This window comes from Mesorhizobium sp. M1409, from assembly GCF_040317535.1.
Taxonomy (GTDB): Bacteria; Pseudomonadota; Alphaproteobacteria; order Rhizobiales; family Rhizobiaceae; genus Mesorhizobium.
Window position 1 is genome coordinate 107,625 of sequence record NZ_JAMYKV010000003.1, and the last position, 55,623, is coordinate 163,247.

61 protein-coding genes and 1 pseudogene (2 of these 62 running past the window's edge) are annotated in these 55,623 nt (G+C 62.0%); 19 read left to right on the plus strand and 43 right to left on the minus strand.

Annotated elements, in window-relative coordinates; all coding sequences use genetic code 11:
* Positions 1–451 carry the beginning of a M48 family metalloprotease gene (locus tag NKG99_RS03575; RefSeq protein ID WP_352864224.1) on the minus strand. It extends 944 nt beyond the left edge of the window, so the window shows 451 of its 1,395 coding nt (coding positions 1–451); it begins with the start codon at positions 449–451; the stop codon falls past the left edge of the window.
* A gap of 146 nt (positions 452–597) precedes the next feature.
* On the opposite strand from NKG99_RS03575, the gene NKG99_RS03580 reads away from it, so the two are divergent.
* From NKG99_RS03580 to NKG99_RS03590, 3 genes are all read left to right on the plus strand, one after another.
* Positions 598–1,746, plus strand: coding sequence for a pyridoxal phosphate-dependent aminotransferase (locus NKG99_RS03580; RefSeq protein WP_352864226.1), 1,149 nt, complete (start codon positions 598–600; stop codon positions 1,744–1,746).
* A gap of 4 nt (positions 1,747–1,750) precedes the next feature.
* Entirely contained in the window at positions 1,751–2,698 is a 948-nt protein-coding gene (locus NKG99_RS03585; protein WP_352864228.1) for a glutaminase, read from the plus strand.
* Positions 2,699–2,964: 266 nt separating this feature from the next.
* A complete protein-coding gene (locus tag NKG99_RS03590) occupies positions 2,965–3,243 on the plus strand; it encodes a hypothetical protein (protein ID WP_352864230.1) in 279 nt (92 codons plus the stop codon).
* A gap of 322 nt (positions 3,244–3,565) precedes the next feature.
* On the opposite strand, the gene NKG99_RS03595 is transcribed toward NKG99_RS03590, so the two are convergent.
* Positions 3,566–6,499 (minus strand): Rne/Rng family ribonuclease, encoded by a 2,934-nt coding sequence (locus NKG99_RS03595; RefSeq protein ID WP_352864232.1) that lies wholly within the window; start codon positions 6,497–6,499, stop codon positions 3,566–3,568.
* A 655-nt stretch (positions 6,500–7,154) separates the two neighbouring features.
* Here NKG99_RS03595 and NKG99_RS03600 point away from each other — a divergent pair.
* The 10 genes and pseudogenes from NKG99_RS03600 to NKG99_RS03645 form a co-directional block, all read left to right on the plus strand.
* Positions 7,155–8,417, plus strand: coding sequence for an N-acetylmuramoyl-L-alanine amidase (locus NKG99_RS03600; RefSeq protein WP_352864234.1), 1,263 nt, complete (start codon positions 7,155–7,157; stop codon positions 8,415–8,417).
* A gap of 213 nt (positions 8,418–8,630) precedes the next feature.
* Positions 8,631–11,087: a penicillin-binding protein 1A gene (locus tag NKG99_RS03605; RefSeq protein WP_352864236.1), complete on the plus strand. Its 2,457-nt coding sequence runs from the start codon at positions 8,631–8,633 to the stop codon at positions 11,085–11,087.
* Positions 11,088–11,202: 115 nt separating this feature from the next.
* Positions 11,203–12,334 (plus strand): peptide chain release factor 2 gene (gene prfB / locus NKG99_RS03610; protein WP_352864238.1). Its coding sequence is split into 2 segments (ribosomal slippage): positions 11,203–11,268 and positions 11,270–12,334, totalling 1,131 coding nucleotides; the frame shifts between segments, so codons are not numbered across the junction.
* Positions 12,335–12,503: 169 nt separating this feature from the next.
* The gene (locus tag NKG99_RS03615) at positions 12,504–12,917 is read left to right on the plus strand and encodes a GFA family protein (RefSeq protein WP_352864241.1); all 414 of its coding nucleotides are present in this window, start codon (positions 12,504–12,506) and stop codon (positions 12,915–12,917) included.
* Between the two features lie 287 nt (positions 12,918–13,204).
* Entirely contained in the window at positions 13,205–13,579 is a 375-nt protein-coding gene (locus NKG99_RS03620) for a hypothetical protein (RefSeq protein WP_352864243.1), read from the plus strand.
* 187 nt (positions 13,580–13,766) lie between these two features.
* A complete protein-coding gene (locus NKG99_RS03625; protein WP_352864245.1) occupies positions 13,767–14,135 on the plus strand; it encodes a GFA family protein in 369 nt (122 codons plus the stop codon).
* Between the two features lie 172 nt (positions 14,136–14,307).
* Positions 14,308–14,958, plus strand: a complete 651-nt coding sequence (locus tag NKG99_RS03630) for a YiaD family glycine zipper/OmpA-like lipoprotein (protein ID WP_013531371.1) — start codon at positions 14,308–14,310, stop codon at positions 14,956–14,958.
* 245 nt (positions 14,959–15,203) lie between these two features.
* Positions 15,204–15,809 carry a hypothetical protein gene (locus NKG99_RS03635; RefSeq protein WP_352864248.1) on the plus strand — a complete coding sequence of 202 codons (606 nt, stop codon included), beginning with the start codon at positions 15,204–15,206 and terminating at the stop codon, positions 15,807–15,809.
* 175 nt (positions 15,810–15,984) lie between these two features.
* The gene (locus tag NKG99_RS03640; RefSeq protein WP_352864251.1) at positions 15,985–16,893 is read left to right on the plus strand and encodes an ankyrin repeat domain-containing protein; all 909 of its coding nucleotides are present in this window, start codon (positions 15,985–15,987) and stop codon (positions 16,891–16,893) included.
* Positions 16,894–16,993: 100 nt separating this feature from the next.
* Positions 16,994–17,131, plus strand: a pseudogene (locus NKG99_RS03645) (LysR substrate-binding domain-containing protein); the annotation flags it as partial.
* 117 nt (positions 17,132–17,248) lie between these two features.
* On the opposite strand, the gene NKG99_RS03650 reads toward NKG99_RS03645, so the two are convergent.
* The 7 genes from NKG99_RS03650 to NKG99_RS03680 form a co-directional block, all read right to left on the minus strand.
* Positions 17,249–18,847 (minus strand): DEAD/DEAH box helicase, encoded by a 1,599-nt coding sequence (locus NKG99_RS03650; protein WP_352864254.1) that lies wholly within the window; start codon positions 18,845–18,847, stop codon positions 17,249–17,251.
* A gap of 202 nt (positions 18,848–19,049) precedes the next feature.
* On the minus strand, positions 19,050–19,823 hold the full coding sequence (locus tag NKG99_RS03655) for an NAD kinase (RefSeq protein ID WP_352864256.1): 774 nt from the start codon (positions 19,821–19,823) through the stop codon (positions 19,050–19,052).
* 563 nt (positions 19,824–20,386) lie between these two features.
* Complete coding sequence (locus NKG99_RS03660; protein WP_352864259.1) at positions 20,387–21,148, minus strand: MBL fold metallo-hydrolase; 762 nt, start codon at positions 21,146–21,148, stop codon at positions 20,387–20,389.
* 2 nt (positions 21,149–21,150) lie between these two features.
* Positions 21,151–22,215 carry an ABC transporter ATP-binding protein gene (locus tag NKG99_RS03665; RefSeq protein ID WP_352864262.1) on the minus strand — a complete coding sequence of 355 codons (1,065 nt, stop codon included), beginning with the start codon at positions 22,213–22,215 and terminating at the stop codon, positions 21,151–21,153.
* Positions 22,212–23,021, minus strand: a complete 810-nt coding sequence (locus NKG99_RS03670; protein WP_352864264.1) for an ABC transporter permease — start codon at positions 23,019–23,021, stop codon at positions 22,212–22,214. The genes NKG99_RS03665 and NKG99_RS03670 overlap by 4 nt, the downstream gene beginning before the upstream one ends.
* 1 nt (position 23,022) lies before the next feature.
* The gene (locus NKG99_RS03675; RefSeq protein WP_352864267.1) at positions 23,023–23,868 is read right to left on the minus strand and encodes an ABC transporter permease; all 846 of its coding nucleotides are present in this window, start codon (positions 23,866–23,868) and stop codon (positions 23,023–23,025) included.
* 13 nt (positions 23,869–23,881) lie between these two features.
* Entirely contained in the window at positions 23,882–24,973 is a 1,092-nt protein-coding gene (locus NKG99_RS03680; protein WP_352864269.1) for a polyamine ABC transporter substrate-binding protein, read from the minus strand.
* Positions 24,974–25,064: 91 nt separating this feature from the next.
* Here NKG99_RS03680 and NKG99_RS03685 point away from each other — a divergent pair, with 91 nt between their 5' ends.
* Entirely contained in the window at positions 25,065–25,679 is a 615-nt protein-coding gene (locus NKG99_RS03685) for a TetR/AcrR family transcriptional regulator (protein ID WP_352864271.1), read from the plus strand.
* Positions 25,680–25,808: 129 nt separating this feature from the next.
* Positions 25,809–26,378, plus strand: a complete 570-nt coding sequence (locus tag NKG99_RS03690; protein WP_352864274.1) for a DUF2569 family protein — start codon at positions 25,809–25,811, stop codon at positions 26,376–26,378.
* A gap of 161 nt (positions 26,379–26,539) precedes the next feature.
* Here NKG99_RS03690 and NKG99_RS03695 read toward each other — a convergent pair whose 3' ends face one another.
* From NKG99_RS03695 to NKG99_RS03740, 10 genes are all read right to left on the minus strand, one after another.
* Positions 26,540–26,908 (minus strand): hypothetical protein, encoded by a 369-nt coding sequence (locus tag NKG99_RS03695; protein ID WP_352864276.1) that lies wholly within the window; start codon positions 26,906–26,908, stop codon positions 26,540–26,542.
* Positions 26,905–27,225, minus strand: coding sequence for a hypothetical protein (locus NKG99_RS03700; RefSeq protein WP_352864279.1), 321 nt, complete (start codon positions 27,223–27,225; stop codon positions 26,905–26,907). The genes NKG99_RS03695 and NKG99_RS03700 overlap by 4 nt, the downstream gene beginning before the upstream one ends.
* Before the next feature lie 101 nt (positions 27,226–27,326).
* On the minus strand, positions 27,327–27,548 hold the full coding sequence (locus NKG99_RS03705; protein ID WP_352864280.1) for a DUF768 domain-containing protein: 222 nt from the start codon (positions 27,546–27,548) through the stop codon (positions 27,327–27,329).
* A gap of 25 nt (positions 27,549–27,573) precedes the next feature.
* Positions 27,574–28,458 carry an ATP-dependent DNA ligase gene (locus NKG99_RS03710; protein WP_352864282.1) on the minus strand — a complete coding sequence of 295 codons (885 nt, stop codon included), beginning with the start codon at positions 28,456–28,458 and terminating at the stop codon, positions 27,574–27,576.
* A 127-nt stretch (positions 28,459–28,585) separates the two neighbouring features.
* Positions 28,586–28,801, minus strand: a complete 216-nt coding sequence (locus tag NKG99_RS03715; protein WP_352864284.1) for a hypothetical protein — start codon at positions 28,799–28,801, stop codon at positions 28,586–28,588.
* A gap of 45 nt (positions 28,802–28,846) precedes the next feature.
* The gene (locus NKG99_RS03720; protein WP_352864286.1) at positions 28,847–29,248 is read right to left on the minus strand and encodes a DUF1515 family protein; all 402 of its coding nucleotides are present in this window, start codon (positions 29,246–29,248) and stop codon (positions 28,847–28,849) included.
* 45 nt (positions 29,249–29,293) lie between these two features.
* Positions 29,294–29,503: a hypothetical protein gene (locus tag NKG99_RS03725; RefSeq protein WP_352864287.1), complete on the minus strand. Its 210-nt coding sequence runs from the start codon at positions 29,501–29,503 to the stop codon at positions 29,294–29,296.
* Positions 29,487–29,963 carry a hypothetical protein gene (locus NKG99_RS03730; RefSeq protein ID WP_352864288.1) on the minus strand — a complete coding sequence of 159 codons (477 nt, stop codon included), beginning with the start codon at positions 29,961–29,963 and terminating at the stop codon, positions 29,487–29,489. Before NKG99_RS03730 ends, NKG99_RS03725 begins: the two co-directional genes overlap by 17 nt.
* Positions 29,960–30,334: a ubiquitination-like system serine protease family protein gene (locus NKG99_RS03735; RefSeq protein WP_352864290.1), complete on the minus strand. Its 375-nt coding sequence runs from the start codon at positions 30,332–30,334 to the stop codon at positions 29,960–29,962. Before NKG99_RS03735 ends, NKG99_RS03730 begins: the two co-directional genes overlap by 4 nt.
* A gap of 1 nt (position 30,335) precedes the next feature.
* On the minus strand, positions 30,336–31,181 hold the full coding sequence (locus tag NKG99_RS03740) for a glycoside hydrolase family 108 protein (RefSeq protein ID WP_352864292.1): 846 nt from the start codon (positions 31,179–31,181) through the stop codon (positions 30,336–30,338).
* A 64-nt stretch (positions 31,182–31,245) separates the two neighbouring features.
* On the opposite strand from NKG99_RS03740, the gene NKG99_RS03745 reads away from it, so the two are divergent.
* The 3 genes from NKG99_RS03745 (at position 31,246) to NKG99_RS03755 (ending at position 33,307) form a co-directional block, all read left to right on the plus strand.
* On the plus strand, positions 31,246–31,446 hold the full coding sequence (locus NKG99_RS03745; RefSeq protein ID WP_352864294.1) for a hypothetical protein: 201 nt from the start codon (positions 31,246–31,248) through the stop codon (positions 31,444–31,446).
* Between the two features lie 95 nt (positions 31,447–31,541).
* Positions 31,542–33,008: a pilus assembly protein TadG-related protein gene (locus NKG99_RS03750; RefSeq protein ID WP_352864297.1), complete on the plus strand. Its 1,467-nt coding sequence runs from the start codon at positions 31,542–31,544 to the stop codon at positions 33,006–33,008.
* Positions 33,005–33,307, plus strand: a complete 303-nt coding sequence (locus NKG99_RS03755; RefSeq protein WP_352864299.1) for a hypothetical protein — start codon at positions 33,005–33,007, stop codon at positions 33,305–33,307. Before NKG99_RS03750 ends, NKG99_RS03755 begins: the two co-directional genes overlap by 4 nt.
* Positions 33,308–33,318: 11 nt before the next feature.
* Here the strand turns inward: NKG99_RS03755 and NKG99_RS03760 are convergent, their stop codons facing one another.
* Genes NKG99_RS03760 through NKG99_RS03785 form a run of 6 tightly spaced genes read right to left on the minus strand, consistent with a single transcriptional unit; the run spans position 33,319 to position 42,468 of the window.
* Complete coding sequence (locus NKG99_RS03760) at positions 33,319–34,005, minus strand: hypothetical protein (protein ID WP_352864302.1); 687 nt, start codon at positions 34,003–34,005, stop codon at positions 33,319–33,321.
* Positions 34,002–34,466, minus strand: coding sequence for a hypothetical protein (locus tag NKG99_RS03765; protein ID WP_352864305.1), 465 nt, complete (start codon positions 34,464–34,466; stop codon positions 34,002–34,004). Before NKG99_RS03765 ends, NKG99_RS03760 begins: the two co-directional genes overlap by 4 nt.
* Positions 34,466–37,909, minus strand: coding sequence for a GTA baseplate fiber-binding domain-containing protein (locus NKG99_RS03770; protein WP_352864307.1), 3,444 nt, complete (start codon positions 37,907–37,909; stop codon positions 34,466–34,468). Before NKG99_RS03770 ends, NKG99_RS03765 begins: the two co-directional genes overlap by 1 nt.
* Entirely contained in the window at positions 37,909–38,739 is an 831-nt protein-coding gene (locus NKG99_RS03775; protein WP_352864309.1) for a baseplate hub domain-containing protein, read from the minus strand. Before NKG99_RS03775 ends, NKG99_RS03770 begins: the two co-directional genes overlap by 1 nt.
* Entirely contained in the window at positions 38,736–39,329 is a 594-nt protein-coding gene (locus tag NKG99_RS03780) for a DUF2460 domain-containing protein (protein ID WP_352864311.1), read from the minus strand. Before NKG99_RS03780 ends, NKG99_RS03775 begins: the two co-directional genes overlap by 4 nt.
* 7 nt (positions 39,330–39,336) lie before the next feature.
* Complete coding sequence (locus NKG99_RS03785) at positions 39,337–42,468, minus strand: hypothetical protein (protein ID WP_352864313.1); 3,132 nt, start codon at positions 42,466–42,468, stop codon at positions 39,337–39,339.
* A 140-nt stretch (positions 42,469–42,608) separates the two neighbouring features.
* On the opposite strand from NKG99_RS03785, the gene NKG99_RS03790 reads away from it, so the two are divergent.
* Complete coding sequence (locus tag NKG99_RS03790; protein WP_352864316.1) at positions 42,609–42,995, plus strand: hypothetical protein; 387 nt, start codon at positions 42,609–42,611, stop codon at positions 42,993–42,995.
* Between the two features lie 4 nt (positions 42,996–42,999).
* Here the strand turns inward: NKG99_RS03790 and NKG99_RS35915 are convergent, their stop codons facing one another.
* The 18 genes from NKG99_RS35915 to NKG99_RS03880 all read right to left on the minus strand — a co-directional run.
* Positions 43,000–43,392 carry a phage tail assembly chaperone gene (locus NKG99_RS35915; protein WP_502913685.1) on the minus strand — a complete coding sequence of 131 codons (393 nt, stop codon included), beginning with the start codon at positions 43,390–43,392 and terminating at the stop codon, positions 43,000–43,002.
* Positions 43,344–43,793, minus strand: a complete 450-nt coding sequence (locus NKG99_RS03800) for a branched-chain amino acid ABC transporter (protein WP_352864320.1) — start codon at positions 43,791–43,793, stop codon at positions 43,344–43,346. The genes NKG99_RS35915 and NKG99_RS03800 overlap by 49 nt, the downstream gene beginning before the upstream one ends.
* A 92-nt stretch (positions 43,794–43,885) precedes the next feature.
* Positions 43,886–44,110, minus strand: a complete 225-nt coding sequence (locus tag NKG99_RS03805; RefSeq protein ID WP_352864323.1) for a hypothetical protein — start codon at positions 44,108–44,110, stop codon at positions 43,886–43,888.
* Between the two features lie 32 nt (positions 44,111–44,142).
* A complete protein-coding gene (locus NKG99_RS03810; RefSeq protein ID WP_352864325.1) occupies positions 44,143–45,375 on the minus strand; it encodes a phage tail tube protein in 1,233 nt (410 codons plus the stop codon).
* Between the two features lie 24 nt (positions 45,376–45,399).
* A complete protein-coding gene (locus NKG99_RS03815) occupies positions 45,400–45,858 on the minus strand; it encodes a hypothetical protein (RefSeq protein WP_352864327.1) in 459 nt (152 codons plus the stop codon).
* Position 45,859: 1 nt separating this feature from the next.
* Entirely contained in the window at positions 45,860–46,564 is a 705-nt protein-coding gene (locus tag NKG99_RS03820; protein WP_352864329.1) for a hypothetical protein, read from the minus strand.
* Positions 46,564–46,788: a hypothetical protein gene (locus NKG99_RS03825; RefSeq protein WP_352864331.1), complete on the minus strand. Its 225-nt coding sequence runs from the start codon at positions 46,786–46,788 to the stop codon at positions 46,564–46,566. The genes NKG99_RS03820 and NKG99_RS03825 overlap by 1 nt, the downstream gene beginning before the upstream one ends.
* A 50-nt stretch (positions 46,789–46,838) precedes the next feature.
* On the minus strand, positions 46,839–47,219 hold the full coding sequence (locus tag NKG99_RS03830; protein WP_352864333.1) for a hypothetical protein: 381 nt from the start codon (positions 47,217–47,219) through the stop codon (positions 46,839–46,841).
* Complete coding sequence (locus tag NKG99_RS03835) at positions 47,219–47,509, minus strand: phage fiber-tail adaptor protein (protein ID WP_352864335.1); 291 nt, start codon at positions 47,507–47,509, stop codon at positions 47,219–47,221. Before NKG99_RS03835 ends, NKG99_RS03830 begins: the two co-directional genes overlap by 1 nt.
* A 7-nt stretch (positions 47,510–47,516) precedes the next feature.
* Complete coding sequence (locus NKG99_RS03840) at positions 47,517–47,735, minus strand: hypothetical protein (RefSeq protein WP_352864337.1); 219 nt, start codon at positions 47,733–47,735, stop codon at positions 47,517–47,519.
* On the minus strand, positions 47,735–49,825 hold the full coding sequence (locus tag NKG99_RS03845) for a hypothetical protein (protein WP_352864339.1): 2,091 nt from the start codon (positions 49,823–49,825) through the stop codon (positions 47,735–47,737). The genes NKG99_RS03840 and NKG99_RS03845 overlap by 1 nt, the downstream gene beginning before the upstream one ends.
* A 15-nt stretch (positions 49,826–49,840) precedes the next feature.
* Positions 49,841–50,500 carry a hypothetical protein gene (locus NKG99_RS03850; RefSeq protein ID WP_352864341.1) on the minus strand — a complete coding sequence of 220 codons (660 nt, stop codon included), beginning with the start codon at positions 50,498–50,500 and terminating at the stop codon, positions 49,841–49,843.
* A gap of 108 nt (positions 50,501–50,608) precedes the next feature.
* The gene (locus NKG99_RS03855; protein ID WP_352864343.1) at positions 50,609–51,265 is read right to left on the minus strand and encodes a head-tail connector protein; all 657 of its coding nucleotides are present in this window, start codon (positions 51,263–51,265) and stop codon (positions 50,609–50,611) included.
* An 8-nt stretch (positions 51,266–51,273) separates the two neighbouring features.
* Positions 51,274–52,023: a hypothetical protein gene (locus NKG99_RS03860; protein WP_352864345.1), complete on the minus strand. Its 750-nt coding sequence runs from the start codon at positions 52,021–52,023 to the stop codon at positions 51,274–51,276.
* Between the two features lie 64 nt (positions 52,024–52,087).
* Positions 52,088–52,573: a hypothetical protein gene (locus NKG99_RS03865; protein WP_352864347.1), complete on the minus strand. Its 486-nt coding sequence runs from the start codon at positions 52,571–52,573 to the stop codon at positions 52,088–52,090.
* An 83-nt stretch (positions 52,574–52,656) separates the two neighbouring features.
* Entirely contained in the window at positions 52,657–53,991 is a 1,335-nt protein-coding gene (locus tag NKG99_RS03870) for a phage major capsid protein (protein WP_352864350.1), read from the minus strand.
* 96 nt (positions 53,992–54,087) lie between these two features.
* Complete coding sequence (locus NKG99_RS03875) at positions 54,088–55,212, minus strand: S49 family peptidase (RefSeq protein WP_352864352.1); 1,125 nt, start codon at positions 55,210–55,212, stop codon at positions 54,088–54,090.
* Positions 55,202–55,623: the 3' portion of a phage portal protein gene (locus NKG99_RS03880; protein WP_352864355.1), read on the minus strand. Its footprint extends 889 nt past the window's final position; 422 of the gene's 1,311 nt are visible here — the last part of the coding sequence; its start codon lies off the right edge, out of view; the stop codon is at positions 55,202–55,204. The genes NKG99_RS03875 and NKG99_RS03880 overlap by 11 nt, the downstream gene beginning before the upstream one ends.

The window sequence follows — 55,623 nt, forward strand, 5'->3', positions numbered from 1 at the left end:
TGGTGGTCGCGCCGGCAACCATGGCGCCGGCGCCAAGCAATGTCGCGATGATGGCCATCGTCTTGGCGCGTTCGAGCTGGTCGCGCAGCTTCTGCTGGTGGCCGCCGGCGATGTGGCCGGCTTCATGGGCAATGACGCCGATGATCTCGTTCGGCGTCTCGGCCGTCATCAGTGCGCCGGTGTTGATGAACAGCCGGCGCCCGGTGACGAAGGCGTTGAAGCTCTGGTCGTTGACCAGCACGATGTCGATGCCGTCATTCGCCAGGCCCGCCGCCCTGAAGATCGGCCGCGCATAATCGCGCACCAGCGCCTCGATCTCGGCGTCGCGCACCACCGGCACGTTCTGGGCGAAAGCGCTGACCGAACTTGCCACTGCGACCGCGACGCCAAGGGAAAGCGTCGCGAAAACGCGCGCTGCCTGGGCAATCGTCGATCTAGGTCGGCTCAACATGATGGCTCCACTGGTAGACGAGCGGGCGAAAGATGAAAAGTCGGCGCGGGAAACTTCCTCAACTTGTGATCCTCACATCAATCGGGCATTTGTGCGGCGTATGCGTCAGCGGCTTGGGGCGCTTGATCGTCGGGAATAGGGATAAAATGGTCGTTTCGCTCTCACGCCGTGGCAATGTCGAGCCCTTCCATGCCATGGACATTCTGGCCGAGGCAAACCGGCTGAAGGCAGGAGGGGTGCCGGTCATTTCCATGGCCGTCGGCCAGCCCTCCGATCCCGCGCCGGTTCTGGTTCGCGCGGCCGCGGCCAAGGCCTTGCAGGACGGACGCATCGGCTACACCGACGCGCTGGGACTGGCAGGTTTGCGCAAGGCGATCGCCGAACATTACGCCGATCACTATGGGCTCGATATCGAGCCCGACCGGATCGCAGTGACCACCGGATCGTCGGCCGCTTTCAACCTCGCCTTCCTGGCGATGTTCGATCCAGGCGACCGCGTCGCCATCGCGGCACCCGGCTATCCCGCCTATCGCAACATCATGGCCGCGCTCGGCATCGAGGTGGTCGAGATCGAACTCGGCGACGCCGCCTACCTGCATGCCGGCCACCTGGAGACGGCGCATCGCGAGAAACCGCTGAAGGGCGTTCTGTTCGCCAGTCCAGCCAATCCAACCGGCGCGGTCATACCGGCCGATGAGCTCGCGGCCCTGGTGAGGACGGCACAAGAACTCGGCATCGCCGTCATCTCCGACGAGATCTACCACCGGCTGGCCTATGCGGCCCCGGACACCACGGCGCTCGCTTATGGGGACAGCGTGACGGTGATCAATTCCTTCTCCAAATACTACTGCATGACCGGCTGGCGCATCGGCTGGATGGTGCTGCCCGAAGAGCTGGTGCGGCCGGTCGAGCGCGTCGCCCAGAGCCTCTACATCTCGCCACCGGAACTGTCGCAGATCGCCGCGATCGAGGCGTTCAAGGCGACCGAGGAGCTGGAAGCGGTGAAAGCCCGCTACGCCTGGAATCGCGAGCTCCTGATGAAACGCCTGCCGGAACTCGGCTTTCCGTTGGCGGCACCCATGGACGGCGCCTTCTACGCCTTTTGCGATGTCACCCGGCACACCAATGACAGCATGGCCTTTGCGAGAAAGATGCTGGCTGAAGCGCATGTCGCGGCAACGCCCGGGCGCGACTTCGACACCCAGGCGGGGCACCGGATGATGCGGTTTTCCTATGCCGGCAGCCACGACGACATGGTCGAGGCGATGGCGCGCATCGAACGCTGGTTGAGGTAGCGCCATGCCGGAGCTCGAGCAGGCCCCCAAACTTGACCAGGCATTGGCCGAAGTCGCCGCTGAAATGGCCGAACGCACCGATCGCGGCGACGTCGCCACCTACATCCCGCAGCTGGGCAAGGTCGATCCGAAGAAGTTCGGCATCGCCGCCGTCACCAATGACGGCCGCGTGCTGATGGCGGGCGATGCCGAACAGGCCTTTTCGATCCAGAGCATCTCGAAAGTGTTCACCCTGACATTGGCGCTCGGCAATGTCGGCGACGCGCTGTGGCAGCGGGTCGGGCGCGAACCTTCGGGCAATCCGTTCAACTCGATCGTGCAGCTCGAGCATGAGAACGGCATTCCGCGCAATCCGTTCATCAATGCCGGCGCCATCGTCATTTCCGACATCCTGCTTGCCGGCCACGAGCCGCGCGAGGCGATCGGCGAAATCCTCCGCTTCGTCCAGTTCCTCGCCGATGACGAAACGATCGTCATCGACCGCGAGGTAGCCGCGTCCGAGCGGGCCACCGGCTACCGCAACTTCGCGCTTGCCAACTACATGAAATCCTTCGGCAATCTCCACCATGCGCCGGAGCTGGCGCTGGGCGTCTATTTCCATCACTGCGCCATCGCCATGAGTTGCCGGCAGCTGGCGCTCGCCGGCCGCTTCCTTGCCAATGGCGGCAAGAACCCGGCGACCGGGCATTCCGTGGTGTCGGCCGAGCGGGCGCGGCGCATCGGCGCCATGATGCTGACCTGCGGCCACTATGACGGCTCCGGCGATTTCGCCTTCCGCGTCGGCATCCCCGGCAAGAGCGGCGTCGGCGGCGGCATATTGGGTATCGTGCCAGGCGTGGCGTCGCTCGCCGTCTGGTCGCCGGGCCTCAATGCCAACGGCAATTCCAAGCTGGGGTCGATCGCGCTGGAAAAGCTGGCCAGGATGATGAACTGGTCGATCTTCGCGCCTTGATGCATGTCGCCCAAAAGTGCGCAGTGGTTTGGGACAACGACATGCGCGGCAGCGCCTAACCCGAACGACATATATCGTTCGATCAGTTCCGGGCCATTAACCATAATACTATCGAATAGAGAATGGACCCGTCCTCGCTGGAAGCGTCTCATGGTTCTTTGCGGCATCGGGCCGTGCCTCTGCCTCTCACGTGCCTCTGCCTCTCAAAAAAGATGCGGCATCTCAAAAAAGATGCGTCGCTTTTAGGCTTCTCAGTGGAGGAATAGATGAAAACGCTCCTTACTTTCGCGGCGGCTTTGGCACTCGCACTCGCAGCGTCCGCTCCCGCGTCTGCCGTGAAGAATGGATTTGACAGCGATACGTCAAGCACGTCCGGACAGGGAAATGGCGGAAAAACAAATGACAGCGCCAACCCGGATAACAGTGGCACGACGACAACGACCACCACGACTTCAGGACCACATGGTCAGGTGAAGCAAGGCGAGACCGACTGCAATAACTGCTCGACGACGACCACGTCGGACCTGCCGGGCAAGAACAGATAGGCCAACGAAGAACCAGGGGCGGGGAAACCCGCCCCTCTCTGTTTCAGATCGCAATCAGCGCTACGAAGCAACGTCACGATTAGGCGTCGCGTTTCTTATGGGAACCCGGCTTTAGCGGGTGCTCGACTTCCTTGGCTTCGATCAGCGCAACGATATCGGCAATCTCCCATAGCAACCTCCATGCTTCCGTTCAGCATATGGGAGGCCAGGCCGATATGTGAAATGCATATTGCATCCCGTCAAATTAACGGAAAAACCCGCGCCGTCTTTCGATCAGCGCGGGTTTCTTCTGTCAAAAAATCACGTCAAATGGCTGAAAGGCTTAGAAAAAGCCTTTCCGCTGCCACCAACCGGCGCGCTTCGGCTTGTCCTCGGTCTTGGCTGCGGACTCTTCCGCAACGGTCGAAGACACCACCGGGGGGACTGGCGCCTCCGCTGCCGCCGGCTTGCGCCGCGACGGGCGGGCCTTCGGTGCCTTCTCGACAGCCGCTGCCTCGTCGGACGCAGTGGCCGGTGTCTCGACCGGTGCTTCCGTCTCGGCGGCCGGCTCCTCGGCGACGACCTCGGCCGCAGCCTTCTTCGGCTTGGCGGCACGGCGCGGCTTCTTCGGCTTCTCGGTGCTTGGCGTGTCGTCATTGGCCGGAGCAAGCGCCACCGGCTCTTCGGCTGGTGCGACAATTGCCGGCTCGCTGGCGATCACCTCGGGTGCGGAGACTTCGCCTTCGGACGCGTCGGCTGTTTCGCCGGCGCTCGCCTCGGCTTCGCCTTCGCCATCTTCACGGCGATTGCGTTTGCCGCCGCGCTTGCCGCGCCGGCGCTTCTTGCCCTGGCCTTCGTCCGAAGCCTCAACTGTCTCGGACGTTTCGGCGACGCCAACTTGGGCGTCATCGTCGGCTTCCGCATCGCTATCGCCCGCCGAGTCGGAGAACTCATTGGCCGGCATCGAGACGGAAGCACCGTCCGTTGGCGCGCCATGTTCGCGGTCGCGATCCTTGCCGCCGCGACGACGCCGACGCTTGCGACGCTTGCGGTCGCGGCCTTCGCCTTCTTCGCCACCGGCAGCAGGTCTGGGTTGTTGCTGCGGCTGCTGGCGTGGCTGTTCAGCCTGCACCGGCGCCTCATCGTCTTCCTCGACGACGACAATCTCTTCCTCGGGCTCTTCCGGTTCGACATAGGCCGGGAAGCTGCGTGCCTCGACAAAGCCTTCCGGCTTTTCAGCCAACGCGCCGCGGAAGATCGCATAATGCTGCGCGCCGACGGAATCGTCGGCCTCGATGGTGATCGTCAGCCCAAAGCGGCTTTCGAGTTCCACGAGCGTGCCGCGCTTGTGGTTGAGCACGTAGAGCGCGGTCGCCGCCGGTGTCCGCACGGTGATGTGGCTGCGCGAATCCTTGAGCAGGAATTCCTCGATTGCCCGCACCACCAACAGTGCGACCGAGGAATCGGACCGCACATGCCCGGTGCCGCCGCAATGCGGGCAGGGCTTCATGGTCGATTCCAGCACGCTGGCGCGGATGCGCTGGCGTGACATCTCCATCAGGCCGAAATGCGAGATACGGCCGACCTGGATGCGCGCACGATCGTTCTTGAGGTGATCCTTCAGCCGCTTCTCGACGGAGCGGTTGTTGCGGTTCTCCTCCATGTCGATGAAGTCGATGACGATCAGGCCGGCGAGATCGCGCAGCCTGAGCTGGCGGGCGACTTCCTCGGCCGCTTCCAGATTGGTGTGGAGCGCGGTGTCCTCGATCGAGTGCTCCTTGGTGGAGCGGCCCGAATTGACGTCGATGGCAACCAGCGCCTCGGTCTGGTTGATGATGATGTAGCCGCCGCTTTTCAGCGTCACCTGCGGCTGCAGCATACGGTCGAGCTGCGCTTCGATGCCATTGCGCACGAAGATCGGCGTCGTGTCGCGGAACGGCTGAACCACCTTGGCGTGGCTCGGCATCAGCATGCGCATGAAGTCCTTGGCCTCGCGGTAGCCTTCCTCGCCGGAGACCAGAATCTCGTCGATATCCTTGTTGTAGAGGTCGCGCACCGAGCGCTTGATCAGGCTGCCTTCCTCGTAGACCAGGGCAGGGGCCGTGGACTGCAAGGTGAGATTGCGGACATTTTCCCAAAGCCGCATCAGGTATTCGTAATCGCGCTTGATCTCGGCCTTGGTGCGGCTCTCGCCGGCGGTGCGCAGGATGACGCCCATGCCCTGCGGCACTTCGAGATCGGCAACGACCTCCTTGAGGCGCTTGCGGTCGACCGCGCTGGTGATCTTGCGCGAAATGCCGCCGCCGCGCGCCGTGTTCGGCATCAGCACCGAATAGCGGCCGGCAAGCGACAGATAGGTGGTCAGCGCCGCGCCCTTGTTGCCGCGTTCTTCCTTGACGACCTGCACCAGCAGGATCTGCCGGCGCTTGATCACTTCCTGGATCTTGTACTGGCGGCGCACCGGCTTGCGGCGGTTGCGCACCTCTTCCAGCGCATCCTCGGCACCGACCGATTCGACCTCGTGATCATCCGGATGCGAGGACTGTACTTCTTCCAGCATGCCACGGTCATTGTCGCCGGACGTCGCTTCGCTGCCCTGTTCGGCCTGCGAGACGGGTTCGGAAATCACATCGCTTTCGACCGCGGCCGCGATCGATGTCGGGCCACCCTCGCGGGTTTCGGTTTCGTCCTGCTCGGCTGAAGCTTCGTCATGCTCGGACGTGCCGGCATGTTCGGGCGTATCGCCATGTTCGGACGTATCGGCAGCGTGTTCGATGATCTCGGAGGTGTGGGAAATTTCCTCGACAACGATGTCGCCATTGTCACTGCCTTCGCCTGGCTCGCCGGAGCCTTCGCCTGCCTCGCCGCCCGCATCGCGCTTGTGCTCACCGCGGTCGCGGGTCTTGCCGCCGCGCCTGCGGCCGCGCCGTCCACGATCGCGGCTCTGGCGATCATCGCCGTCGCCGTCCTCGTTCTCTTCGTCCTCGGCCTCCTGCGCTTCCGCGCGCAGCAGTGCCTGACGATCGGCGACCGGAATCTGGTAGTAGTCGGGGTGAATTTCACTGAAGGCCAGAAAACCGTGACGGTTTCCGCCATATTCGACAAAGGCCGCCTGAAGGGAGGGCTCTACGCGCGTTACACGGGCTAGGTAGATGTTTCCTTTGAGCTGTTTCTTGTCTTGGGATTCAAAGTCGAATTCTTCAATACGGTTACCGCGAACGACGACAACGCGTGTTTCCTCCGGGTGGGAGGCGTCTATCAGCATTTTGTTGGGCATTATTTCGTTTCCCCCCGGCAGCCGTCAGCCGCAGCTTGCGAGGCAATGCCTGCTGCTGCGTGTCTGGAGTGTGGGTGCCGGATATCTTAACGTCCGCCGGCCGCCACTTGAGCGCCATGGCGGTGCCGCCCGCAGCCATATTGGCGCGGTTTGTTGCGGACCTTTCCATGATTGCGCTTGAAGCCATCGTCACCAGCAGAACCTTTTGAACCAAAGCCCGGACGAACCGGACCAGCTTGTTTGCTCATACAGAGCCGGCGCGGGAACAAACCCGGCCGTTTTCCTCACGCAGGCGATTCCCCCGCCACGGGCGCACACCTGCGAAATTCGTCGCGATCACCTGGACCCTTTTCGCGTGAAGCGAAAGGAGCCGCCTTTTTCATCTGACCCTGTAGCAGGAAGCTGCGGAGGAGGGCGGTTCCAGGATTGCAGTGATCCACCATCGCTTTTATGATTTGGCGGGGTGGAAGGCAACCCCGATTTCCGATGCCGGCAAAAAGCAGTTCCGTAACGTAAGATGGGTTTCGACCCTTGTATGAAAAGGCTTGGTTAACCTTCTCTGGATACCAATCGTTAATCGAGTTCGCGGCCTAACCGGCACTTCGACAAAAACGACCGGGCGCCTGGCGCCAAACCGGGAGCGACTGGAAGAGAAATGGGACCGGCGGACTTCACAGACAAGGGATGTCGTGTTGGCGGCCGGATCCTGGCCTTTTTCCGCCTCTTGCTGCTGCTGACGATCTCCTCCGCCTTTTCCTCGATTGCCCAAGCCGCCGACGCTCCGCTCGTGGCAAAAGGCTACAAGATGGCGGGCGACGCCACCAAGATGCGCATCGTCATGGATTTCGATCGCGAACCCGATATCAAATGGTTCCTGCTGCGCGGTCCCAACCGGCTCGTCCTCGATCTCGCGAATACGAGATTCGCCATTGACGCCAAGGACTTGAAGGCACGCGGCCTGGTCAAGGGCGTGCGCCTGGGCGAGCTCGGCGAAGGCGTTTCGCGGCTGATCCTCACCGGCAAGGGCCCTTTCGCCGTCGACAAGCTCGATGTGCTCAAGAATGAGGACGGAACCGGATACCGCATTGCCATCGACATATCGGCGGCCTCCGCACGCGAGTTCGATGCCGCGCTGGCCAATCAGGCGCTGACCACCGGGTCGACGGTTTCGACCGACAAGGGAGAGCGGGTCGGCACCGGACCGGTCTCCAATCCGGGCCATCGCTTCACCGTCGTCATCGACCCAGGCCATGGTGGCATCGACGGCGGCGCCGAGGGATTGAACGGCACCATTGAGAAGAACGTCACGCTGGCCTTCGCCACGGAGCTGCGCGACAAACTCGCCGCCGTCGGCAATTACGATGTGTACATGACGCGCGACACGGACGAATTCCTGCGTCTGGACGACCGCGTGCGCATTGCCCGGCAGCACGAGGCCGATCTGCTCATTTCCATCCATGCCGACACAATCAGCGTCAAGGGCATTCGCGGCGCCACCGTCTACACCGTTTCCGACAAGGCTTCGGATCCCGAGGCACAGGCGCTTGCCGACCGGGAAAACCTCTCCGACCAGTTCGCCGGCATGGAAATCAAGAACGACAGCAAGGAAGTCACCGACATCCTGATCGACCTGATCCGCCGCGAAACGCACAATTTCTCGATGAGTTTCGCCCACACGCTGGTCGGCCAGTTGTCGACCAGCGTCGGCCTTATCAACAATCCGCAGCGTTCGGCGGGCTTCAAGGTGCTGAAAGCACCCGATGTGCCGTCCGTGCTGATCGAACTCGGTTACCTCTCGAATGCCAAGGACGAGGCGCAACTGCTCGACGCCGACTGGCGCGGCAAGGCGGCCCAGAGCATAACCAATGCCGTCGCGCTTTTCGCTTCGGCCAGGGCCGGATCGGGAACCGGAGGCTGACATGCCCGGCGGCGCCTGCAACCGGAGGCGGCGTTGCTCGGCGACAACACCCGGTGCTTTTATTTCCGGCACGCGGCCGCGAAATCCGGCATTGCCGTATTTTGTCCACATGGTGGCGACAAGGGTTTTCGATTACGGATTGGGACCGGCTCGAAAGCTTGCGCGAAAGGCGGCTTCGTTTAGGAAATTCCCGAACCAAGGACTGGAGCGGGTATGATTCGTCTCATTGGCTATTTTTTCGGCATCGGCACGACGCTGGCCCTTCTGGTCGCGGCGGGCGTTGCCATCTACATCGGCCATTTGTCGAAGGATTTGCCCGACTACGAGGTGCTGGCCAAATACGAGCCGCCGGTGACCACCCGCATCCATTCGTCGGATGGCGCGCTGATGGCCGAATATGCCCGTGAACGGCGCCTGTATCTGCCGATCCAGGCCATACCGGATCGCGTCAAGGCGGCCTTCCTGTCGGCGGAAGACAAGAACTTCTACAACCACCCCGGCATCGACGTGACCGGCCTCGGCCGCGCCATCATCGTCAACCTGCAGAATCTCGGCTCGGGCAGGCGTCAGGTCGGCGCCTCGACGATCACCCAGCAGGTGGCGAAGAACTTCCTGTTGTCCTCGGACCAGACCTACGAGCGCAAGATCAAGGAGATGATCCTCGCCTTCCGCATCGAGCAGGCCTATCCCAAGGATCGTATTCTCGAACTCTACCTCAACGAAATCTTCTTCGGCTTCGGCGCCTATGGCGTCGCCGGCGCCGCGCTGACCTATTTTGACAAGTCGGTCAACGAGCTGAGCGTGGCCGAGGCCGCCTATCTGGCTTCCCTGCCGAAGGGCCCGAACAACTACCACCCCTTCAAGCATGCCGATCGCGCGCTGGAGCGCCGCAACTGGGTCATCGACCAGATGGTCGAGAACGGCTACGTCACGCGTGAGGAAGGTGCCAACGCCAAGGCCGAGCCGCTGGGCGTGAAGCCGCGCCGCAACGGCAGCTATCTGTTCGCCGGCGAGTACTTCACCGAAGAGGTGCGCCGCCAGATCATCGCCCGTTATGGCGAGAATGCGCTTTACGAAGGCGGCCTTTCCGTCCGCACCACACTCGATCCGAAGATCCAGCTCATAGCCCGCAAGTCGATGCAGAACGGGTTGATGAAATACGACACCCTGCGCGGTTATCGCGGGCCGGTGACGTCAATCGACGTGTCCGGCGACTGGGGCGTGCCGCTGGGCAGCGTCAAGGGGCTGGAGGATGTTCCCGAATGGTCGCTCGCCGTCGTGCTCGACAGTTCCGCGACCGGCTTGTCGATCGGCTTGCAGCCCGCGCGCCAGGCGTCGGGCGAGATCGTCAAGGAACGCGTCGAAGGCACCGTCAGCAAGGAAGACATGGGTTTTGCCATGCGCCATGTGGTCGACGGCAAGACCGTCAAGGCCAAGTCGCCGGCGGAGGTGTTGAAGCCGGGCGACGTCATCTTCGTGCAGAAGAACGACGGCTCCGATGGCGCCTACAGCCTGCGCCAGGTTCCCGAGGTGGAGGGCGGCCTGATCGCAATGGATCCGCATACCGGCCGTGTGCTGGCCATGGTCGGCGGCTTCTCCTACGCGCAGTCCGAATTCAACCGCGCGACGCAAGCCATGCGCCAGCCAGGCTCCTCGTTCAAGCCGATCGTCTATTCGGCGGCTCTCGACAATGGCTATACGCCGGCCTCGGTGATCATGGATGGGCCGATCACCATCCAGAGCGGCAACACGACCTGGACGCCGAAGAATTACGACGGCACCGTCGCTGGCCCGGCGACCCTGCGCTCCGGCATCGAGAAGTCGCGCAACCTGATGACGGTGCGGCTTGCCAACGACATGGGCATGAAGCTTGTCGTCGAATATGCCGAGCGCTTTGGCGTCTACGACCACCTGGCGCCGTATCTGCCGATGGCGCTGGGCTCCGGTGAAACGACGGTGATGCGTATGGTGTCGGCCTATTCGATCATGGCCAATGGCGGCAAGTCGATCAAACCATCGCTCATCGACCGTATCCAGGACCGCTACGGCAAGACGGTGTTCAAGCAGGACGAACGTGGCTGCCAGGGCTGCAATGCGCCCGAATGGCAGAACCAGCCTGAGCCGGAACTGGTCGACAATTCCGAGCAGGTGCTCGATCCGATGACCGCCTACCAGATCACCTCGATGATGGAAGGCGTCGTGCAGCGCGGCACCGGCGCCACCATCGGCGAACTCGGCCGCCACATCGCTGGCAAGACCGGAACGACCAACGACGAAAAGGACGCCTGGTTCATCGGTTACACGCCCAACCTCGTCGTCGGTCTCTACATGGGCTACGACACGCCGCGCGGCCTTGGCCATGGCGCCACCGGTGGTGGTCTCGCGGCACCTATCTTCAAGGACTTCATGCGGGTGGCGCTGGACGGCACGCCCAATGTCGACTTCAAGGTCCCGGACGGCATGAGTCTGGTCGCCATCAATCGCAAGACCGGCATGCGCGCCGCATCGGGTGATCCCGGCACCATCATCGAAGCCTTCAAGCCGGGTACCGGTCCCGCCGACAGCTATTGGGTGATCGGCATGGGCGCCGATGGCTCCAATGCCACGGGTGGCGCGCTGTCGCCGCAGGCCAATCAAGCCATCCAGTCCGGCGGCGGCGGCCTCTACTGACGATTTTCAGGAGCGGATGGGCTGGCCTTGCGCCAGCCCATTTTGCTTTACAGCCGGCGGCGGCCTCCCTATGTATCGCCGACCAATTTCAGCAAACAGGACAGAACAGCCAGCCATGCGCGCGGAAACGCAGAACATTGTCGACGAGATCAGGCAGGCGATCACCCTGCTGAGGAGGCATCTTTGACTGGGATCAGGCCATAAAGCGGCTTGAATACCTCAATGTGCGCGCCGAGGACGCCAGCCTCTGGAACGAACCGCTGGAAGCGCAGAAGCTGATGCGCGAACGCCAGGGCCTCGAGGAGGGCATCGCCTCGGTGAGAGGCCTGACGCAGGCGCTGGAAGACAATATCGGCCTGATCGAGCTCGGCGAGGAAGAGCGCGACGAGAGCGTCATCGCCGAAGCCGAAGCCGCGCTCCGTTCGATGCAGGGCGAAGCGAAGGCCCGCCAGGTCGAGACGCTGCTGTCGGGTGAAGCCGACGCGAACGACACTTATCTCGAAATCCATGCCGGCGCCGGCGGCACCGAAAGCCAGGATTGGGCCTCGATGCTGCTGCGCATGTACACGCGCTGGGCCGAGCGGCGCCGCTTCAAGGTCGAGGTGCTGGAAGTGCATGACGGCGAAGAAGCCGGCATCAAGTCCGCCACGTTGATGATCAAGGGCCACAATGCCTATGGCTGGATGAAGACGGAATCGGGCGTCCATCGCCTAGTGCGTATTTCGCCCTATGACAGCAATGCGCGCCGCCATACGTCCTTCGCCAGCGTCTGGGTCTATCCGGTCATCGACGACACGATCGAGATCGACGTTTCCGAATCCGATGTCCGCATCGACACCTATCGCTCGTCCGGCTCCGGCGGCCAGCACGTCAACACCACCGATTCGGCGGTGCGTATCACCCACCTTGCGACCGGCATCGCTGTCGCCTGCCAGGCCGAACGTTCGCAGCACAAGAACAAGGCCAAGGCCTGGGAAATGCTGCGATCGCGCCTCTACGAGGAAGAGCTGAAGAAGCGCGAGGCGGTTGCAAACGCCACCGAAGCGTCGAAGAGCGATATCGGCTGGGGTCACCAGATCCGCTCCTATGTGCTGCAGCCCTATCAGTTGGTGAAGGATCTTCGCACCGGCGTCGAGAGCACCAACCCGTCGAGCGTGCTCGATGGCGACCTCGATGATTTCATGGAAGCCTCGTTATCGCAGCGCATCGAAGGTGGTGCGGGTGAAGCCGTGGCGGACCTGGACTAAGGCTATGCTCATATTAAGGTGAGGCCGGCCTGCAAACGGCGGCTTCCTGCGCTTCCGGTGCTCACGGACCCGAATGTCCGCTCCGCTCCGGTTCTCGGAACCCACCATTTTCGACTCGGCCTGACCTGAATCTGAGCATACCCTTCGCACCTTAGCGACGGAGGAGAGAATGACTCGCAAGCTCACTGGAAAGTGCTTTTGCGGCGCGGTTCACTACGAAGTCGCGGACGAATTCATCTATGCCGCGAATTGCCATTGTTCGAACTGCCGCCGCACCACCGGTTCGGCCTTCAAGCCTTTCGCCGGCATCGAACGTGACAAGTTTGCTCTCACCGCGGGGCACGACCAGCTCCTGATCTTCGGTGACCAAAGCGGCCATGACGCGCATTGCGGCCGGTGCGGCTCATTGCTCTATTCGCTCGTCCGCGACGGCGCTTTCGTCCACGTCGCCATGGGAACCCTTGTCGACGATCCGGCCATCCGCCCGACCGCGCACATCTTCGTTGGCTCGAAGGCCGGCTGGTTCACCATCGCCGACGGCCTGCCGCAATATCAAGAGCATGTGATTGCCGATCGGCCATAGGCCGGAACCACAGCGCACCAATCCCGTTTAGTCGATACCTGTTTGCCGGGAGTTGATTTCAGCGGTCGATAGCGGATGGTTGGTTGGCATGCGCCGCGATGCTCGTGAACGCAGCAATTTCTTGCGCCGACTCACATTTGCGCTCACCATCACGGCATTGAGGGGAGACAAAAAGCATTTATGGCCGGGCGCGGCATATCTGCAAGCTGACGATCTGGCCGCTGGGAAGACACGTTCCGGGAACGGGCAAGCGAAATGCTTGATGCTCGTTTGAAAGGAACGCGTCCATGTCTGCTGCCACATCCAGATCGGCCCATGCCGTTCAACCGGCTGGCCGACTTTTGTTTTCCCTCGCAATCGGCGCGATCGCAATGCTGACGGCACCTGCCTTCGCGCATGACGCCACACCGACAGCGGCAAAGCCACAAGGCTGGAGTTACCCATTCGCATGCTGCGCCAACTATGATTGTCGTACGACCCATACTGGCGAAGTGTTGGAAAAACCCGAGGGTTATGTCATCGCCGGCACGGGTGAGGTTGTTCCCATGAGCGACAAGCGCGTCAAGGACAGCCCGGACGGTGAGTTCCACTGGTGCGCGCATCAGGCCGGTCTCGACGCCGGCAAGACAATCTGCCTGTTCGTGCCGCCGCGCTCTTATTGACGACACGACATCCGCGGTCGCGTGTAACGCGTGTAACGGGGCAGGCTGGCGTCTTGCCGGACCTTGTCTATGCCCGCAGACCGGGCATTCGCGGTTCGGTGGATGCATGATGACAGGCAGTTGTCAGGAGCACCTCTTTATGTTGCCTTTGCCGCTTAGGTGGCGGGCAATGGAGAGGAACTCGTTGATGACCATCAAGGCAAGCTGTCATTGCAAGGCGACGACGTTCGAGGTTTCGCAGGCACCGCGGACCGTGACGCAATGCACCTGTTCGTTCTGCTCGAAACGTGGCTCGCTCTGGGCATACTACATTCCATCGCAATTCAAGCTCACCAGCCCGATGGAGAACGTTTCTTTCTACCGATGGGGGTCGAAGACCGTAAAGCATGGGTTTTGCGCCACCTGCGGCTGCGGCACCTTCACGGAAACGCCGGACTGGTCGAAGGGCGAGCCGGATTTCGATAATCCCAAGATCAGCGTCAATTCGCGGCTGTTCGATGATTTCGATCTGGATAAAGTCGAAGTGGTGGTCATCGATGGCAAGAATCTCTGGTAGCCTTCAGGCCATCCCAGTGCGGCGATGCGGCGCCTTCGACGGGGTATTGGTCCCCGGAAAAGCCGTGGGCGGCGTTTTTGCCGTTCCGCTTTTCGCCGCAATTCATGGTACAAGTCGCCGCAAGGGCTGATTTGGCGCCACCGCAAGGCGTGACTTGGAGAGGGACCATCCTATGAAAAAGACTGTGCTCGTCGTCGTGGCGACGGCTGTGCTCGTGAGTGCCTGCACCACCACTGATCCGTATACAGGCGACCAGAAGATTTCCAACACCGCTGCCGGCGCTGGCCTTGGCGCCTTGGCGGGTGCCAGCCTTGGCCTGCTTGCCGGCGGCAATGACCGCCGCAACGCGCTGATCGGCGCGGGCATCGGTGCGCTCGCCGGCGGTGCCATCGGCGCCACCATGGACCAGAACGAAGCCGAACTGCGCCGGCAACTCGAGGGTACCGGCGTCAGTGTCACCCGTAGCGGTGACCAGATCATCCTCAACATGCCCTCCGATATTACCTTCAACTCAGATCAGGACGCTGTGAAGCCCGGCTTCTACCAGGTGCTGAACTCGGTCGCGCTGGTGCTGAAGAAGTTCAAGCAGACCACGGTCGATGTGTTCGGCCACACCGATTCGACTGGTGGGGATCAGCACAATTTCGACCTGTCCCAGCGGCGCGCCCTGGCGGTCGCCAACTATCTGTCTGGCCAGGGCGTCGATCAGCGCCGCTTCGCGGTCACCGGCTTCGGCAAGACGCGTCCGGTCGCATCCAACGCGACGGCCGAAGGCCGTGCCCAGAACCGCCGCGTCGAAATCCAGTTGTCGCCGCTTACCTGATCTGTTCGGCGAGGGAATGCGAAACGGCCCCGCGTTGGGGCCGTTTCTGTTCGAGCTGTTATGGGCGCTCTCCGGATCAGCACCGGAATATTAGTTGTTGCTAAATAAAAACTTCCCCGCAACCACGGAAAGGAATACCATCGTCGCCGTTCCGTAGGGGATGAGGCGGTGTAACTGGCCGCGCAATCAGCATTTTTCCCGCCTCGGGTCTTGCACGGCCAGATGAGAAAATCTGGGAGGAATGCATGCCAAGAACAGCCAGCCTTGGGCGCTGCGGCGTCCTTACTTTAACAAGCCTGATGAGCGCATGGTTGGGCCTAGCCACGGCTCGGGCCGAGGACGTCAACAAGGCCGACATAGATGCCTTGAAAAAGTCGCTGGCCAAATATGAGGACTACACCGCAGCCGTCCGCGACCTCTATCTGTCGACAGTCGGCTGCGTCTACTACAGCGGAGAAAAGATAGCGGGTGCGATGGATTACCCGAAAGGCGCCATGGGTATCCATTTCGTCAACGTCCCGAGTATTGGCCAAAAACTCGACCCGATGCACCCCAATGTGCTGATTTACGAACCGACCAAGAAGGGCTTGCACCTGGTGGGCGTGGAATGGCTGGTGCCTCTGACACCAGACATCAAGGAACCCCCGAAGCTTTTCGGCCAAACCTTCATGGGACCGATGGAGGGGCACTATCCGCTCATCCCGCGGGAGTTCGTGCACTACGATCTTCACGCCTGGCTGACGGACAACCCGAACGGGATGTTCAGTCCGACGAACCCGAACGTGAAATGCAGCAAGGCCGAATTTCCGATGCTGGAGAAACCGACCAAGATGATGCCTGGACCGATGTAAAGGGCGAGCCAGGCTGGCTAGCGCGCGTGAACTCATAAACGGGCATGCTTGGATCAGACATTTAGTCTGCCTCCGAGGCGAAAGCGGCCATTCTAGGCTACCGTTGCCATGTCGGCCGCCAGCAAGCCCTAATTCTAAGGGCAAGCCCGTCAGGACTCTCATCAGGGAGGATACAATGATAAAGCGGGCGCGCATCTGGGCGATATCGGCTTCGTGCGTCCTTTGGCTTTTTACACTGCCCGCCCAGGCGAGCCACTTAGGTGATCTTGTCAGGAACGGCGACGTCGCGGCGGTGACTTCCGCCTTGGACAAAGGCGCCGCGATTAACGAAATTGACGGCGTTACGGCGCTCTACATCGCCTGCGAAGGCGGAAATGTCGAGTTAGCCAAACTTCTGATCAATCGTGGCGCGGACGTCAACCTGCCCGTCAGCTGGCAAAGAACGCCACTCTACGCCGCCAACAAGGCTGGGCACGCCGAGATCGTGAAGCTGTTGCTCGACAATGGGGCCGATCCAAATCGGGTGGCGAAAGCGCAGACGCCGCTGCACGTGGCTGCCGAAAATGGCTGCCTTCAGTGCGTCATCCATCTTGTGGACGCCGGGGCAGAGGTCAACGCACTGACATCAAATGGAAATCCGCCCATACATTTGGCCAAGCTCAGGGGTCACGACGACGTCGTGGCTTACTTGCGCAGTCATGGCGCCGGACGACCGGCCATTGCGTCGATTTCGGCTCGACTTGCATCGGCAAGCGCTGAATCGGGCAAGGAAATTTTCGACGGAACGTGCGGGGCCTGTCATCTTGCATCACCGAGCCTCAAGATTCCCAAACGGGTCAATCTGTGGGGCGTCGTAGGGCGGCCGAAGGCCTCACAAAGCGATGTCCCGTATTCGTCAGCCATAAAGGAAGCCGGCGGCACTTGGACCTTTGAGGACCTCAATTCTTTTATCTCAAATCCGGCATTCGCTTTGCCCGGAACAGATATGATTTTCCCGGGTCTGCGGGACGAGAAGCAGCGAGCAGACCTCATCGCTTACCTGCGGACCTTGAGTGACACACCAATGCCGCTTCCCGACAATTGATTGCCCCTGTCTGGCGGGTACTGTGATCCGCAACCAGCGATCGGAGCCGTCAGGCATCCTGCGCGTGAGCGCACCAATTCTGTTCGGTCCGGATTTCCTCATGCCGGTAATCGCCGATTACATGCGGACCCATCCTCGGGTCGAGGTTGACCTCCAGCTTTCCGACGGATTTGTCGATCTCGGTGCCGAGGGCCTCGATTTGACGATACGAATCGGCCACTTGCCGGATTCCGGCTGGCAGGCGAAATGCCTGGGTGCTTTACGGCGCGTCGTATTCGGCGCACCTTCCAGCCGGCTGGTCGTTTTCGCAAACGGCTACTTTTGCGCGTCCAAAAAGACGCGCAGCGCCGTCGTATCAGACCTTGGCGACGATCTTCATGAAGGCCGGCATGTCATCGCCAAAGCCGACGGTCGAATCGTTGTCTTCCTGATGGCGTTGGCGGGCAGGGCGGTTGCTGTCGCGCTGCGGCCTGGTGTCGCCGCGTTCCGGTGCGCGCTGCTCGTTGCGATCGGATGATTTGCGCTCGGTGTTTTCCGACCGGATCGCTTCCTTGCGCGAGCGGCGTTCGCCGATGTCGGCGACCGCGGCCTCGGCTGGCGGCTGATCCTCGCGTACCGTTTCCGGTGCCGCTTCTTCGCTGTGCCTGGCGTGGCGTTCGCGTGGTTTGCGCTCGCCGCCCTTTTCCCTGCGATCATGGTCCTTGCGGTCGTCGTCCTTGCGGCCGGCACGGCGCGGCGCGCCTTTGCCGCGGCGCGGAGCATCGTCCTCGCCTTCGCTGGCGACCACTGTCGACAGGTCGCCGTCATGCCACTCGATCTTGTTGCCGATCAGCCGCTCAATGGCGTCGATGTACTTGGTGTCCGACTTGGTCGCGATGGTGAAGGATTTTCCAGAGCGCCCGGCGCGTCCGGTGCGGCCGATGCGGTGAACGTAGTCCTCGGCATGGATCGGCACGTCGTAATTGAAGACGTGGCTGACATCGGGGATGTCGAGACCGCGCGCGGCGACGTCGGAGGCGACCAGGTAACGCAGCTTGCCGTCGCGGAAATTGGCCAGCATCTGCATGCGCGCGCGCTGGTCCATGTCGCCATGCAGCGCACCGGCGTCGAAATCATACTTCAGCAGCGAGCGGAACAGCTCCGCCACCTCGACCTTACGGTTGCAGAAGATGATGGCGTTCTTCAGCTCCGCATCTTCGGCCTTGATCAGGTTGCGCAAGGTCTCGCGCTTGTCCCATGGTTTGGAGCCGGACTTGACCAGGCGCTGGATGATGTTGGTCGCCGCGGACGCGGCCTTGGAAACCTCGACGCGCACCGGCGCATGCAGGAACTTTTCGGTGAGCTTGGTGATCTCCGGCGGCATCGTCGCCGAGAAGAACAGCGTCTGCCTGGTGAACGGGATCATCTCGCAGATGCGCTCGATGTCGGGGATGAAGCCCATGTCGAGCATGCGGTCCGCTTCGTCGATGACGAGGATCTCGACGCCGTTGAGCAACAGCTTGCCGCGCTCGCGGTGGTCGAGCAGGCGGCCGGGCGTCGCGATCAGCACGTCGGCGCCGCGCTCCAGCTTCTTGTCCTGCTCATCGAACGACACGCCGCCGATCAAAAGCGCGATGTTGAGCTTGTGGTTCTTGCCGTATCTGATGAAATTCTCTTCGACCTGTGCGGCGAGCTCGCGCGTCGGCTCCAGGATCAGCGTGCGCGGCATGCGGGCACGAGCCCGGCCTTTTTCGAGGCGGGTCAGCATTGGCAGCACAAAGGAAGCCGTTTTGCCGGTGCCAGTCTGGGCGATGCCCAGAATATCCTTGCCGAGAAGCGCGTGCGGGATGGCACCAGCCTGGATCGGTGTCGGCTGCGTGTAGCCGGCATCGGTGACTGCGGAAAGAACCTTCGGCGACAGGCCGAGGTCTGAAAAGGTCAACGCTTCTGGAGCGGTCGTGGTGTCTGAGGACAATTGTTGTTGTCTTTGGCTGGTTCGGGGAAGCGCAACGGCGTCTAACGACGTCTGTCGCGGCAAGCGCCACGCGCCTGCAAGATTGGTATTGCAATTAGGAGCAAGCCCTCGATTTGTCAACAGAAACGGCCGTGATTGGCGCGATTGTGAAGTTGTAACCTTAATCGGGATACTTAACCCCCGTGCAGTTCGCCGCGCCGGCTCAGTAACGGAACTGTTCGGCGAGGATGCGTTCGTTCCAGGAATGGTTGGGATCGAACAGCAACGTCGCCGTCGCTGTTGGCGATTCCCTGACCGTGACCGAGGTCACCGCCTTGACTTCCGTATGGTCGGCGGCGGCGTTCACGGGCCGTTTTTCCGGCTCGAGAATGTCGAAGCGCACGGTCGCCTTGTTGGAGAGCAGCGCGCCGCGCCCGCGGCGCGGGCGAAACGGGCTGACCGGGGTCAGCGCCAGCAATGGCGCATCGAGCGGCAGGATCGGCCCGTGCGCGGAGAGATTGTAGGCGGTGGACCCGGCCGGCGTCGCGATCATCACGCCGTCGCAGCTCAGTTCCTCGAGCCGTATTTGCTCGTCGACGGTGATCCGGATCTTGGCCGTCTGGTAGGACTGCCGCCACAGCGCCACTTCGTTGATCGCCAGCGCCGAAAGCGTTTCGCCTTCCGAGGTTTCGGCCAGCATTTCCAGCGGGCGGATCGTTTCGGCGACCGCGGCCGCGATCCGCTCGGTGAGCCCGCCGAACCGGTACTCGTTCATCAGGAAACCGATGGTGCCACGGTTCATGCCGTAGACCTTCTTGCCGGTCCCCATCGTGTCGCGCAGGGTCTGCAGCAGGAAGCCGTCACCACCGAGCGCGACGACGATCCCGGCATCCTCGACGGAGGACTGGCCATAGCGCGCCGACAGGCTTTCCAGCGCCGCCTTGGCGTCAGCGGTGTCGGACGAGACGAAGGCGATGCGGCTGGCGGCTGTGCTCATGGCTTCCCGATGACGACCCATTGGCGGCGGCCGGTTACCGGGACGCGCCAGCGCCGGGGTAGCATGGGCGGGCCGTGTCTGCAAAGAGAGCCGCGCGCGTCGAGGCGACCGCGGAGCGGCGGAATGCGGCTTGCCGTTCGCGCATCATGTCAAAGGCTACGCGAATGTGATGGTTAAGACCGGCTTTAAACTCTCGTAAAGCCGGACCGGTCATGTTAGCCGGCATTGGTTGGGTGGCGTGGGGCTAGCCAGTCGAGGCCGACATATTGCCGGTAACACGCCTGATCATCGTATTTCTGATGCTGGGAAGCTTCGCGCTTCTCTTTGCCGAACTGGTGCGCCAGTCCGAAGAGACGAGCTTCCGACCTCAGCCCACGGCGTCGCGCTGTGGCGATGCCGCCGGGGCGCCATGCCCGCAAAGGGCGCTGTAACTCGGACCTGACTTGGCGAGGCGTGTCGTTTCTGGCTGGAAGCGAAACCGGCTGCGGGCGTTCCAACCGCTGCGCCAACGGATCGCCGGACCGAGTAGCGCGTGCTGATCGAGGAAATCACGCTCAACTCAGCTATGAACCCTTCCGCAGATGGCAGCCGGCTTGCCGCTTCTGTTCCAGATACTCGTCGACAAGCTGGTGGTAGCGCACCTTGCCGAAGCTTGGGAAATGGCCGCCATGCACGACCGAGACATCGAGGTCGCGCAGGCGAATGAGCGACGCCATGTAGTCTGATATGTCCGAGTGATAGACATCGTCGATCAGCGGGCCGTCATAGATGATGTCGCCGGATAACAGGATGCCCGTCCTGTTTTCGTAGAGCGCGATGCCGCCGGGTGAATGGCCGGGCGTGTGGATCACCTCGAAGGCACGGTCGCCGAGATCGACGACATCGCCATGGTTGAGCAAGCGGCCGGCGGGTGCGGGCAGAATGCCGTAGCGCGCCGTGTCCCAGCCTCGCGGCATGCCATCGAACATCTCGTCGGTCGCGTAGGTGCCGGCGGCCGTCCATTCGTTGCGCGGATCGGCGAGGATTTGAGCCTCGGCCGCGTGCACACAGCGATCGGGAAATTCGTGGTGGCAGCCGATATGGTCGAAATGCGTGTGGCTGGCGACGCAGATGAGCTTGCGCTCGCTCACCAGCGGCACGTGACGCCGGAGGCTGAAATGGCCAAGCCCGGTGTCGAACAGGAGGTCGCGGTCGCGGCCGCGCACATGCCACATATTGCAGCGGAAGAACGGCTTGATCCACGGCTCATGGATCAGCGTCACGCCATCGCTCATGCGGATGGTCTCGTACCAGTCGGGAGCGTCGATGAGCGGAAGCGTACCCATGTTCAATCCGTCAGCAGGACGATCTGGTCGGTATCGCAGGAAATCGCGACCGTGTCGCCCGGCTGGACGGTCGCTGTAGCGGGCAACTTGGCGATGAATTGCACCGAGGGATCTTCGATGGAAGCCGCAAGCACGCGCTTGAAGCTGCCCTGGAAGACGACATCGCTCACCTTGGCGGAGCCGAGCTGTACGGTGCCTACGGCCATGCCGAGGACAAGATGCTCCGGCCGTATGGCCAGCGCAACGGCGGAGCCCGCCGGCAACGCGCTGGGCAGTGAAACCGGCCCGACCGGCGTCGCAACAGTGCTTGTCAGGTCCCCGGCCTCCGCGACTGTGCCGGCAAGGATCGTGCTTTCGCCCATGAAGGTCGCGGAAAAGCGCGTCGCCGGCCGCGCATAGACGCGCTCGGGCGGGCCTTCGTCCTCGATGCGCCCGTCATTCATCACCACGCAATGGTCGGCCAGCGCCATCGCTTCTTCCTGGTCGTGGGTGACATGGATGAAGGCGGTGCCGACGCGCTTCTGGATCGCCTTCAATTCATCCTGCATCTGCCGGCGCAATTTGAGGTCGAGCGCGCCGAGCGGCTCGTCGAGCAGAAGCACCGCCGGCTCGATCACCAGCGCACGCGCCAGGGCCACGCGCTGCCGCTGGCCGCCGGAAAGCTGATGCGGTTTCTTGTCGAAGGCTGCGGCCAGTCCAACCAGCGCCAGCGCCTCGCGTGCCTTTGCCGCCCGGGTCGTGCCGTCGACACCCTGCATGCGCAGGCCGAAACCGACATTGCCGCCGACGCTCATATGCGGAAACAGCGCGTAGTCCTGGAACACCGTCGTCGTCGGGCGCTTGGCCGGCGGCACGGACGTGCAGTCCTCGCCACGGATGAACACCTTGCCTTCGCTGGGCGTGACGAAGCCGCCCAGAATGGACAGCAGCGTCGTCTTGCCGGAGCCCGAGGGTCCGAGCAGGATGGTGTAGCTGCCGGGCTCGATCTGCAACGACACATTCTTCAGCACGGTTTGCTGGCCGAAGCGGTGCGAGACGGAGCGGATATCGACCAAAGGCGCGGTCATGCCTTTCTCCTTCGCAGCAATGTCAGTTCGAACAGCACCACCAGCACGATGGAGACCGCGAAGACCAGCGAGCCGACCGCGTTGGTCTTGGGATTGAGGCCGGAGCGCAGCAGGTTCCAGATTTCAACAGGCAGCGTGGTGTCGAAGCGGGTGAGCAGGAAGGAGATCACGAACTCGTCCCACGAGAAGGTCATCGACAGGAAGAAACCGGCGAAGATGGCAGGCGCCATGACCGGCACGGTGATCAGCAGCAGCACCTTCCATTCCGGCGCGCCGAGGTCGCGCGCGGCGCGCTCGATGTTGATCTGGTGGTCGCCCATCTGGCTGTAGATGATGGCAAAGCACAGCGGCAGGTTGATCACGACATGGCCGATGCCGACGGCCAGCAGCGACTTCGGCACGCCGGCCCAGTTGAACAGCACCAGGAGCCCCATGCCGATGATGAGGTAGCTGACCGTCAGCGGCAGGGTGATCAGCCCGCGCAGCAGGCCGGAGCCGGGCAGGACGAAGCGCGCAAAACCCCAGGCGGAGAGGAAGCCGAGCGTGACGGCGGCGAGCGACGAGATGGACGCGACCAGCAGCGAATTGACCAGCGCCGAGGTCAGCCTGACGTCGGAGAGAGCCGAGGTCAGCCTGACGTCGGAGAGAACCGCGTCGTACCAGCGCAGCGACGGGCCGGTGAAGGGCGGGATCGGAAACGACGTCGCCTGCAGCGAAAACAGCACCAGCACGATCACGGGCAGGAAGATGAAGCCGTAGATCAGGACGGCGTAGAGCCAGGAGGCGATGCGGACGATCCTGCGCATCTCAGGCCCGCTCGATCTTCAGCCAGCGGGCGCAGGCGAGGTAGGCAATGGTGACCACCGCCATCAGGATGATCGACAGCGCCGAGGCCAGCGGAAAATCGCCGCGCCGGCCGATCTGCATCATCACCAACTGCGGCATCAGAAGCTCGTTGTTGCCGCCCAGGATCTGCGGCGTGATGTAGTCGCCGATGCACAGCACGAAGGTGAGGAAGGCGCCGACCATGATGCCGGGCAAGGTCAGCGGCAGCACGACATGCAGGAAAGTGCGCACCGGCCCGGCGCCGAGGTCGGCGGCGGCCTTGCGGTAGCTCGGACTGAGCTGCTTGAGATTGGCGAAGATGGTCAGCGTCAACAGCATGACGAAGAAATGCACAAAACCGGTGACGGTGGCGAAGCGCGTGTTGGCCAACTGCACCGGTTCGCTGAACAGGCCCGAGCCGGTCAGCGCGCGGTTGATCACACCGTTCTGCGCCAGCACCAGCAGCCAGGAGTAGGAGCGCACGACATAGGAGGTCCAGAACGGCAGCACGGCCAGCATCAGCGCCAGCCGCTGCCAGCGTTCCGGCACCTGTTCGGCCAGGATCCAGGCAAAGGGATAGGCGAGCAGCACCGAGACGACGGTGACGATCGCGGTGACCTGCAGCGAGTTCACCATCGCCTGCCAGTAGGAAGGGTTGGTGAAGAACTGGCTGTAGTTGGACGCCGTGAAGCCGCCGCCCTCATGCGCGGTGAGGCTGGAAAACCCCATGGCGATGAAGGGCAGCACGAAGAACAGCAGCGTCCAGCCGAGCGCCGGCGTCACCAGCGCCCAGGGCAAAGCACGCCCGTTGCTTCCAATTGACTTCATTAGCCGCAATCGCTCATTTCGCCTGCAGCATTTCGGTCCACATGTCCTGCATCTTCTTGTCGAGATCGGCGTTCGGCGCCGGATAGGCCTGGGCGCGTGCCAGGAAGCCCGGCTGCTCGTCGAAGCGCAGGATCTTCTTCTGCTCGTCGGTCAGCGCCGCCTTGGTGTTCGCCGGCATGCCCCAGTAGCAGGACGAGGTGGCGAGCCGCGCCTGGCCTTCCGGGCTCATGATGTACTGGATGAATTTCAGCGCCATGTCCTTGTTTTTGGAATCCTTGAACATGGCCAGCGACTGCGACCATAGAACCGCGCCTTCCCTAGGAATCGAGAAGTCCAGCGCCGGGTTCTCCTTGGCCAGCCCCGCCGTCACCCATTCGCCGCCGCCAACCAGTATGTCGACCTCGCCGGTCGCCAGCGCCGTCTGGCTGGCGGTCACTTCGCCGACCAGCTTGGCATTGGCCTTCATCTTGAGAAGTTCGTCCTTGAGGGCGGGCAGGTCGGCTTCGGTCAGATCGGCAGTCGTCTTGCCGATGGCGAGTGCCGCCATGCCGATGACCGGCAGATAGTAATCGTAGATGGCGACCTTGCCCTTGTACTTGTCGCTGGTGAGGGCAGCCATCGACTGCATGTCGGCCGGATCGACCTTGGTCTTGTTGTAGCCGATCGTGTTGTAGCCGAACTTTTCGGTGATGCCGTAGCGCTTGCTGCCGACCACGGTGGAACCGTCCATCTTCACCTGCGGGAACAGGTCGGCCAGCGGCAGTCTGTCGTCCGGCAGCGGCTCGAACAGGTCCTTCTCGACGCCGCGCGGTATGTCGATGCTATCGATCACCATCACGTCCCAGTCGCCCGGCTGCGACTGTTCGACGATGGCCAGTCCGGCGCCTGTGCCCTCGAATTCCTTGACGTTGACCTTGACGCCATTGGCCTCTTCGAAGGGTTGCAGCAGCGCCGGATCGGCGTGATCGCACCAGATCAGCGCGTTGAGGTCGGCGGCCTGGGCAGCGCTGCCGGCTCCGAGCAGCAGCGCCGTTGCGGCACACGCCGCATGCAGATGGCTCTTCAGAACGGAAAGCGGATTCCTGGATGCAGGTTTAGCGGACATCGAGTGTTCTCCCTTGCCTTTGTGGCTTCTTGCAAAAAGTTGAACCAATTCTAAAATTGAGTCAATTCTGTTTTTATGGCAAGAGGCTGGGATGAGCGGATTGCGGGCAAGGCAAAAGGCGGACCGGCACCGCCGCATCATCGAGGCGGCGGCGGAACTGTTTCGCGAGGCCGGCTATGAAGGCGCCAAGATCGAGGCGATCGCCGCCCAAGCCGAAGTCTCGGTCGGTACGATCTACAATTACTATCAGAATAAGGGCGACATCCTCGGCGCCATCGTCTCGCTGGAGGTCAACGAGGTGCTCAATGCCGGGCAGGGGGTCGTCGCCAGGCCGCCGGCCAATGTCGGCGATGCGCTGGACACGCTGATCGGCATCTACATCGAACACTCGCTGCACTATCTCAGCAAGGAGATGTGGCGGCAGGCCATGGCGATCTCGACGCAACTGCCCGACAGCCCGTTCGGTCAGGCTTACACCGGGCTCGACCGCGCGCTGACCGAACAGATCCGCGCCCTGATCGCCCGCCTGCAGACCCTTGGCTTGGTGCGGCAGGACATCGATGGGGCGGCGCTCGGCGAACTGATCTTCAACAACATGAACATGATGTTCATCGAATTCGTGAAGCGCGACGCGGCGAAGATCCCCGAGCTGCGCGCGGCGATACGCAGGCAGAATAGAATACTGGTGGCGGCGATCGGGGCGTGAAAGAGTCAGGAGCAGACAGGAGAAATCGTCGCTTCGGCATAAAACCTGGTTTCAGACGAGACTCACCTCTTGAGTTGAGTTTGAAATCTGATACAACCTAGAAGGGCATAAATAAGGGAGAGGGGTAAAATGGGGTCGTTTTCCATCTGGCATTGGGCAATCGTGCTGCTGTTGATCGGCGTGCCTGTTTTCTTTGCTGTTCGATCAGCCACGAAGCCATCACAGAATCCTGAGACTCTTGTAGGCATCGGTGGCTGGTTGATGCTGCTGGCGATCGGCCAGGCATTGTCACCGCTGCGCACACTTCTCGTATTGGGTTCCTCGAGCGATGGCTACAACCAACTCATGCTGGTGCCGAATGGACCCATGGTAGTCTATGGTGAGGTTGCTTTGCTGCTGGCATTTCTGGTGCTTCAACTGGTGGTGCTGGTTGCCATGCTGAGGCGGAGCTCTTGGTTCAAGCAGTTGTTTCTCATCCAGTGGCTTGCAATCCCGGTGGTTTTCATCCTGGACGCTGCCTGGGTTTCCGCTGCTCTCGGGGTTGCGGTCGGGCAAGTGGTCACCGGAGGCGCGCTTGCGGCGCCGATAGTCTCGTTTGTCCTTACCGGACTCTGGGTCGCTTACGTCTACAAATCCGTCAGGGTACGCAACACGTTCACCAGGGTTGGGGTATCCGCCCAAATTGCGAGCGCGTCATAGGATATCGGGGCGCCCGGAAGGCTCTGGCTCTCGGGTAGTCGTCGATCGGAGCTGGTGCCCCCGGACGGAATTCCTGAAACGTTAGATTTCAATGGCTTGCTGAAAAGTGGGCACTCCGGCTTTGCGAGATTTCATTATGTTTTTCGGGCCGGTTGTCCCACTCAGCGCGGCAAATCCGCTCCGATAACGCGTCGAGTGTAGGCGACCTCGACCACCGCTTCATCCTTAGTGGCCACCGTGCCACGCGCGCCGCGGTCCGAACATGTCCAGAACCATGTGCCAGCGGATGGACCGTGCAGCGTTTTCATGATGCGCCCGACGCCATCTTGCTGGAATTGGGCCGCGAAATCATACGGTGGCGACCTACCGCCGATCTCGGTCCGGCTCCAGGCCAGCCAAACCCGGGCGCCCTTGGCGTGGACATAGGAGAACGCCTCGACCTTGCTGTCGAAGGTCTCGATCACATGGTCGTTGTCGACGACCTGCCAGCCGCGCTGATAGGCCAAACGGACCTTGAGGCGATCGGTCACCGCGGCGGCTCCTCGCGCCAGATCGGGACGCGCTGGATCTTCAGGGCTACCAGGCGCCGGATGCGCAATCCTACGGCTTCCCTGCCGGTCGGGGAGAACGCCTCGATGTTGAGCATGCCGTGATCCGATCCGTTCTCGCACGTCATACGACGGGCCAGCGAGTCGACGTCGACGTCACCGAATATCTGGATGAGATCGTCCGGGAAGTAGTTGTGCAGGCGTTTGCAGTACCGGCAGGTCACGCGGACGAGCCGCCGTCCATCGTTCAGATTGGACAGCGGATAGTCGCGATGCTTGGGTGCGTAGGGTTCCGGCATGAGAACGGAATAAGAACAAATTCCTGTTCTCGGTCAAGCCGACTCTTGACGAACGCAGCGGCGGCGCCATCGAGACCGTTTAAAAGGTTGACCGGTGGTCCTCAATCGACCAAGCCGGCGTCGTGATGGACGAACGCGTCTAGTATCGCTTCGTAGACGCTGCCAATATCCTCCTCGAGCTCAACACTTCCTATGCCGGCAGCCTTCGCGTCGGCAAATAGCCTGACCGTCATGTCACTCACCGAGATGATATCTGCGCCGACTGTTTCAGGCACGTTTTTCGAGATCCACTCGTACAGGAAGTTGGTGCTTCGTGTGCTCATGACGCCAATAAGCTCGATGGGGCGCTTAGGTTCCGTCTTCGCGAAAGCCCTGCACCGAGGCATGGCGCAGCTTCGGCTCGCCCCTCAGGTGCCGCACGGCGGCGGTGATGCTGCCCGGCTTGACCCATTCGACGTCACCATCGACGACCGCTGTTGGCACGCCGGCCGGTTGTTTGGCGCGGGCTCGCTCGATGCGTCGCCACAGCCGGTCCTTGATGGCGCGGGTGGTGGCGATGACGGCCTTACCGACATATTTGCCGTCCCTGGAGAACAACCCTTCGGTCTGTTTGCCGGCCTGCCGTTTCACGCCGATCAGGTCGAGCTCGTCGACATCCCAGCATTTGGTTTTCACCCAGGCATCGGACTCGCCGCTTCGATAGGGGCTCGCCTTTCGCTTCGACACCATGCCTTCGAGGTTCATCCTGTCGACCGCGGCGAAGAAGTCGGCGCCGCCGCCCTCGACATGCTGGCTATACTGGATGATGCCGGTGGCGGGCTTGACGAGATCCCAGAGCATCGCCTTGCGCTCGATCGCGGGCCGCTGGCGCAGATCCTCGCCATCCTTGTGCAGGATGTCGAAGGCGACAAAGGCGAGCAGCTCGGCATTCCAGGCCATGCGGGAGTGCATGGCGTGAAAGTTCGGCCGTCCGTCCGGCTCGGGCGCGATCATCTCGCCGTCGATGATGAACGATTTCGCCGGCAGCTTTTCGCCAGCATCGACGACCGGCCAGAAACGTTTCGACCAATCGTGGCCGTTCCTGGTGAAGGCGCGCGCACCGGCCCAGTCGAGGATCAGCTGGATACGAAAGCCGTCATATTTGATTTCGTGCAGCCAATCGTCGCTGACAGGCGGCTCCAGCACCAGAAGGGGCTCCTGCGGCTTGATGAACTTCAGCCGGTCAGCACTCATGCACTCATACTCCCCGCCAAGCGATTCAATCAGTTTTCGCTAAAATAGTTCCAAAAACGCAAAAAGCCCGCCCCGGCGTGAGCCGAGACGGGCGATACTCGAAACGATTTTACGAGTGGTTAAGAGTTCAGTCGGCGGGAGCGGCGGGCTTCGCAGCCTCGATCTCCTCGGCCGTGGCCGGACGCTCGAACACTTCGAATACCGAGGGACCGCCGTTGTTGTGCGGCAGGCAGAACGACTTTTCGACCATCGTGCCGGGGCCAACGGTGCCCGCTTCTACGCCGTTGATCTTGATGGTCGAGACATAGTTGCCGTTGGTGTTCACCTTGATGGTGGTGGTCATGGGGTTTTCCTATGATGATGTTGCCCGGAACCGCCGGGCGCGGATCTACATGCCGCGCAGCGCGCGCCAGATGTCGGACCAGAAATAGGTGATCAGAGAGCCCATCGACGCGAAGGCGATGCCGGTGACGCCCAGCGCACCCATGCCCATCAGCTTCCAGCGGGTCACCTCTGCGGTGACGGCCTTGACCTCGTTCATGTCATCGGTGAGCGTTTTCACAGCATTCTCGGTTTCAGCAAGCCGGTCGACCAGCTCGTCGGTCTTGGCGTACATCTTCGATCGACTGGCGGCGGCACGGTGCTCGGACTGCTCGTAACTCAACGCGGCACGAGCATCTGATTCCTTGATGTCGCGCCGGATTTCGGTGACGTCACGCTGGACGCCTTCCATCGCGGCGACTAGGCCGCCGACCATCATCTCCAGGCTTTTCGTCGCCGATGTCGCCATGCGCCCCGTCCTCCTAGATGCCGTTGTCGAACTCGGCGGCGCGCTTCATCGCGCCAGCACCTTGATGATCACGATCGCGGCATGCTTGCCGCGCTTGCATTCGCCGGAGATCCGCCGGTCCTCCGCCCAGAGACCGATCGCCTCGTCATACGGAATGAAGCGGTGCGGGATGTCGACGACGCCCTCGCATTCCTTCGTGACGCTCGGATCGACATGGACGGCCGGCTTCGGCAGCAGGCTATCTACCGATGCCATCGAGTCGTGTTGACACCCCTGCAGAGATGCCAGCAGGCTTGCAACCAGCAGGCTTCGTGGGATCGGGCGGAACATTGTCTTCATCCTTCTGGGCGCGATGCAGCTCGGCGATGCGGCCGGCGTCGCTGTGCTGCTTGTCGATGTAGGCTTGCGCCGCCGCATCGATGTCCTGCTGGCGCGTCTTGGTGTCGGCGGCCTGGGCGATGGCGGCGAGTTTGATCTTCTCCTGCCATAGCGCCGCCTCGGCCTTCTGGCCGGCCGCGTATTCTCGATCGACACGGCCGTCGACCAGGCCGGCGAGCGCCGGACCGGCATATGGGATGTCGCGCAGCGGCCCGATCGGCACGCCCTCGTAGAAGAAGATGACGCCGCCGGCGACGACCAGCGGCAGGCCGATGCGGGAGGTCGCGAAAGCGAGAAACGGCCCGACATAAGGGATGGCGTAGAGAGCCGCGATCATTGGTCTTGCGCCCCAGTGTCGATATGCGAAAGCGCGACCGTCTGCCCGGCCAGATCATGGGTGCAATCGCCGAGAAACTGGATCTGGCCGTCTGCCACGAAGGAGTGACAGACAGAGCAGTGGAATGGCGCTTTGTCGCCGGTTCTCGTCTCGTAGGTGCACCAGCAAAGCCTACCTTCCTGACCGGGCACATAATGCCCGCTCCGGATCAGCACCGATGGCGTGAACGTCGGCTTGTCATAGTCGCCGTTGAAGCCCCAGCGGGGGCCTTCACCCTCGCCGACGGCGACCTGGTGCACTTCGTTGCAGCCCGGACACCAGAAGGCGAGCCGGCCGCCTTCGATGGTGCGGAGGATCCCGCGCGCGCCCATGTCACACCGTCCCCAGCGCCTGCGCCAGCCGCGCGGCCTTGCGCGTGGCGTACCAGCGATAGCCGACGCCGCCGGCCAGCATCAGCACGCTGACGATGCCTAGGACGACTACGACCTTGGTGATCCACTCGCTGGAGTAGGACAGCGGCGTCAGCTGCTCCTGCAAGCCCTGCAAGGTGCCGGCAAGGCCGCCGCCACCGATACCGGCGCCCGTGGCGGCGTCGGCAACACCATTGCCAGGCGCAGTCTGGGCGTCCTCGATATAGCCCTTGGCCTGGCCGCCATCCATGAAGCTAGCAACCTGCGGCGTGCTGCCGGAGGCCCACGCCTTGCCGATCGAGCGCACCTCCGACACCCGTGTCGCCCAGCCCTTGCCGAACACCGACCAGGTGTTGAGGTGGCGCAGGAAATTCATGCGAATGTCGCAGATGCGGTCGACCAGCGCATCATGGTTGTTGACGGCCTTGACCGCCTCCAGCGTGCTAAACCCCATCACGCCGTCAATGCGGCCCTTGTAGGCAGGCCCGAGCGCACGCTGAAGCCACATGACCGACTGCCTGACGCCGGAGTTCACCGCGCCGTCAAGCACCACGTAATCGACGCCCTCGGGCAGCTGATCGCCCTTCACCGCATCCCAATACTGCCGGTCATAGATGTCGTAGACCTCCGGCATGGTGATGCTCTTCACCGATCGCGCCGCCAGGGCCTTGCCCTTTCGATAGGCGTCATAGACGCGCTGGGTCACGCCCTTGTTGGTCGGGCCGCCCGGGTCGGACGGATGATTGACATAGCCGCCCTCGTGCACCAGCAGCTTGTCGAGGGACGCGCGTTCGCGTGAGACGGCCATGGCAGTTCCTTTCCGCCCTCGCGGGCAGGTTTGCTCGGTTTCGGATTTTGGCTATGGTCGACCGATGGGGATTTACACCGTCGAATTGATGAAGAACGGCAAGGCCGTGAAGCGCACCGAAGCCCAGGGCAGCGATGTCGAGGCGGCCAAGGTCTGGGGACCGGTGAGGATACCGTTAGGTCCGGAACCTCCAGAGGGCGAGTGGATACGGGTGACGCATCTGGCCAGTGGAAGGACGAGCTGGTTCCTTCCGGAGAGTGCTTAACCAATTGCTAACGGACTACTTGCCGCGCTTCTTCAGCGCGCCTATGCTTCCCGGCTCGGGGAAAGCTTGCGGCATTGGGCTAAAGGGGCGCTGCTATGCTTCGTATTTTGCGAAATTTCTGGAATGATCAGCGCGGTATCGCGTTGATCCTAGTGTCTATTACTCTGCCGGCGATCATCGGTTTTTCGCTCCTGGCGATCGACATGAGCCGAGCAAACAACCTGCACAACGACCTGCAGAACGGCGCCGATTCTTTCTCGATCGCCGCTGCGGCCGAACTCGATGGAAAGCAGGATAGCATCACGCGGGCAGATCGGGCGTTGACCACGCTGGTCAGCAACGAATACGACTTCTCTACCGAAGGAACCGTGCCGGGACCACAGCCCTTGGCAGCAGCCGGCGTGACTAGGCGATATCTCAGATCCCTGCCGGCTACCGACAACCTTCCGATCACTAATGCCAATGTCATTGCCGACGAGATCACAGATGCATCGGACGCCCGCTTTATTGAGGTGCGAGTGACGCCGGTCGGCTTCGCCGCGATCTTTCCCGTCTCGTTCCTGTCCGCCGGCTCCAGCGGCATATGGACAATCGGTGCCACCTCGGTCGCTGGGTTCAAGAGCGGCGTCTGTGATTTTACGCCGATGTTCATTTGCAACCCCTATTCCAACATGGATGTGTTCTCGGCCACTCTCGCCGGGGATTCGCGACCAATGATGCTGCTAAAGAAACAGACTGGCGGCGCCACGGCGGCATATGGCCCGGGGAACTACGGCTTCTTGCAAACTCCGGACGGCGACATGAGCGTTCCGCGAGTCAAGGAGATGTTCGCCTCACCGAAGCCATTGGCCTGCTATTCTAACGATGGCGTCGACACCCGGCCGGGCAATATCCCGCCGATCAACGATGCGATCAATGTCCGCTTCGACATCTACCCGAACGGATCGCTCAATCCCGCAAACTATCCGCCGGCGCCAAACACCCGAAAGGGATTGGCCGTGAAGAATGCCGGCAAGCCGAGTTGCACCTATGAGGCGCCGAGTGCGGCCCAGGCCTCCCAATACAAACCTCTCCCTCGAGACAATTGCTTCACGGCAGGAACATGCACAGTCCCGAGCGGCGGCGCCAATAGCCGCCTTGGCGATGGCTCATGGGATCGCGCCGGATATTGGGCGGTCAATCACCCGTCGACCTCATACGGCTCAACCGGCCTGCCCGCCAATGCCAGCCGCTATGAAGTGTATAAATGGGAACTCAACAACCTGACCGATCACGGCACTGAGGCGACCACGCCAGCCTGCAACACCCCATCGACAGATATGAAGCGCCGAATGGTCTATGCGGCCATGCTTGACTGCGACCCATCGGATGGGTCCGGCCAGACGGTATCAGGATCAGGTGGGAACTATCCCGTTGAGTCATTCATCAGCATTTTCCTGACCGAGCCGGCCGGTGATGCTCCAGACGCCGATATCTACGGCGAGATCGTCGACATCACCGGGCGAGGTGGTAGCGGCTCGCTCGACAACTTCCTTCGCGACGAGGCGCAGCTTTATCGATGAAATGGGCCGCTGTCCTCGCCGTGTTGCTTATGCCGTCGGTGGCATCTGCGCAGACCGTATCGCCCAAGGGCTGTCGCGTTCTCGCAGAATCTGCCGAGGTGGCCTCCGAGACCATTGCCGGTGTTGTCACCAAATCCAGCGCGGACAAGATGACAGAGGTCTTGCCGATGCTCTCGCTTGAGGGTCAAAGAGCTGCCGACAAGATGGAGAGGGCTCGAGCGGCAGCCCTTGGCCCCATGTCAGCTTATGCCGACGCCATGGCGGAGTTCGCCAAAGCGATGCGAACCTGCGCCAAGTAGCGGCCCGGCCCTCAAACTGTCAGCGCCGGCAGATCGGCCGGGATCTTCGCCGGATAGAGCGTGATCGAGCGGATATAGATGTCGTTCAAAGAATTGCCGGTGCCGACACCATCATGGCCGAACAGGACGGTGTCGACGCTGGCGAGATGCGTCAGGTAATTGACCGTCTGCGTGACGGCCGTGTTGCCGTCAGCGCACCAGGCATAGTCATGGTCACCGCCGCCGACATCGCGGGCGAGCGTGATCGCCATCTTGTGCGCGCCGGAGCCAGTCACGCCATCATCGATGAACAGATCCCAATAATCGCTGAGATTACCCGACGCTCTGGCAATTATGGCTTCGTCGGCGACATCGACGTTGGCCCCATCAGCCATGAACATCAAGAATCCGGACGGTGAGATGGCCGAGCTGATGTCGAATAGTATCGTGCAGCCCGCCGCGAGACCGGCGGCCATATCTGAAAGCCAGGAGCCGATCGCTTTGGGACGATTGCCGTTCGACGGTGTGATCCGCATGCCGAGGCCAGAGATGGCGCCTGCATCAAAGCCACCGCCAAGCAATGCCGAGATCGCCTGTTCAGAACCGCCGGCATAGTAGAACGCATTGACGAAATGGAGTTGCGAGGTAGCTCCCACTGGTAGGTCACCCCCGCCTCCTGATGCCGGGAAGGAGATGAACGGGTTGAGCAACATGCTCATGCGCGGGTGCCGTAGAGCGTCACCTTGAGACCCTTGGCGGTGCCGTCACCGACCTGGTCGATGTCGATGGTGATCTCGGCATCATCAGCAAGCGCGGCATCGGAAATCACTGGCTGGGTCACTGCAGAGACCGATGTCTTCTCGCCATTGTCGATGGTGAGTTTGGTCGAGAGGACCGTCGTGCCGGATTCGTTGATGTCGACGGTGAAGATCGAGCCCGAAACCTGGGCATCGTTTAAAGACCCTCGCACGGCTGTCAGCGTGATAGCGCGCGGCATCCGAAACTTGATCTTGGCTGAACCGGCTGTCAGCGCGGTTGTTTCATCCGATGCTGCGAAAGTCCTCTCCCAATCGGAGTAGACCTCGGTGAAGTTGTCGTTGATCATGTCGTAGGCATCACGAAGCGGTGTGCCAGTGCCATCGTTTGCGATCGCACCGATATTGATGACTTGCTTTGCCATTATGCTGCATCCGCTGTGAAGGCGGTGCTATCCGCCGTGATGATGGTGTTGTCCGCAGTCATGTCGCCAGGATCGAGAACAATATGCGCGCGAGCCCGGTAGCCACGTCCGGCACCGATTCGCGTCTGGCCCGGCACCAAGATATCGAGGGCGCTCATCATGAACACGTCGAAGGTGATCTCGGCCGGCGGATCGGCGCCAAAGTCCGTGGCAACGTCAGCGGTGGCGTAATGGACCGAGTTCGTGATTGACGTGAGTGTCCGCTTGTAGGTCGCGCCGTTGTAGATGTCCCATTCGAACGCCAGCGTTGCCTCGCCGTGGTTGGCGGGGTTCAATCCGGCGGCGAGCCTTGAACGATGATCACACGACAGGTCCAGGCCATCCGGCACGGCAATCGCGGCATCGAGATTGACGCAGGCATAGGGCGTTTCGGCCGCGCCGATGACCGTATGCGGAAAGACGGTTCCCGTTGCCGGGTTCTGCGTCAGGCCAAGGGCTTTGTAGAACTTGGTGGCGTCAAGATCGGTCAGCGGGTGAGAAACAGATTTCAGCCATTCCGCATCGATCATAAGGAACTGATCGCCCACCTGATGGAGCGACGCGAATACCTCGGTCCCGCGATAGCCACGGATCGTGAATCCGGACAGCGTGAAGGTGTTGGCATCGACAACGGTGACGGTCTTGTATCCGACGCCCTCCCATCGGCCCTGTGCCCCGATGAAAGCGAGGTTCGCGCCGGCCAGCACTTGATCTTCCGTCTTGTCGACAAGCAGCGACATGGAGCCCGCCGTCCTGCGGATCGTCACTGTGGAATCATCTGTCAGCGCGAACGGGTCAAGCGGATTGGCCAGAACCGTCGCGCAGACCCCAATGACGCCGTTGTGGGGCGCCTGGGCGAGCAGCGCGGAAAGGGTGGCCACGGTGTCGCCGCGATAGAGAAGGCCGCCGCCCCAGCCTGCCTGCCCGCGTGAGGCCACGACGCCGTACTGCCGGAGGCCGAGACCGCCGAGATCATCCGAATAGCGGAATAGCGGAATATCGAGATGAACGTATTGCGTCGCTAGCGAGACCGCGACCGGGCTGAGGCCGGTGTTTGCGAGCGGGGTGATGGTCGTCGAGACCGCGGTCTGGAAATCGTTCGCCACGATGTCGCATGTCATGTCCGATGGATTGAGCGCAACGCTGCCGATCTGCACGGTGTAAGTGATGCTTCCGCTCGGCACCGACACGACATCGCCAGGCAGGAACCTGTTCTCGCCGGTGATCGAAAACGCATGCGGGCGGACGTCGACCTGCCGCTCGAAATACGTCTCGGTAACGAAGGTCTGTGCGTCCTCATCGGTCAGCAACAGCGGACTCGAATATTGCTCGACACGGATGGAATTATCGATCGCCGGCATCGAGAACGACGCCGGCCGCGTTGTGTAATCCGTCTTCGAGACGTATTGGAGCTCGACCTGGGAAACCCTGCGGATCGTCGCCTCATCCTGGCTTTCAATGGAGGAGTTTTGCCCGAAGACGAGATCGTCGATGGTCAGCGCGGCGTCGAGCGAGAAGGCGCCGTCCCGCCCCGGCTTCTTGAAATACATGCCATTGCCGGTGTCGGCGAACTTGAAGCCATAGATGTCGGCGATCGACTGGCACACGGTCCGGATGTTGGAGTTGCTAAGGATGCCGACGCCATAGCCGGTCAGCCCGCCAAAGCCCTCAAAGGTCAGCTGATCCGGCGTGTAGCGGCCGAGCGAGACCGCCTTGGTGATTATGTCCTGCAGCGCCATCGCACCGGGCGTGATGCTGGGCAACCTGTGCTCGACCCAATGATCGTCGCCAAAGGCTTCGAAGTAACTAGACTTGTTCTGGTCGAAAATGCCGGTGGTGAATTCGAGGTTGGTGAGGCTCAAATCCTGCGCATAGGTGGTGATCGTTTTCGAGCCGATGTTGAGCAGATAGACCTTGCCCGGATCATCAACCTCGTCAGTCATCATCACATAGCCAGGACGCGGCCAGTAGCGCTCATGACCGGTCGAAAGGGTGCCTGTGGTGATAAAATAGATATGGCTGGCCGTATTGATGCTATCGACAATAGCGCCAGTGTCGGGATTGACGTAGCGGATATAGCTAACCGACGCGACGGTCTCCAGAACGATCAGGTAGCCGGTCTGCGGGTCATACCAGGCACCACTCGGAACGCCGGCCGAGGTGTAGACTGTCGTCGTGGTCCAGGCATCGCCATTGAAGACCGATTCCTTGACGGTGCCGGCGCTGGCACAGGCGAAAAACGACACGGTTCCGGCGGTCGTGCGTCCATAAACAAGATCGCCGCTGCCTGCCCCGGTGACGCGACCAATTGAAACGTTCCCGCTGATATCGATCAGCGCATAGGGAAGTCCAAGCCCGGCGCCGAAATCAAAGCCGGTAATGATGTAGCTCTGGCCGAACGGAAAGCCGATCTTCCAATCGAAGATTTCGCCGCTCTCCTCATGCGAGGAAACGATCTTGCCCGTGATGACATCGTAGACACGATCGACATCGACAGCGTCGGCGAACCGCACGAATACAAAGCCGGACCCGCGGATTGCATAAATCCATTTGGAACTCGCGGCGTAGACATCCGAGCCCTCAAGCGGGATGCGATAGCGTTCCGCGTAGGTGACGGCATCAAGGACGGATAGATAGACCTGAGCAGTCCCAGGAATCTCGTTCTGGCCGAGAAGCTGATAGATGACGTCCTGCGTCGGGTCATATGCAGCAGCTCGGCCAGCCGCGTTCTCTGTGAAAGTGCTGGGAACTGTGCTGGTCCAGGCTATCTCGTGAGTGCCGCCGCCGTTTGTCGCGGAATTGGAGATGACGGCTTTAACCGATGGAGCGCTGTCCGCCACATAGCCAGAAAGGTACAGCATGGCGAAGCCCTGCCACGCGCCTGCCTTGGTGCCGATGACGGCCTTGGTGATCGGGTCGGCTTCGACCTGGGTGCCGCCATAGAAGCGGAAGGTCTCGGAGGCGCCAATACCGTTTTCCGCGTCGTAGACGACCTCATCATTGACTTCGAGCCGGATCAGTTCATAGCCGTCGCCGAAAGGATCATAGGCGAGCAGGTATCCGAGCTGGGCCGACTGCTGCGTCGCATAGACAGGCACATCGACTGTCTTTGTTGGCGTGCCGCTGCCCCCACCGAATGGCCCTAAAAACTCGCCATCGATCGGAACCTGCACCTGATCATAGCCAGTGATCGTCTGGATTGTGGCGGCGCCACCGATGACAGGAAGACCTTCGACCTTATAGGTGCCGATGACGATCGGGATCGGCCGACCTAAAACCTTCCCGACAGCATAGGGCGAGTCCGCAGATACCGGTTGCACCTGCTGTGCGGTACTCGGGCTGATGGGGCTGGCACCATAACCCGCCCCCGTCGACGCACGTCCTGGTGTGGCGAACCAGACCATCAGGCGGTGCCCAGCAATTCGCCAGGGGTGTTGTCCTGGCCGGGATACCGATGGATGGCGCCGTAGGCGAAACAGGCCGCTCGGGTCTGCGCACACCCGGGGGAGATGGTCAGGGTATCGCCAACCTCGATGTCAAGCGGGAAGCCTTTGACCATGTGAATGGTTCCTGTGCCGGGCACCCACAGCCTGATGTTTTCCTTCGCGCCGGCGTTGGCGCCTGAAGTGAACGTCGCGACGCCGTGGGTGTAGCCGAGCGCGCCAGCCGTTGTGATCGTAAATTGCGAATTGCTGGTGACGGTTGCCACGGTCGCGGCGCTGGTCAGCGGGCCAAGGTCGACGGGGCAAGGATCGGTCCCCAAATGATACCAGCACTTCGGCTGCACCGTCGGCAGGATGATGTCGGCGAAGGCATCCGCCTGGGTTGCGATCTCGATCGAGCCGGCAATGCGGTCGTTGAAGCCGGTCTTGCCCACAAAGCCAGCGATCAGGATTGCCCGGACCGAAGGATCGGTGTGCAACGCCAGCCAGACCGTGATCACCGCACCGCGCCAGACACCGCGCTTGATATCGTCGGAATAGAGCGGTCCGTCACCGTCGAACGGCAGATCGAAGTCGATGCCGGCCGGCCGGCCGCCATGGGCAACCGTGAACTTGGTGACGGTGAATCCGGGAGAATGCAGGAAAACATCGTCCCCGACGGTCTTATCGACGTCATGATCAGTCAGGCGCACAACAGGCGTGATGCCGTTGTCCATCTCGATCAGAAAGCAGCGGGTGACCTCCTTGCTCGCCAGGTTGGCGACAAGGGCCGGTGGCCAATCGTCTCTCATGGGATGTCCTCGACCACCTGGAGATTGTCGAGGTCCAAAACATCAGGAAGCGTGTAGGGGATCGACGGCTCGAAGGCGTCCCCCTCAAATGCGACCGGAACGTAGAACTCGCAGCTCTGCGTGATCAGCGCACCATCAACCGGGATGTTTCCCACGGTGAACGTGATCAGACCAGTATCGCTGACCGTGTAGTGGGTCGTCAGCGTCTTGGTGACACCGTCGACCTTGACGACCAGAGTGCCGGCTTTGATGTGTCGGATGATGCGGACGTAGGGATTGAACCCGGCCGTGTAAGTCTTGGTGGCCTGGAATGCGGCCTGAACACCGTCGCCGATACCGATCTGGCAGGCGATGCACTGGAAATCGGTCCAGTCTTTCATCAGAAAGACCTTGAAATCGCCGCGGCGGTCGTAAAAGAAGTCCCGCAAAGTCGCGATCAACACGGCATCTCTGTTCTTCTGGGACCACGAATAGTAGTGCCGTGCGATCGACGTGTTCTGCAATCGTCGAGTCCGCTGGCTGGCCGACCTGGCCTTGGTGGTAATAAAGCGCGGGCCACCCTTGAAGCCGACCGAAACGCTCTCCGGCATGATCAGATTATCGACCAAGGACGGACCCCAATGCATCTTGAAGGCCCAGCGCAGAAGCGCGGCGCTGTTCGGCCAGGCTTTCCCTGGACGGCGCGGCGCCGTCGGAGCGGACCGTTTGGCTGAAGTGGATGACGATCGGCCGCTCGCCACCGCTGGAAGACGATGACCCGCTTCGCTGATCCTCGAACTGATCCGGCCGCGCCACGATGACGCGCTCGTTCGGGTTCTTGAAGAACTCGACCTTCTGGGTGTCGCCGGGCGCAATCATGCCACCGGTGTCCATGCCGTAGACGGCACGATGCGCGACCTGCTCTGGTGTCGCGGCAAGACCTTGCGCGCCATATCCGATGCTCCCGGCACCGACGATGCCCGCTGCATGGAAGTTCGACCGAGCCGTCTGCAGTGCCTTCACATAGGCGGCAGCAAGAGGATCGTCCGCAGCGCCACCTGACGACGACGATGAACCACCAGAATACGAGGACGATGACCCGCTGCTGATCGCCGCACTTGCGGTCTTCATGTCGTCGAGGGCGCCATAGGTCTTCCGGGTGTTCGCCTCGATGTTCATGAGGACGGTCCAGATGCGGTCCTGCTCTCTGGTGGCTTCGCGGCCTGTGAAGCCGGATTGCGCCAGCGCAAGCGACTGGTCGTGCGGAACAACGGTCGCTGCCGACTGTGGCATCACAAGCTCGGGGCCATGCTCGCCGACCCAGTAGGGCGTGTTGGCGGAGACCGGCCCACCTGCGGCGCGGGCTGGATAGCCCCACGATTGTGTGGCGTCATTCCACACCGGCTGGACGGTTATCGTATTGGAGCTGCGGAAGCGTGTCACACCGACGGTGCTGGTGCCCAGATCGCCCGTGCCGCCCATGCTGCCATAGCCGGAGGTATTCGGCACGGTGGTGGCGGTCATCGACGGGCCGGACTGCGTGCCGGGAATTGCACCGTAGCGGGTCACGCCAACCGTGCTGGACCCTCCGCCTGTAGCGCTGGGCACGCTGTATTGCGATTGCGTACCGGAGCCGACTTGGCGGGTGACGACCGTGATGGTGACGGTCTTGTTGGGCAGGTTCGCTATGCTGGTATGAAGGGTATTGACGGTCGAATTGAGCTGCCGGACCTTGATCTCACCGCTGACGATGCTGTCGAAGAATGCATTGATCGCTACCGGATCGCCGCCTTGCGCGAGAAGCGTCTGGCGCAGCATGTCGAGACTGTTCTGGAAGTCGCGCACGGAACCAGCATTGCCGGTGTCATAGGCCGCAAACAGCCGGTGGATGGCATTGACGTTGCGCTCGACGGCTTCCGTGGCTGCATTGGCGTCACCAGCGAAGCCCTTGCCGAACACGTCCGCAATTTTGGCTTGTGATGCCGCAGCGAGGGTCTTCTCAAGCTCCGCAGCTTCGTTCTGCGCTTTGTGGAGTTCCGTCGTGGCCCCCTGAATCTGACCCAACTGCGCCAGCTTGGCATCTTCGAACGCCCGCGAGACGTTGATAGCTTGCTGGCTCATGCCACCGAATTCGATCTTGACGCCATTGGCCGCCTGACCAATGCCGCCGATTGCCGAACTGAAGCCGTTGGCGCTGCCGGCGGCGCTGTCGAAGCTGATATTTTTGAGAGCGTCTAGACCTTCAAGCGCGTGATTGGTCGCGATCTTGTCGACGACATCGCTGGCGAAGTCGCGTAGCGGCGTCGACTGCATGATCTGCTCGATCGCGGCGTTGCGATCCGCAACGGCCTTCTTCAGGTTTTCGAGATACTGGTTGTCCAGCGGTGCGATCGACTGATCGGGCGCATTCAGCAGCGGGATGTCGCTGCCGGTAACCCGGTTCAGCGCGGCAATGATCTCATCTGCCGCATCCGACGATTTCTTGACCAGGTAGTTCAGCGACGTGATCGCCGCGTTCGCCGCACCAATGAAAATGGCGCCGAGCTGATCAGGGAAGCTCTTCCAGTAGGCGACGATGTCGTAAAACGCCGCATGGAATGCGTTGATGATCAGCTCAGCGATGTCCACGGCGGCGGACCCGAGTTTCTGGAAGGCGTAGCTGAAGCCTGATGTCACGGCGTCGATGCCGGTCCCCAACACGCTGTTGTGGATGGCGTCGCCGATGACCTGGAACACAGCCGTGAAGGTCTCGCCGATCCCGACAACCCGGTGTTCCGCTTCGCTCGCCTGATCGCGGATCGCTCCGAACCCAAGGGCCGCTGCTGTCGCGGCGGTGCCCAGCAGCCTCAGCGCAGTGCTACCGGCGAGGAACGAAGCGAAGCGCGACGTGATGCCACCCAGCATCGTCCCCATCTCGCTGATGCCAGCCCGCAGGCCGCCGCGCCCCATGAATATCTGTCCAATCTGGGCGAGCTGGAAGCCCATGTTCTGAAGGAAATAGAGCGGCGACTGGAACGCCAGCGGGATCGACTGCGCGATATCGATCATCTGGAATTGCAGGTTGCGCATCTCGTACGACATCAGCTTGCTGCCGCGCGCGACAGAGGCAGCTGTCACATCGAACCTGCCCCGGGCCAGCGCTTGGGCGGCCGCCAGTTCCTCGGTCGAGATCGCACCCCGGGCGGCGAGGACGGCGTATTCCTCGAGCTCCGTGTTGAGGTGCATCTGGGCGGTGCTCAACGGGTCGATTTCGGCACGCAGCACCGCGACTTTTGCCGCCATTTGATCAGCTTCACGGCCGGCGGCCTCGAAAACGGCGGCAGAAGCGCGGGCTGAATTAACGTCGGCGACGCCGATACCGAGCGTCCGGTTGATGGAGGACTGCGCGTGATCAGCGGCCGCAGCCTCACGGCCGGCTACGGCGAGATCCCGGTAGCTCTGCGCTTGGGCAGCTGCTGCGCGCGCTACGGCGTCATGCTGCAGCCGCACCATCCCGAGGACGCGTTCCACCTCAGCCTCACTGACGCCAAGTTTCCTGGCAGCAGTATCAGCGGTCAGCAGCGCCCGCTCCATCGCCTGGGTCGATCTTGCCGCGGGATCAACCGTTGCGAGGAGACGTTCCCACGCCCTCGATGCCGAGGTGATCGACCCTATGGACCCGGTCATCACCGCGCCCTGGCGCTCGATCGCTGCCGTTGCCGCCTGTTCGCGCTCGATGACTTTGTCCGTCGCCGCCTGCGCCGCCTTCATGGCGCGCACATACGTCGCCGAACCAACCTCGGCGCCACGGGCGTCGATGGTCAGTTCGGTGACGACGCTTCGCGTTTCGTCAGCCATGATTGCTCCGGTGGTGATGTTGGGCTAGCGTCTGCGGCTCCAGGGGGGCCACCATGCGAACGCTTGCTATCTTGATGCTTCTGACTGGAACCGCTCACGCTGGATGCAATGAGACGCTTCTCACTTTTACGGACTGGTCGATCGAAGCGCTCGACGCTCAAACCAACGAGATGACGACGACGTTCAAGTCGAACGCCGTCAAACCGATCCGGATGATCGATGCAAGCGCCGGCTATCGCGACGCCTTGGGCGCATCGATCAGTTCATTTGCGCTCAACAGGGATGTCTCCATCCAGCCCGCCGGCACCTACGCGGAAACAAAGACGTGGGGACCGTTCACTTTCGAACGCCTGTTGGGCCTCAAGCATGACGAGGTCGCCACTTATGTCTGCGTGAAGGCTGTTCTGTACGATGACGGCACAAAACAGGAGTTCAAATGAACGATCAACCATCGCGCTTGCGGGCGGCCTCAGCCAGATAGGCGCGATCAAGTTGTTCGATGACGTCGACCTCCCATGGCGCCAGGCGCAGGCCTGACATCCTCTGGAAGGACTCGAGATCTGGCCACGACCACATGCCGCCTGGTGGCCGACGATTGGAGATCCTGGCGAAGGCCCGCCAGAGGTAATCCATCGCCTCGGGCATAGGTGGGCAGGCCAGTTCCGCCTCGAGCTCCTGCCGTCGCTCCTCGGGTAGACGCCGCGACAGCAGGCCATGCAGGATGTCGCGATAGCTGAAGCCGTCCTTGTCGACGGATGACAGCGCGAACTCACGCTCTGCGAAGGCGATCAGATCTTCGCGGAGCCCTTCGTAAAAGACCGCTCGCCACCGATGAATTCGAGCGCCTGCAAATAGATATCCACCTTGCGCGGATCGATCAGCAGCTTGGTGGCAGCCTCCGGGCTGAATGGCAGGATCTCACCGTCGATCTTGACCGGCGACCAGTCGAGGATGCGGTCGACGACGAATTTGACGTTGCGCTGACGAGCCTCATCGACCGATTCCTCGGGCTCGATCCACTTCTTGCCGTTGGTGCGCGTCTGTTCCTTCTCGCGATCGAGATGGAGGCGCTCTCTGGCGATGCGGTTGGCCTGTTCGACGCTTTTCGGGTGACCGGGGCCGGCAAATATCCATACCCAGGCGGTCAGCTTGCCGCCAACCTTGACGGTCATCTTGGATTCATCGGCGGCGTCGAGCTCGCCGGCGCCGAATTCGGCTATTGGGGCGTCCTTGGTCATTTACATATCCTTGTCGGAGGTAGTGGCGGCGGGTCCGACAACCCGCCGCCGTGCTGCGCGCAACATCGCCCCGGTGCCGGCCGGGAACTGGATCAGTGGTCTTTGGCCGTTGGCGCGCGTTTCGCCGGCTTGTCGGCGGTTTTCTCCGCCGGCTTGTCGGTCGGCTTCATGTTCTTGGCGGTCGTGCTCACCACGATCGCCTCGAGCTGCGCGGCATGCCTTGGCATGTCGACGCGGTAGCCGGCGTCGGTCGCCGCCTTGATGGCGTCGCGCAGCGTCACGGCGGCGTCACGCACCGCCTTTTCGAGAGGGTCCATGCTGGCTTCTTTCCTTCGGGTTTGGCGGCCTATCAGGTCGCGTTGGAGACCTGGATCTTGACCTGGGTGGCGTCATAGCCGGCGCCAGTGTTGTCAACGCCGACGAGATCTGCCGGAACCGAGACCGATTGGGTGCGCGGGCCGCCCTCCTTGGCGAGCGCCGACTTGTCCACCGAACCCAGCGTGAAGTTGCCGACAAACAGCGAGAAGAAGTCCTTCGGTGCGCTCTCGTTCTCCTCGGCGAGCACATGCAGCGACAGTGGCGTCTCATCGACGAAGTCGGCGAGCAGCAGCAGATCCTTGCGCAGCATGGTCATGTTCATCATCACCGTTTCGGAGCCGTTGAAGACATCCGGCGCATAGGGGCTCGGACTGATGACGTCCGGCGACGACGGCTTGATGTCGACGGTGATGTCGAACGAAGTCAGATCGACGAGATCGGTACCGCCGAGCCGCACCTTGGCTTCGACGACTGCCAGCGGCACACCGGTCGAAGTGGCCGGCGACGTGAACATCGGAGACGCCCCGGATGCCAGCGGGTCGAATTGGCCGGTGCCGACCAGCGAAGTATCGAAGGTCAGCAGCCCGTTTGGCGCCATCGTCAGCTTGTAGGAGCCCCAGACCGCATCCGATGACACTTCGGACTGATCGGTGTCGTACTCATATTCCTCGATCGTGAAGTAGCGCTTCACCAAGTTGCCAGGACCTGGGTTGACCAGAACACGACCGGTTCTGGTTAGCTCGCACGATGTATCGGGGACCACATTGACGACCAGCGTTTCGGCGACTGTGACCGTCGTCGAGGACACGCCGGTAACCCTCAGGTTGATGTTGTTGTTTGCCGTCGAGGTCGCCTGGTTGGTAAGCCTCCAGACATCACCAACCTTGACCCCGAGTGAGATCGGCGAGCCCGACGTAAATACAATCGTGTTGGCGCCGGTGGTGAGTGAGGTGAAGTTGGCCTGCGTGAGCTGAAGATTTGCAGCACTCCAGGTGCCGCGCATGACGGCTTCCATCATATCGTCGAAACCGCCGATCGACAGTTCGTGCGAGTAGGAGCCCGCGGTTTTCTGAAGCCCGTGACGGCCGCGCGTCGACATGCCGTCGCGCCTGATCTCCTTGCTGCCGATCGAGGCCTTCGTCATCCGTATGCCTTGGCCACCGGTCTGCCTGATGACCTTCGCACCCGAGCCGGAGGCCGGTACGCCAAGACCGGACTGCACCTTGAACGCGGCATAGCCGTTCCACTGTTCCTGATATCCCATGATGGTCTCCTTGAAAGGTGCGGATCAGCCGCGGTGCCAGTAGGTGAAATCGACGGACATGGTGACGCCGAACCATTTCCCGTCCTCAGATTCGGTGGCGTTGTCGCCGCCGATGACCTCGGGTGCCAATGTGCGGATGTAGGACCCGAGTCCGTCGTCATAGAACTTGGCGGCTCGGAAGATCTCGCCGATCGCCACTGCGCATTGATCCGCCTCTGCGGTGCCTTCCCCGACCGGGGTGAAGACGTGCACGATGATCTGGCCGTCGTAGCGCCAACCGCGGTTGTTGGCGGTGCCAAACGTCCAGATCCGGCTACCGGTGTCGCGAATGCGAAGATGGATCCATGGCGCCGGAGATCCGCTGGTGCGCAGCGGCGGCCAGGGCTGCTCCGGATCCTCGTTCTGGTAGGTGATAGGTGTCGTCGTCCAATTGTCTTCGAGCCACTCGCGGATCGCGGCCTTGGCGCCGGCATAGTCGGCCATGTCAGCGCTCCGTGATGATCAAGGCCGGGAACCTGGCGCCGGGCTTGTTGTGTGCTGTTTTGCCGTGCTTCTTGCCGGTAGCGCTTTCGAGCAGGCCGGATGCCGGGCGGGCGGCGCCATCACCCATCCACCACGGTTGCCCGCTCGATGCCGCCAAGGCCTGGTTGACCTGTGAGCCGCCGACGATGCCGCGATAGGTGAACTGGACCTTAGCGATGTTGCCGAAGCGCGCCATGATGACGCGTCTCGCCTGCTGGTAGACCTCTTCGGTGCCGGGCACCCGCATCTTCATCGAGCCGACTTCGATCTTGCGGCTGTAGGGCACATAGTTGGTGATCGCGAGATCGGCGCCAGGGATGTAGCCGTCCAGGTTGGCCGCCGCGGCGCCATTGACGAAAAGCGTATGCGAATTCCGATATTCGCCGGACAGCACCGGCGATAGATCAAACAGCGTCTGCATCGCGAACCGGACGACCTCTTCCAGTCGCGGGTAGGTGTAGACGATGACCCCGAACGGCTTCACCGCCTCTTCTGGGGTGCCCTGCTGGCCGTCGACGATGCGAATGAACGAAGATGGCATCGGTGCCGTGTTCATCACCGCGGCGTGTTCACGCTTCGCAACGGCGACGACCATCTTTTGGGTGGCCTCGATCGTCGCCTGCGCCGCGATGGCGAAGGTCAGTGAGCCGGGCTGAAGGCGGGCCATTACGTCTCGACCCGCTTCGGTGCCAATTCTTTGACCCACTCAGGCGCGTCGCGGTTGATCTTGAGGCCAACGGTCCCGGTCAGCATTTCGCGCCTGATCTCATCGCCGTCGATGATCAGCTCGCCGTTCTCTTTCGGGTAAAAGACGACGATTCCCTGTTCTTCGTCTGCCGTTTCGACGTTGTCGATTTCCTTGCCGTCGACGAAGACCTTAGCCCAACGCACCCACGGTACGCTTTCATACGCCGCATCGTCTCTGCTTGCCGAAACTCGCATCAGCCTCTTACCCGCATTTCGATTGCGATCAGCACGCCGGCGACCCGCCTCGTGTTGTCGTCCGGCGCCTCGATGTTGATCTCGACACCCCGGATGACGGCTTTGTCGTTCTTGCGCACCGGCAGCTCGAAACCGGCGTCTTCGAGATCCGGGCCGAACACGATCAGTTTTCGGTCGCCCTGGATGATGCCGCCGACGAGCTCGTGCGGCTCGTAGCCGACGACGCGCGCCAGAACCGGGGTATCATCGAACGGCCGATCGGCGCCGCTGCCAGTGTAGCGCCGGATCGCCACCGCACGGGTGCCGTCTTCGTTCAGTTCGCCGACACGCAGCAGCGCATCGCGGTAGGCGTCCCGGATCTCCTGCGGGGTCAAGGGCATCAACGCTCCTTGATCTTCAGTTTTTGCGAGAAGTCGTCTTCCTCTCCGTCCGACATGACGATGTGGTTGGTGATCAGGTACGTCGTTCCGACGACCCCGCCTGAAATTCTCACCGTCGCATTGGTATCCGCGAAGGAATCCGTCACCTTGACCAGATCGCCACCACCGGCCCATGTCTCGCCATCGAGCAGCCACGTCGAGGCGGCGATCGTGACCGCGTCGGGGAGATCGGCGGTCCAGTCGATGCCGTAGTCGCGGATAGCATCCTTGTCTTTTGGTCCCCAAGTCATGGTCGCCTCATGCGTTTCTGGAGACTGGACCGACAGCGGCCGAGCGGCTCACGGCGGCAACGACGACGCTTCTGGCGCCCGCATCGACCGTTGCGCTGCGCGAGACCGCCTCAGCAACAGCGAAGAACCCGGCTTCGGTTGGAAAGGTCAGGCCGGTTGAGATGAAGCCACCGCCGAAGAAGCGCTCGCCGAAGAAATGCCGGCCGAAAAACCGAGCGCCGAACATCAGGTCGCATCCGTGGTGACGGCCAGGCGGTTGCCATCGGCGTCAACCGTGGCGGTCAGCCGGTTCTTGCTGTCGGCGGCGTCACGATAATGAACGGTGCTGCCGTCGAGCCCATCGGCCACTCCGTAGAGCGCGGCGCGCGCCAGGCGGTAATGATCCTGGACGGTCTCACCACCTTCATAGGTGGCCGCCAGCACCGCGGCGGCGACATCCGTGGCGGCCGGCAGCGCATCGATACTCGACTGCGAGGCAAGACCCGCCTGGATCTCGGTCACGGCATCGCCTGCCAACGCCGCCGCATCGAGGCTCCCCGCGGCAAGGCTATTGACCAGCGTCACTGCGGCGATGGTGCGGGTTTGCACCTCGTCGGCGATCTCGTCTGCAGTTGGCGCGGTGCCGACCGGGATATTGGCGATGTCGGTTGCGATATCGGTATCGGCCGGCGTGCCGAGGCGCGTCATGATCGCATTAGTTGCTGCGATGACCAGCGACTGGTCGGCTGGATCGCTGGGCAGGTTTGTCGTCTTGGCATCGATGGCGACGACACCGGCCAGGATGGTGGTGGCCTTGCCGTCGATCGACGCGATGGTGGCGTTGTCAGGTGCGGTATAAGAACCGGCGGCAAGGCGCGTGCTGATCGCGGCATCAATGCGTCCGGTAACCGTGGCAGTCACCCCGACATCAGCAAGGGCGGTGTCAACTTCGGCATTCACCTGTGCGGCCGACAGATTGTTCAGACCCGCGATGGCCGCCAAGGTTGCGTCATCGGCAGCCGCGAACGCCGTGGCCAGTTCAGCGTTGGTCGGCAGCGCGTCCAGTTGCGTGTCGAGATTGGCCGAAGCCAGACCGACCGCCGTACGCGTTCCTGCGGCATCGAGCGGCGCCGTATAGGATGCTCCAGCCAGCCGGCTGGAAATCGTGGCATCCAGATTGCTAGCGGTGAGGCCGGTAACGCTGCCCACCGAGCCGGTGACATTGCCGCCGACATTTCCGGTGACAGAGCCTACTGCCCCCGTGACGGAACCCACGGCACCGGTCACGCTGGCAATGGTGACATCGCTGGCCACCTTGGCGTCAGTGATCGCATCGGCGGCAATGGCTGTCGCCGTAAGAACAGCAGCCGCCATAGCGCCAACGCTGGCATCGATCCGGCCCGATACAAGGGCGGCAGGCAGCACACCCTTGACGGCGGCGACATCGGCCGAGACCGACGCCCCAGCCGGCGCTCCGAGCCGTGCAAAGGCATCCCCCGTCATGGCAGGCGCCGTGGCACTCTTCCAATCGAGCACGTTGACATCGACCTGGTTGGCGACGGTGAACGTCACCTTGTCCGTCTGCACCTTGATCGCTGAGGTATCGACCTTCACGGCCGCCACATCCGCGCTTACGGAAGCACCCGCAGGAGCACCAAGACGGGCATAAGCATCGCCGGTCATCGCAGCGGCGGCCGAGCCTTTCCAGTTGATGACGTTGATATCCTGAATGCCTGCAGTAGCCGGCGTCGAATAGATCGTGCCGAGCAGATATTTGTCATCAACGATCGGCACGCCAGTCACGTTCGGCGCTGGGACGGCGCCGCCAGCCCACGCCTTGCCGTTCACATCAACACGCCCATTGGCATCCTGATTGATCTGGCCCGCCCCTGTGCCTCGCGTGTAGAGGCCGCCTGCGGCTTCAGCGGCGGCGTTCGGCAAGGCGGTCAGGCCGGAGCGAACGGCGTCCTGCGGGTCGATCGCGACCAGTTGCACATCGCAGCTCGCCTGCACCATGCCAGTGGCGCCCTTGATCACGATCACAACGTCGTCGCCCGCCCCAGTCGCAAAGGCTGCGTCCGGCACATCGAGGCGATAGACGCCAGGCATGTTGGTGGCGTCAACTTCCTTGAACCCGCCGCTGGACCAAGCAGTGTTGGCGGCGGCCAGCGTCGCCAGCGTGATCGCCGTCGCGGTGCTCTGGTTACGCACATAATATGCGGTCAGGCTCGACGTGTTATAGGCAAGCCCGGTCTTGCGGCCACCGGTGGTCGACGTCGAATCGAGCACGTCGACATAGATCGACTGGCTGGTGGCGCCTTTCTTGATGGTTCTCATGAATGCCTGTTCCTGTCAGACAAAAGATACAGCCACGAGCGCCTCAAAACCCGCCGAGGAAGTCGCCTGCACGTTGTAGGTGCTGGTCGCCGAAAGCCCGGTTGCATGGCCGCAGCCCTCGCGCATGTGAACGATGCCGTTAGCGCTATCGCATTGCTGTTCATGGTCCAATGTCGCACCAGAGAACGTGAAGGCGCCTGTCGCCGGCTCGACGCCGCTTGCCGAAGCGATTACGCAGCCGCCAGCACTAACCGTAAGCGTGCTGATAGTCGGATCGTTGCCGGTCGCCGTCTTCACGTCGACATGCGTATTCGATGTGTAGCCGGTGATCGTGTAGACGTCGGCGGCCGAAAACGAGTGAACCGCCGACCAGTCATCGATGATCGTGATGACGCCACCGGTCGTGATCTCGCGATAGGCGATGCCCGTTTGCGTGCCTTCGTTGACGCCATCGTTGATGCCGACCTGGCCGGCTATGGTTCCATTGGTCCCGTCGATGGACACAGAGACGATTGTTCTCTGTGCGGCGGCATTCCGCAGCGAGTGCGGGCAAACGACGACGATCTTGTTGCCCGCCGCGCCGACGTTGGCGGTAAATGTGTGCGGATCAGTTGTGATGTTATCTGTAAACGTGCCGATAAAGGTGACTGTCAGCCCTGCGGCAGCGGCGGCCATGACAAATTGATAAGGTCCAGCCATCGACCATTGCCGCATGCCGAGGATAGACATCAGCGCCCCTTGCCGGAACCGGAGGTTAATGTCTGGACGTCAACGGGCATGATTTCAGCCAATCGCCGGGTTAAGGAACCGCTTCAGCTGGCCAGCGACGATGTCAGGTACCGCACCTTCGAATGTTTGCCCCGGTACCGACCCAACCCACCATGCCCGTTCGGTGCGTTCCACACCGGGAATATCGACGACCTCGCTCTTCAGCGCGGGATCTCGGGTCGATTCGAGGTAGGCATACCGAAAGAAGTCGGTGGCTGCCTGCTTGAGGTCGCCGGGAATGGTCTCGAAGCCGGCCTTGTAGGTGGCGACCACCTTCCTAGCGCACCATCGGCGCGGGCAGTCCGAACTCAGGCGGGTGACGAGGCCGGATTCGGGATCGACCATGAAGTCGGTGTCGTCCAAGGTGGTGCCATCTTCGACCAGGCTGGAGACAACAACATTGTGTCGGCGCGCCAGCATGAGCTCGTCGACTTCGACCTGGTAGAATGTCTGCGTCAGCGTCTCCTGCTTCAGCGTTGCTTCGACGCCCTCGGTGCTCGATCCAACTGCGATGTTGCACTCCGCCATGATGGCCGAGGCGACGCGAAGCCCAAGTGCCTTCAAAGCGGTGTCCTGGCTGCCTCCAGTGATACCGGCGGCGGTGCGCAGCTCGTCGATCGACAGCAACGCGAGATCGCTGGCATCCTCGGTTATGGCCAGAAACGAACGCATCGTTGCGATCAGCCCTGTGCGGCGATACGGGCGTCGGCGATCTTGCCGAGGATGACGTCCTTGGTGTCACCGTCGACGACTGCGATCTTCTCGATGTCGACAGTCTTGGCGAGATCCTCGTCGGATAGCTTCATGAGGTCGGCCAGGATGGCGGCGCGTAGCTTGGCGACGTCCTCAGCCTTCACGGCCTCCGCTATTTCGTCAGCCGTGCTTCGCGATGCATAGCCCTTTGGCGGATAGTTCGCTGCCGGATACCCCGCGGAAACGAACTCAGCGATAGTGGGGCCGTCTTCGCGAAGAGCATCGTCGCCCCTGAGTGCGGCGACGACATCGCCCTTGTTTTTGGCCCTTGAGATATCGACGCCGCGCTCGACTGCAAGCGCGTCGAGTTCGGCGCGCGTCATCCTGTCCAGATCCGCGGGGTCGCTTGAAGTCGCGGCGGGCATCTCATCGCCTGCCAGGGCGAGCGCGAATGACCGCGCCGCCGGCAAATTTGGAATGAATTCCTTGTTCACGGTGACGCCACCGGCGTCAATGACATCGAACCCACCACCTTCGCTTGGGATCGCGCGATAGCCTGCCGGCATCTCGTCGGGGCGAATCGCCGAATAGGTCGGCGCAGGGATGAGGCCCGCCTCCGCGATCTCAGCGTCGCTTACTTCGGCGCAAGTCCCCATCCCGAGGCTCGCCGTTGCGGCATGGTAAGGCAATTCTATAATGGTCCCGGCCTCACGGCCGATCAATTGGCGAACGAACATTGGTCGTGCTCCGGGTTGAGAGGAAGAGGGCCACTAGAGCGGCCCTCGGTCTCGAGGTCTGCTATCAGTCGATAATGGCGCTCGGCGGGGTCGTCTGCGGGAAGCGCAGGTCTGCCAGCAGGAACTCGGCCTGGGTGATATTGGCGGCGTTCGAGGCCCCAGTCGTGAAGTAGATGCAGTCGAAGCCGTTCGCCGTATCGAGGAGGGCGGGGTCGATCTCGAAGACGACCTGCTTGTTCTTGACGGCGGCATCGGTGGTGTAGTTGACCGCATCGGTTCGCCGCACGAGGGTATCGGTGAGCGAGGTATCGAGGTTCGACCAGATCGGCACTGAGTTTGCCAACACCTTGGCGCCGGTGCCGGCGACGTCTTGGGCCTGCATCGGCGTCAGCGCGATCGTGGCGGCGTTGCCCTGAGTGATGTGGACGAGGATGTAGGCTTTGCCGGCATTCTTCAGGCTGACGATATCCGAACTGCGACCGGCGGCATCGGCGGCAGGGGCGATACCCTCGATGAGCTTCATCTCGTGAGGAAGGGTGAATTTGGTCATTTGCTTGTCTCCTTGGACAGCGATAAACGGGTTGATCGGGGAGCGGTGGGCCGGCCCGAAGGCCGGCTCCTTGGTCGCTGGAACTATCGCGTCTGGAGGGCGATGAACGGGCTCTGCGTGGCGGTGCCCTTGAACGGCGTCATCGGTGCCGCCCAGATCGGCTGACCGTTGAAGCGGTAGACGAACCGGAAGGCGGTTTCGTCGTAGATGAACCGAACGTGGATGGACGACGCGATCTGGGTCGGCCCCTTGTCGATCGCCAGATACTGCGACAGATCGGCAAGCACGATGTCGCCAGCGGTACCAAGCGTCGCGGCATATTCGACCGGGATGACCGGACGGCCCATCAGAGTCGCATACTGGTTGCCGTTGGCGCCAGGAGGCGTGAAGATCACCTGCGGGGTCGCGATGCCGCCAACATTTTCGGTACCGGCGACATTCTTGATCTTGATGTTGAACTGGTAGAGTTGCGGCTCGATATCCTGATTGACGAGCCACACCGCATTCTTGCGCGACCGCGCCGGCATGCGGGCCCACATTTTCAGGATGTTTTCCGCGACGATGGTGGCCGCCACCTGGCTGGTTTCCTTCGAGACGGTGATCGTCGAACCGCCGTTCAGGAAGCCGAGCGGCATGCCGGAGCCGTTGCCGTTCATGATGGCATCTTCAATCCTGAAGACGAACTCGTCAGCGAACGCCTGACGCAGCCACGATTCCAGCGCGGTGCTGTCCTGCAGCAGCTCGTCGGTTGCGTAGCAGAGGCCGGTGAGCTTATCGAGTTCCATCTTGATGCGACGGAACTTCGGCTGGCTCGCCGTCTTGAGCTGGGCCTCGCCGGTCCAGTAGGAAAGGATGCCGCCCCAGCGAGAGCCATTGGCTCGGCTGGTCTCGTCGACACCATTCATGTTGATGCCGTTCGAGGTGGCGCCAATGGGGATGCGACGAACACGGCTGGCGATCTCGCCGCCCTCATAGGTGTTCTGAAGCAACTCGTTGGAAAAGTCGGTCTGCACCAAGAAGCCGCCATCGGCAGCGACACCTTCCGACATCCCGGTCGGGCCAGCCATGATGAGGCGAGGATCCGCGGCCCCGCGATAATCGGGGTTGCCCGCTCTTGCGATGGCAAGCATCTGCTCGCCGAGCGAGGCGAAACGCTGCTCGCCGCCGCGGCCGCCACGATCACGCTGGTCGGCGTCGTTGTTGGCGTCGGTATTGCCGCCGATCGAGCGCTGGCGCTCCATCTGACGTTCGGCGCGAGCGATCTGGGCGTCGAGGTCGGTCAGTTCCGTCGAAATTGCATCATCGCGCGCTGCCTCGGCCTCGGTGAGACCGCGATTCTCGGTGGTGGCGACGTCGAAAACGCCCTGAGCCTCTTTGACGAGGTCGGCGCGCTTCTGGCGAAGGACTTTGATGTTCATTTCTGTGCTCCAAGTTGCTGAAACCGGGCAGAAGGGCGCGGAAAGTCTGCCCACGTGCCCGGCGGCTCGTGGGGCGCAAGCGAAATGGGACGACTGCTAGGCGCCGCGCGCGCGGGCAGCGTGACGGCGACGACGAAACGCATCTCGGTCAGCTGCGGCTTGCGACGCCAGTGCCTCCGCCTCGGTTTTCGAGACTTCATCAGCCGGTTCGGCCGTCTTGTCGGTCTCAGCCTGGCCGGGTGGCACTTCAAGGTCGACATCTACCCGCGGTTCATTGATGGTTTCAGCCTTGGGGCCGGTCGGCTTTTTCGCGGCTGCCAACTTGCGAAGGGTGTCGTCCATCGTGGCGACGCGGTCAGCCATTCCAGCCTTCACCGCCTTCTTGTCCTTCTCGGTGCGGCCTTGGCCAAAACCACCCACGACCTCGGCGAGTTCGACACCGCGGCCACGAGCGACTGCAGTCGTAAAATCGGAGTAGTAGGCGTCGATCTGGTCTTGGATCGCCTTCGAAGACTCGTCGTTGAGCGGCTCGAACTGGTTGCCTTCGACCTTGTATTTGCCAGCGGAGATGAAGGTGAATTTGAATCCTTCCATCTCGGCGGCCTTCGAGACGTCGCGGTGTAGCGAGTAGACGCCGATCGAGCCGACTTGACCGCCTGGGGTGACGACGATCTCGTCGCAAGCGCAGGCGATCCAGTAGGCAGCGGAGGCCGCCAAGCTGTTGACCTGTGCGACAACAGGCTTCTGGCCGCGGGAATTGAAGATCTCGTCGGCGAGGACCTGGACACCATTCACGTTGCCGCCAGGACTGTCGATGTTGAGCACGATCGCCTTAACTGTCGGATCGTTCATCGCGGATCTGAAGCTCGAAAGGACCCGCTCTGTTGAAGTCCCGCCCGGGCCGCTGATGTCGTCGACCTGGCGTGCATGCTGGGCGATGATGCCGAACACAGAGATCACTGCGATCACCGATGGGCCGCCGGCGCCGCCGCTTTCTGCGCGCGCATCAGCAGTCGCCGGCTGCAAGGCGTCGGAATCGACGAGTGCGACAACGCCGTTTGGTTCACGGTTCCCCTTGATGCCAGCGATCTCGTCGGCTGAAAGCCTGACGCCTTCGACGCGGCGTTCGATCACTTCCGCGATTGCCTCGAGGCGGTCCGGCATGATCGCCCAAGGATGCTGCAGGACCGCGGCACGAAGGTGCGGGAACCTAGTGGTCATCGGCTTGCTCCGTGGTGTCGTCGATTGCGGGACCGCCGTTGTGGCCAAGTAGCGCGGAGCCATTTGGCGGCTGCCCGTCGTTCCTGGGCACGTCGTTCGAAGTGGTGGTGTTAGTCGGAACCAACGGCTCATCGAGACCATCAAGCGGGTTGTAGCCGAGTGCGGCGCGAGCCTCATTGCGGGTAATGATGCCGTTGAGGACAGTTCTCGAATAGAAATCGGCCAAGGCACGAGAATCGCCCTTGATCAGCGGCTCGACGTCGAACTGGGCCTCGTAGATGTTCGGGGCCAGGATCAAGTCGCGCCGGATGGCGCCCGTCCAGCATCCCAGCCACGGCATGAGATTATTGCGAACGAAAGCAAGCATGATGGCTTCGACGCCGGTGCCCCACGAGCTCGTCTTGGTCATGT

Bases quoted from the DNA above. Each gene is read 5' to 3' on its own strand.
- NKG99_RS03580 (WP_352864226.1), top strand. From the start codon at position 598: ATGGTCGTTTCGCTCTCACGCCGTGGCAATGTCGAGCCCTTCCATGCC.
- NKG99_RS03585 (WP_352864228.1), top strand. From the start codon at position 1,751: ATGCCGGAGCTCGAGCAGGCCCCCAAACTTGACCAGGCATTGGCCGAA.
- NKG99_RS03590 (WP_352864230.1), top strand. From the start codon at position 2,965: ATGAAAACGCTCCTTACTTTCGCGGCGGCTTTGGCACTCGCACTCGCA.
- NKG99_RS03595 (WP_352864232.1), bottom strand. From the start codon at position 6,499: ATGCCCAACAAAATGCTGATAGACGCCTCCCACCCGGAGGAAACACGC.
- NKG99_RS03600 (WP_352864234.1), top strand. From the start codon at position 7,155: ATGGGACCGGCGGACTTCACAGACAAGGGATGTCGTGTTGGCGGCCGG.
- NKG99_RS03605 (WP_352864236.1), top strand. From the start codon at position 8,631: ATGATTCGTCTCATTGGCTATTTTTTCGGCATCGGCACGACGCTGGCC.
- NKG99_RS03615 (WP_352864241.1), top strand. From the start codon at position 12,504: ATGACTCGCAAGCTCACTGGAAAGTGCTTTTGCGGCGCGGTTCACTAC.
- NKG99_RS03620 (WP_352864243.1), top strand. From the start codon at position 13,205: ATGTCTGCTGCCACATCCAGATCGGCCCATGCCGTTCAACCGGCTGGC.
- NKG99_RS03625 (WP_352864245.1), top strand. From the start codon at position 13,767: ATGACCATCAAGGCAAGCTGTCATTGCAAGGCGACGACGTTCGAGGTT.
- NKG99_RS03630 (WP_013531371.1), top strand. From the start codon at position 14,308: ATGAAAAAGACTGTGCTCGTCGTCGTGGCGACGGCTGTGCTCGTGAGT.
- NKG99_RS03635 (WP_352864248.1), top strand. From the start codon at position 15,204: ATGCCAAGAACAGCCAGCCTTGGGCGCTGCGGCGTCCTTACTTTAACA.
- NKG99_RS03640 (WP_352864251.1), top strand. From the start codon at position 15,985: ATGATAAAGCGGGCGCGCATCTGGGCGATATCGGCTTCGTGCGTCCTT.
- NKG99_RS03655 (WP_352864256.1), bottom strand. From the start codon at position 19,823: ATGAGCACAGCCGCCAGCCGCATCGCCTTCGTCTCGTCCGACACCGCT.
- NKG99_RS03660 (WP_352864259.1), bottom strand. From the start codon at position 21,148: ATGGGTACGCTTCCGCTCATCGACGCTCCCGACTGGTACGAGACCATC.
- NKG99_RS03665 (WP_352864262.1), bottom strand. From the start codon at position 22,215: ATGACCGCGCCTTTGGTCGATATCCGCTCCGTCTCGCACCGCTTCGGC.
- NKG99_RS03670 (WP_352864264.1), bottom strand. From the start codon at position 23,021: ATGCGCAGGATCGTCCGCATCGCCTCCTGGCTCTACGCCGTCCTGATC.
- NKG99_RS03675 (WP_352864267.1), bottom strand. From the start codon at position 23,868: ATGAAGTCAATTGGAAGCAACGGGCGTGCTTTGCCCTGGGCGCTGGTG.
- NKG99_RS03680 (WP_352864269.1), bottom strand. From the start codon at position 24,973: ATGTCCGCTAAACCTGCATCCAGGAATCCGCTTTCCGTTCTGAAGAGC.
- NKG99_RS03685 (WP_352864271.1), top strand. From the start codon at position 25,065: ATGAGCGGATTGCGGGCAAGGCAAAAGGCGGACCGGCACCGCCGCATC.
- NKG99_RS03690 (WP_352864274.1), top strand. From the start codon at position 25,809: ATGGGGTCGTTTTCCATCTGGCATTGGGCAATCGTGCTGCTGTTGATC.
- NKG99_RS03700 (WP_352864279.1), bottom strand. From the start codon at position 27,225: ATGCCGGAACCCTACGCACCCAAGCATCGCGACTATCCGCTGTCCAAT.
- NKG99_RS03705 (WP_352864280.1), bottom strand. From the start codon at position 27,548: ATGAGCACACGAAGCACCAACTTCCTGTACGAGTGGATCTCGAAAAAC.
- NKG99_RS03710 (WP_352864282.1), bottom strand. From the start codon at position 28,458: ATGAGTGCTGACCGGCTGAAGTTCATCAAGCCGCAGGAGCCCCTTCTG.
- NKG99_RS03715 (WP_352864284.1), bottom strand. From the start codon at position 28,801: ATGACCACCACCATCAAGGTGAACACCAACGGCAACTATGTCTCGACC.
- NKG99_RS03720 (WP_352864286.1), bottom strand. From the start codon at position 29,248: ATGGCGACATCGGCGACGAAAAGCCTGGAGATGATGGTCGGCGGCCTA.
- NKG99_RS03725 (WP_352864287.1), bottom strand. From the start codon at position 29,503: ATGGCATCGGTAGATAGCCTGCTGCCGAAGCCGGCCGTCCATGTCGAT.
- NKG99_RS03730 (WP_352864288.1), bottom strand. From the start codon at position 29,963: ATGATCGCGGCTCTCTACGCCATCCCTTATGTCGGGCCGTTTCTCGCT.
- NKG99_RS03735 (WP_352864290.1), bottom strand. From the start codon at position 30,334: ATGGGCGCGCGCGGGATCCTCCGCACCATCGAAGGCGGCCGGCTCGCC.
- NKG99_RS03740 (WP_352864292.1), bottom strand. From the start codon at position 31,181: ATGGCCGTCTCACGCGAACGCGCGTCCCTCGACAAGCTGCTGGTGCAC.
- NKG99_RS03745 (WP_352864294.1), top strand. From the start codon at position 31,246: ATGGGGATTTACACCGTCGAATTGATGAAGAACGGCAAGGCCGTGAAG.
- NKG99_RS03750 (WP_352864297.1), top strand. From the start codon at position 31,542: ATGCTTCGTATTTTGCGAAATTTCTGGAATGATCAGCGCGGTATCGCG.
- NKG99_RS03755 (WP_352864299.1), top strand. From the start codon at position 33,005: ATGAAATGGGCCGCTGTCCTCGCCGTGTTGCTTATGCCGTCGGTGGCA.
- NKG99_RS03760 (WP_352864302.1), bottom strand. From the start codon at position 34,005: ATGAGCATGTTGCTCAACCCGTTCATCTCCTTCCCGGCATCAGGAGGC.
- NKG99_RS03765 (WP_352864305.1), bottom strand. From the start codon at position 34,466: ATGGCAAAGCAAGTCATCAATATCGGTGCGATCGCAAACGATGGCACT.
- NKG99_RS03770 (WP_352864307.1), bottom strand. From the start codon at position 37,909: ATGGTCTGGTTCGCCACACCAGGACGTGCGTCGACGGGGGCGGGTTAT.
- NKG99_RS03775 (WP_352864309.1), bottom strand. From the start codon at position 38,739: ATGAGAGACGATTGGCCACCGGCCCTTGTCGCCAACCTGGCGAGCAAG.
- NKG99_RS03780 (WP_352864311.1), bottom strand. From the start codon at position 39,329: ATGCCGGAGAGCGTTTCGGTCGGCTTCAAGGGTGGCCCGCGCTTTATT.
- NKG99_RS03785 (WP_352864313.1), bottom strand. From the start codon at position 42,468: ATGAAGGCGGCGCAGGCGGCGACGGACAAAGTCATCGAGCGCGAACAG.
- NKG99_RS03790 (WP_352864316.1), top strand. From the start codon at position 42,609: ATGCGAACGCTTGCTATCTTGATGCTTCTGACTGGAACCGCTCACGCT.
- NKG99_RS03800 (WP_352864320.1), bottom strand. From the start codon at position 43,793: ATGACCAAGGACGCCCCAATAGCCGAATTCGGCGCCGGCGAGCTCGAC.
- NKG99_RS03805 (WP_352864323.1), bottom strand. From the start codon at position 44,110: ATGGACCCTCTCGAAAAGGCGGTGCGTGACGCCGCCGTGACGCTGCGC.
- NKG99_RS03810 (WP_352864325.1), bottom strand. From the start codon at position 45,375: ATGGGATATCAGGAACAGTGGAACGGCTATGCCGCGTTCAAGGTGCAG.
- NKG99_RS03815 (WP_352864327.1), bottom strand. From the start codon at position 45,858: ATGGCCGACTATGCCGGCGCCAAGGCCGCGATCCGCGAGTGGCTCGAA.
- NKG99_RS03820 (WP_352864329.1), bottom strand. From the start codon at position 46,564: ATGGCCCGCCTTCAGCCCGGCTCACTGACCTTCGCCATCGCGGCGCAG.
- NKG99_RS03830 (WP_352864333.1), bottom strand. From the start codon at position 47,219: ATGCCCTTGACCCCGCAGGAGATCCGGGACGCCTACCGCGATGCGCTG.
- NKG99_RS03835 (WP_352864335.1), bottom strand. From the start codon at position 47,509: ATGACTTGGGGACCAAAAGACAAGGATGCTATCCGCGACTACGGCATC.
- NKG99_RS03840 (WP_352864337.1), bottom strand. From the start codon at position 47,735: ATGTTCGGCGCTCGGTTTTTCGGCCGGCATTTCTTCGGCGAGCGCTTC.
- NKG99_RS03845 (WP_352864339.1), bottom strand. From the start codon at position 49,825: ATGAGAACCATCAAGAAAGGCGCCACCAGCCAGTCGATCTATGTCGAC.
- NKG99_RS03850 (WP_352864341.1), bottom strand. From the start codon at position 50,500: ATGGCCGCCGCTGCCGCAGGGCTGACAGTCACCTTTATCGGCACGTTT.
- NKG99_RS03855 (WP_352864343.1), bottom strand. From the start codon at position 51,265: ATGCGTTCGTTTCTGGCCATAACCGAGGATGCCAGCGATCTCGCGTTG.
- NKG99_RS03860 (WP_352864345.1), bottom strand. From the start codon at position 52,023: ATGTTCGTTCGCCAATTGATCGGCCGTGAGGCCGGGACCATTATAGAA.
- NKG99_RS03865 (WP_352864347.1), bottom strand. From the start codon at position 52,573: ATGACCAAATTCACCCTTCCTCACGAGATGAAGCTCATCGAGGGTATC.
- NKG99_RS03870 (WP_352864350.1), bottom strand. From the start codon at position 53,991: ATGAACATCAAAGTCCTTCGCCAGAAGCGCGCCGACCTCGTCAAAGAG.
- NKG99_RS03875 (WP_352864352.1), bottom strand. From the start codon at position 55,212: ATGACCACTAGGTTCCCGCACCTTCGTGCCGCGGTCCTGCAGCATCCT.